The sequence below is a fragment of the Streptomyces sp. CB01201 genome (assembly GCF_002803085.1).
Taxonomy (GTDB): domain Bacteria; phylum Actinomycetota; class Actinomycetes; order Streptomycetales; family Streptomycetaceae; genus Streptomyces; species Streptomyces hundungensis.
In genome coordinates, this window is sequence record NZ_NNBJ01000010.1 from 169,178 (window position 1) to 226,848 (window position 57,671).

Consider the following 57,671-nt stretch of genomic DNA (forward strand, 5'->3'; position numbering starts at 1 on the left):
CGGGCCGGCCGCCGAGATCAGGCTGTGCCGCCAGCGGCCCCGGATGCGGCCCCGCTCGATGAAGACCGCGCCGCCGGGCAGGCCGATGCCGCCCATGATCACGAAGACGACCGGCAGCACGATCGACAGCAGCGCGTGCGTGTACTTCAGCGGGTTGAGCGTGAGGTAGCCCTTGGCGCCGACCGTGATGTCACCGCCGTGCAGCGCGGTGCGGGCGTGCGCGTACTCGTGCAGGCACAGCGACACCACCCACGCCGACGTCACGAACAGGAACACGGCGAGGCCGCGCGAGGCGGCGTAACTCGTCCACACCGCCCACCCGGAGACCGCCATGACGGCGACGATCCCGAGGAAGACCGGGCTGATCCGCCGGTCGTGGTGGCGGGAGGTTGCGGTGGCCATGCGGTCGGCTCCTGTGCTGGTGGGACGGTCGGGAAGAACGCGCCTGACCGTACAGGGGGTACGCGCCCGTGTCCGGCCCCCCGCCCGGATCGCAGGCGGGTTCCCTGCGTCGAACGTCCCGGGAGCCGCCGGTAGTTCCGCCTCGGGGAACCCGGGCGCGGCGGTGTCGAAGACAATGGGGGCGTGCGCTACCGGATTCTCGGCAACACCCAGGTCCTTCACCCCGACGGCAGCCCCGTCGCCCTCGGCGGTGCGCGGCTGCGCGCCCTCCTGACGGTCCTGGCGCTGCGGCCGGGCCGGGCCGCCCCGGTGGGCCTCCTCGTCGACGAGGTGTGGGGGGACCGCCCGCCCGCGGACGCTCCGGCCGCGCTCCAGGCGCTGGTCGGGCGGCTGCGCCGGGCGCTCGGCCACGACGCGGTGTTCTCCGCCGGGAGCGGCGGCTACGGGCTCGCCGCCGAGGCCGACGACATCGACCTGCACCGCTTCGAGCGGCTCGCCGCCGACGGCGCCCGTGCCCTGGAGGAGGGCGACGCGGCGAAGGCCGCGACCCTGCTCGACGACGCGCTCGCCCTGTGGGCCGGGCCCGCGCTCGCCGATCTGCCCGAACCCGGAACGCTCGGCGCCCGCGCCGAGTCCCGCAGGCTGGACGCCCGGCGGCTGCGGCTCGGCGCCGCCCTCGCGCTCGGTCGCGCCGGCGAGACGCTCGCCGAACTCGCCGTGCTGTGCGACGGCCATCCGCTGGACGAGCCGCTGCACGCGCTGCGCATCAAGGCACTGCGTGCCGCGGGCCGCCCGGCCGAGGCGCTCGCCGCCTACGAGAGCGTGCGCGCCACCCTGGCCGAGGAGCTGGGCGCCGACCCCGGGCCCGAACTGCGGTCCATCCACGCCGAGTTGCTCAACCCGGCCGCCGAGCCTTCGCCGCCGGCCGCCCCGGCGCACGGCAATCTGCGGGCCCGCCTCACTTCCTTCGTCGGGCGGGAGGCCGACCTCGCGGACATCCGGGGCGACCTGGAGAGCGCCCGGCTCGTCACCCTGCTCGGGCCCGGCGGGGCCGGCAAGACCCGGCTCTCGCAGGAGGCGGCCGACGGACTGGCGGCCTGCTGGCCGGACGGGGTGTGGCTGGCCGAACTCGCGCCGGTGGAGGACCCGTCCGGGGTGCCGGCCGCCGTGCTCACGGCCGTCGGCGCCCGCAAGACGGTGCTGCACGCGGTCGGCGCCGATGAGTTCAGGGCCGCCGACCCGCACGCGGACGACCCCGTGGTCCGGCTCGCCGAGCACTGCGGGCCGCGCCGGATGCTGCTGCTCCTGGACAACTGCGAGCATGTGATCGGCGCCGCCGCGGAGCTCGCCGAGTACCTCCTGGCCCGCTGCCCGCAGCTGGTCGTCCTCGCCACCAGCCGTGAACCGCTGGGCGTACCGGGCGAGTTGGTGCGGCCGGTGGAACCGCTGCCCGCGCCCTTCGCGCTGCGCCTGTTCGCCGAGCGGGGGGCCGCGGCCCGGCCCGGCTTCCGTGTCGAGGACGACCCGGAGGCCGCCGCCGAGATCTGCCGCCGCCTGGACGGACTCCCGCTCGCCATCGAACTGGCCGCGGCCCGCCTCCGTATGCTGACACCCTGTCAGATCGCGGACCGGCTCGACGACCGCTTCCAGTTGCTCACCAGCGGCAGCCGCACCGTGCTGCCCCGGCAGCAGACCCTGCGGGCGGTCGTCGACTGGTCCTGGGACCTCCTGGAGGCCGCCGAGCGCGCGGTGCTCGGCCGGCTCGCCGTCTTCGCGGGCGGCTGCGAGCTGGCGGCGGCGGAGGCGGTCTGTGCCGAGGGCGGCGCGTCCACGGGCCCCGACGTGGCCTCCGTGCTCGGCTCGCTCGTCGACAAGTCCCTCGTCGTGGCCGCCCCCGACGGCGCCGGCGAGATGCGCTACCGGCTGCTGGAGACCGTCGCCGAGTACGCCGCCGAGCGGCTCGCGGAGGCCGGCGACCGGGCCGCCGCCGAGCGGCGCCACCTCACGTACTACCGGGAGCTCGCCCGCCGCGCCGACGCCGAGCTGCGCGGCCCCGGGCAGCGGACCGCGATCCACACCTTCGAGCGCGAGTACGAGAACCTGCGGACCGCGCTGCGCCGCTCGGTCGCGCTGCGCGACGAGCACGAGGCACTGTGCCTGGTGCACGCCCTGCTCTGGTACTGGCAGATGCGCGATCTCAGGGGCGATTCACGACACTGGGGGCGGGAGGTGGCCGCCCTCGGCCCCGACCCCTTCGCGCCGCCCGTGGCGCCCGCGCCGCCCGTCCACACCCGCTGCACGGACGTCCCGCCGCCGTTCGACGACGAGGTGCTCCAGGAGGCGAGGCGCGGCGTCCATCTGCTCCAACTGGCCTCCATGGACCACGACTTGGACGTATGGACCACCCCCGAGGCCCTGGAGCGGCTGCGCGCGATCGTGTCCGCCTACCGGCCGGGGCTTCCCCAGACCTGCCGTATGCCGGCCTCGCTCTGGTTCTTCCCGGTCGTGCTCACCGGCGACCAGGAGCTGTTGAAGGAGGTGCTGGACGCGACCGTGGCGGCCTGCGAGGAGTACGGCTACGAGTGGGAGCTGGCCGCGGCCCTCCAGATGCGCGCCAACGTTCGGGCCAACCGGGCCGAATGGCCGGGCGACGCGGCCGCCGACGCCGACCGCAGCCTCCTGATGTTCCAGCGCCTGGGGGACGCCTGGGGTGCGGCCGAGGCGCTCGGGGCCCGCGGCGAGGCGCGGGAGAAGCGGGGCCAGTACGGCCTGGCCGCCGAGGACTTCGCGGCCGCACTCGACCACGCCGAGTGGCTCGGGGCCGAGGCCCAGACGTCCCTGCTCAAGGCACGGCTCGCCGCCGCGCTCCTGGAGACGGGAGAGGCGGAGCGCGGCGAGGTGCTGTTGCGCGAGATCCTGGCCGAGGGTCACCGCGCGGGCGTCGAGGCGCGGCCCGCGGCCCGGCTCTTCCTCACCATGTGGCTGGGCCGCACCCGCCGGTTCGACGAGGCGCGCGAGCAGGTCGACATCATGCTGCGGGAGTTCCGCTCCGCCAACCTGATGCTGTTCGAGGGCTTCGTGCTCGGCGTGCGGGCCTGGCTGGACAACGAGGAGGGGCGGTACGCCGAGGCCCTGTCCGGGGCGCGCGTCGCGCTGGACAGGGCGCAGGAGCCGCTCTCGCGGATGGTCGCGCCGGAGATGATCCCGGTGCATCTGATCACCGCGGCCTGGGCCGTCGCCGGGCTCGGGGGTACGGACAACGGCCTGGACGCGGCACGCCTCATCGGCGCCGGCGACGCCCTGCTTCCGGTCGGCCACTTCTCCTCGCCCGTGGAAGTGGAGCAGCGGACCGTGGCCGAGCGCACCGCGCGCGCCCTGCTCGACGACGCCGCCTACCAGGCCGCGTACGCCGAGGGCGGTGGGCTCCCCGCGGAGGAGGCCACCGCCCTGGTACGACGTGCTCACGCGGCCGGACGCGACTGACGTACCGTCAGACTCAGGTGCGCTTGCGGAACTTGGCGACCGCCAGCGGGGCCGTCACCAGCGTGATGCCCGCCGACCAGGCCAGGGTCATCAGCGCGGAGTGGGCGACCGGGCCGCCGGTGATCAGACCGCGGCCCGCGTCGGCCAGGTTGGACAGCGGGTTGTAGTCGGTGAAGGACTGCAACCAGCCCGGCATGGTCGTCGGCTTGGCGAAGATGGACGAGCCGAACTGGAGCGGCATGAGCACGAGCATGGCCACTCCCTGGACGGCCTGGACCGTCTTCATGGTGAGTCCGAGCAGGATGAAGATCCACATGAGAGACGCGCCGAACACCAGGGACAGGCCGATGGCGCCGAGCAGGCCGAACACCGAGGTGCTGACGCTCAGTCCCAGGATGAAGCCCATGATCAGCAGGATCGTGGTGGCCACCAGCATGCGGCCGATCTCGACCACCATCTTGGCGATGAGGACGGACGACCGGGCGATGGGCATCGTCCGGAAGCGGTCCATCACCCCCTTCTTGAAGTCGTCGTTGACGCCGGTGCCGACCGCCATGGCGATGTTGAGGCCCATCGTCGCCATCAGGCCGGGCACCAGGTAGTTGACGTACTGGCCGCGGTTGCCGGCGCCGAACATCGCGCCGCCGAAGACGTACACGAAGAGCAGCACGAAGATGATCGGCATGAGCACCGCGTCGAACATCGACTCCGGGTCGGCCTTGATCTGGAGCATGTTGCGGCGTGCCAGGGCGCCGATGTGGCGCAGGTTCGCGCGCAGCCCGATCCGTGCGTCGTCGGATCCGACGGCCGCCCGCGGGGGCGAAGGGGCCTGCTGGGCAGGCGCGTTGACGGTGGTGGTGGCGCTCATGCCGCGACCTCCTCGGTCTCTCGGGCGGCGTCCTGGGAATCGGCGGTCTTCTGGCCGGTGATGGCCAGGAACACCTCGTCCAGGCTGGGAAGGTGGGTGCCTATGTGGGCGATGCCGTAGCCGCGCGACCCCAACAGGCCGACCACTGCGGTCAGTTGCTCGTCGCTGAGGATCGGGACGTTCAGCACGCCCTCGTCCGGCACGACCTGGGTGCCCGCGACGCCGTCCAGGCCCGCCTCGGCGACGGCCCGCGCCATCGCGCCCAGCTGCTCCGGGTCGGTGGGCCGGATCTGGAGGGTGCGGCCGCCGACGCGTGCCTTCAGCTCGTCGACCTCGCCGTTGGCGATGACCCTGCCGCGGTCGATGACCGTCAGCTCGCTCGCCAGCTGCTCGGCCTCTTCCATGTACTGCGTGGTCAGGAGCACGGTGGCGCCCTCGGCGACCATCCGGCGCACCTCGTCCCAGACCTCGTTGCGGGTGCGCGGGTCCAGGCCCGTGGTCGGCTCGTCCAGGTACAGCACGGCCGGGTGGCCGATCATGGAGGCCGCCAGGTCGAGCCGGCGCCGCATGCCGCCGGAGTAGGTCGCCGTGAGCCGCTTGCCGGCGTCCGTGAGCGAGAAGCGCTCCAGGAGCTCGTCGGCGCGGGAGCGGGCGTCCTTGCGGGACAGGTCGAGCAGCCGGCCGATCATGTACAGGTTCTCGCGGCCGGACAGCTTCTCGTCGACCGAGGCGTACTGCCCGGTCAGGCCGATGGTGCGGCGCAGCTGACGGGGCTGGCGCACCACGTCGTACCCGGCGACGACGGCGGTTCCGGCGTCCGGCACGAGCAGGGTGGACAGGCAGCGTACGAGCGTGGTCTTGCCGGCGCCGTTCGGTCCGAGGACACCGAGCACGGTGCCCTCGCGGACGTCCAGGTCGACGCCGTCCAGCGCCTTGGTGTCGCCGAAGTGCTTCACCAGCCCCCGCACGGAGACGGCGACGCCGGCCGCGCCCTCCCCGTTGTTCCTGGGCTTCTTGTCGATTCGCGTCATGCCCCCAAGGTGCCAGTCCCCACCGACAGGTCACCGACAGAACGCCGACAGCCGGTGGACGGCCGCCGACGGCCGCCGATCCGCGCCCCGCGTCCGGGGTGCCGGGGGCGCGCGCCCCAACGACGGACAGCCCGCCGATGGGGGAAGTCGGCGGACTGTCGTCGTGACCGCAGTGGCTTTATGGGGGCAACGGTGGTCGACGATGCATCGGACGGATCAGTGGAAGGTGTGCTCCTCGGCGGGGAAGGACCCGCCGACGACCTCGCCCGCGAACGCCTTCGCCGCGTCCCCGAGGGACTCGCGCAGGTTCACGTACTGCTTGGTGAAACGGGGGGTCTTCCCGGGCGTCAGGCCCACCATGTCGGTGTAGACCAGCACCTGGGCGTCGCACTCGACGCCCGCGCCGATGCCGACCGTCGGGATGTGCAGGCTGCGCGTGACCTCGGCCGCGAGCTCGGCCGGGACCAGCTCAAGGACGATGGCGAAGGCGCCCGCGTCCTGCACCGCCTTGGCGTCGCGCAGCAACTGGTGTGCCGCCTCGTCGCCGCGGCCCTGAACCCGGTAGCCCAGCGTGTTGACGGACTGCGGGGTGAGACCGACGTGTCCCATGACCGGGATGCCGGAGTCGACGAGCAGCCGGATCTGCTCGTGGCTGCGCTCGCCGCCCTCCAGCTTCACCGCCCCCACGCCCGCGTCCTTGACCAGGCGCATCGCGGTGCGCAGCGCCTGCACCGGACCCTCCTGGTAGGAGCCGAACGGCAGGTCGCCGACGATCAGGGCGCGCGAGGTGCCCCGTACGACGGCCGCGGACAGCATGGTGATCTCGTCCAGGGTGACCGGGACGGTCGTCTCGTAGCCGAGGTGGCAGTTGCCCATCGAGTCGCCCACGAGCAGGACCGGGATCCCGGCCTCGTCGAAGACGGAGGCGGTCATCGCGTCATAGGCGGTGAGCATGGGCCACTTCTCGCCGCGCTCCTTGGCGCGGGCGATGTCGTGGACGGTGATGCGGCGGGTGCCCTTGCCTCCGTACAGCGCCTTGGGATCGCTGCTGTCGGGGGTCTTCTGCTTCTGGGCAGCCGGAAGTTGTTGCGTCATCGCAACTGCTCCTGTTCGTCATCTCGAAGCGCCCTCACGGCGTCTCCGGACCACATCCATGGTGGCATCCCGTGCCCTCCTCGGGGAAGTGGGTGTGCCGGGAAGGCAAATCGGCCAGGAAACGAACCGGTGTCCGAAAAGCAAAGAGCTATCTATACGAGACGGTCTCGTATCGAAATGCGTCTAGGCTGGTCCGTATGTCAACCACGCCTGTCGCGTCCGGTGCCCCGGCCGCGCCCCGGATACCCGAAGCCGTCCACCGCCGGCGCTGGGCGATCCTCGCCGTCCTGATGCTCAGCCTCCTGATCGTCGTCCTGGACAACTCGATCCTGAACGTCGCCGTCAAGACGATCGCGAGCCCCGCCCCCACCGGGCTCGGCGCCACCCAGAGCGAGCTGGAATGGGCGATCAACGCCTACACGCTCGTCTTCGCCGGGCTCCTCTTCACCTCCGGCCTGCTCGGCGACCGGCTCGGCCGGAAGAAGATCCTGCTCTTCGGCATCACCGTCTTCGGCCTCGGCTCGGTGCTCGCCGCCTTCTCCAACTCCCCGGACCAGCTCATCGCCTTCCGCGCCCTGATGGGCCTGGGCGGCGCGTTCGTGATGCCGGCCACCCTCGCCGTCCTCATGAACGTCTTCGAGCGCGACGAGCAGCCCAAGGCGATCGGCATCTGGGCCGGCGGCGTGGGCCTCGCCATCGCGATCGGCCCGATCACCGGCGGCATCCTGCTCCAGCACTTCTGGTGGGGCTCGGTCTTCCTGGTCAACGTGCCGGTCGTGATCATCGCCCTGATCGCCATGGTCGTCCTCGTACCGGACTCCAAGGACCCCAGCCCCGGCAAGCTCGACCCGGTCGGCGTGCTGCTCTCCGTGGTGGGCCTGGTGCTGCTCGTGTACGGCATCATCCACGGCGGCGAGCTGGCGGACTTCACGGACACCACCGTGCTCGTCACCATCCTCGGCGGCGTCGCGGTCCTGGTGCTCTTCGTCGTGTACGAGAAGCGCTGCGACCACCCCGCCATCGACATCGGCTACTTCAAGAAGCCCGCGTTCTCGGCGGCCGTCGTCGCCATCGCGCTCACCTTCTTCGCGCTGATGGGCGTCACCTTCTTCTCGGTCTTCTACATGCAGAGCGTGCGCGGCTACAGCGCCCTCCAGTCCGGGCTGCTCATCCTGCCGCTCGCCGCCGCCCAGATGATCTTCGCGCCGCGGGCCCGGCTCGTCGTCGAGCGGTTCGGCGCGCGGGCGGTCTGCACCGCGGGCCTGATCCTGGTGGCCGTCGGCCTGGCCGCCTTCGGCCTGTTCGACGCGAGCACCCCGATCTGGGTCATGGAGGTCGTCTTCTTCGTCCAGGGCACCGGAATGGCCCACATCATGCCGCCCGTCACCGTCTCGATCATGCAGTCCCTGCCGCGGGAGAAGGCCGGCTCGGGCTCGGCGGTCAACAACACCTTCCGCCAGGTCGGCGGCGCGCTCGGCGTCGCGGTGCTCGGCTCGCTGCTCTCCACCGTCTACCGCGGCGACATCGAGGGCCACCTCGGCGCGGTCCCCGAAGGGGCGCGCAAGGCGGCCGGCGAATCCATCGAGGCGACCCTGGGCATCGCCGAGCGGATGGGCCCGGCGGGCAAGGCCCTGATCGGCCCGGCCGACGACGCCTTCATCCACGCCATGCACGTCACCGCGCTCGCCTCGTCCGGCGTCGCGCTGCTCGGCGCGCTCGTCGTCGCCCTGTTCCTGCCCGGGAAGCCGCCCAAGGGCCAGGCCCCCACGGCACAGGACCGGCCCGCCGAGGCCGCCCGCAAGTAGCGCGCGGGCCTTCGGGACAATCAGCGGGTCGGTCGACAGAAGCGGAGCGGGCGTGACCTTGATGGACAAGCGGCAGACCAACGGTGAACCACGGCGCGGCAGGCCCCGCTCCGAGGCCGTGGAGCGGCAGATCCTGGAAGCCGTGATCAAGCTGCTGGAGGAAGGCGTATCGCTCGCCGACCTCTCCATCGAGCGCATCGCCCGCACCGCGGGCGTCGGCAAGGCCACCATCTACCGGCGCTGGGCCGGCAAGGAGGAACTCTTCGTCGAGGTCGTCCAGTCGATGGAGTCGCCCACCCCGCCGCTGCCCGGCCAGTCCCTGCGGGGCGACCTGATCGCCATGGTGGAGAACGTGCGCCAGCGCGGCGCCGCCAAGCGGTCCTCCGCGCTGCTGCACAACGTCTTCGCACAGATGCAGAGCTATCCCAAGCTCTGGTGCAAGTACCACAGCACGGTCATCGACCCCCGCCGCGAGCTCTTCGACGAGGTGCTGCGGCGGGGCATGGCCACGGGCGAACTCCGCGCCGGACTCGACCTCGACATGGCCGGGGACCTCTTCGTCGCCCCCATGCTGGTGCGCACGATGATGCGGCCCGACACCGAACTGCCCGGCCCCGAGTTCGCCGAACGCATCGTGGACGCCGTCCTCGAAGGGCTGCGCCCGCCCCGCTGAATATGCGCATTTCGTTACAGGCCCCCCGCAAGGCCCTCCCTCCTGGAACCCGGCACCGCGCCCGGTCGTCCTGCTGGCCGTAGGGAATGTCGTACGAGAGGTACGGCGGCAGGGAAACGCACTCGTTTTCGCCTAGGGTCGAACAGGCGGACACGATGTGCGGAAACAGCAGTGAGGACAGCGGTATGGCGCGGGCGTACATGACGGAGACGGGCGACGGCAGCGCGGAGGGCGAGCGCACCGGGTCCCGGTTCCGCCGCCGCCTCGACCGCTGGCGGGGCGACCGCGGCATCTGGCGCCGCGGCCTGGTGCTCGCGGGGCTCTCCGTACTCATCGCCCTGGTGATGCTGGTGCACGGCCGGATCCCCAACTCGGTCGGCAACCTCGGCTCGCTCTCCGAAACCTTCCTGCCGTGGCTCGGTGTGTTCCTGCCGGTGCTGCTCGGCCTCGCGCTGTGGCGCCGCTCGGCGAGCGCGCTGATCGCGCTGCTGCTGCCGGTGATCGTCTGGCTCAACGTGTTCGGCGGGCTGCTCACCGACAAGCAGGGCTCGGGCGGCAACCTGGTGGTGGCCACCCACAACGTCAACGCCCAGAACCCCGACCCGAACGGCACCGCCCGCCAGGTCGCGTCCTCCGGGGCGCAGGTGCTCGCCCTGGAGGAGATCCCGAGCGACGAGGTCGACACGTACAAGCGGGCGCTCGCCGACATCTATCCGTACCACTCGGTGCAGGGCACGGTCGGCCTGTGGTCCAAGTACCCGCTCAGCGACAGCCGGCCGGTCGACATCAACATGGGCTGGACCCGCGCCATGCGCTCCACGGTGAAGACGCCGACCGGCGACATCGCGGTGTACGTCGCCCACATGCCCTCGGTGCGGGTCAAGCTGAACGCCGGGTTCACCGCCAACCAGCGTGACAACAGCGCCTACTTGCTGGGTGAGGCGATCTCCGCCGAGCCGAACAAGAAGGTGGTGCTGCTCGGCGACCTCAACGGCACGATGAACGACCGCTCCCTGAACAACATCACCGCCCAGATGCGCTCCACCCAGGGCGCGGCGGGCAGCGGCTTCGGCTTCAGCTGGCCGGCCTCGTTCCCGATGGCCCGCATCGACCAGATCATGGTCAAGGGCATCGAGCCCAAGTCGTCCTGGACGCTGCCGAAGACGGAGAGCGACCACCTGCCGATCGCGGCGCGGCTCCAGGTGTGACAGCGGGGCGCCCGCCCGGGGCGCCCCGCGCCCGGCCTCAGAGCGACTCGCGCCAGTGGTTGGTGATCGGCAGCCGGCGGTCCTTGCCGAAACCCTTCGCGGAGATCTTCGTGCCCGGCGGGTACTGGCGCCGCTTGTACTCGGCGGTGTCCACCATCCGCAGCGTCTTCGCCACCAGCTCCGGGTCGTACCCGGCGGCCACGATCGCGTCGGCGCCCTGGTCGCGGTCGACGTACATCGACAGGATCGCGTCCAGGACCGGGTAGTCGGGCAGCGAGTCCGTGTCGACCTGGCCGGGGCTGAGTTCGGCGCTCGGCGGCTTGGAGATGGAGTTCTCCGGGATCGGCGGGGTCTGGCCGCGCTCGGCCGCGGCCCGGTTGCGCCACTTGGCGAGCCGGAACACCGCCGTCTTGTAGACGTCCTTGATCGGCCCGTACGCGCCCACCGAGTCGCCGTACAGCGTCGAATAGCCCACCGCCAGCTCGGACTTGTTGCCCGGGGCGAGCACGAGGTGCCCCTCCTGGTTGGACAGCGCCATCAGGAGAGTGCCGCGCAGCCGCGACTGGAGGTTCTCCTCGGCGAGCCCGGTCAGAGCGAGCGAGCCCATGTACGCGTCGAACATCGGCTCGATGGGCACGGTACGGAAGTTGAGCCCGGTGCGCCGGGCCAGCTCGGCCGCGTCACTGCGGGAATGGTCCGAGGAATACTTCGACGGCATGGACACGCAGTGGACGTTGGCCGCGCCCAGCGCGTCGCAGGCGATCGCGGCGACCAGCGCCGAGTCGATGCCGCCGGACAGGCCGACCAGGGCCGAACGGAAGCCGTTCTTCGCGACGTAGGCGCGCAGGCCCACGACGAGGGCCGAGTAGACCTCCTCGTCGTCGTCGAGCCGCTCGGCGTAACCGCCGGCCAGCTCCGGCTCGTACGCCGCGAGCGGCTCCCCGGAGACGACGACGTGGTCGATGCGCAGGCCGTCGTCCACCACGCCGGAGGGGGCCGGCCCCGCGGCCGGGAGTTCGAGGTCGAGGATCACACTGCCCTCGCTGAACTGCGGTGCCCGCGCCACCACTTCACCGCCCGCGTCCACGACGATCGAGTCGCCGTCGAAGACCAGCTCGTCCTGGCCGCCGATGGTCGCGACGTAGGCGAGTGTGCAGCCCGCCTCCTGGGCCCGCTTGCGGACCAGGTCGAGCCGGGAGTCGTCCTTGTTCTGCTCGTACGGCGAGGCGTTGATCGAGACGAGCAGCCCGGCACCCGCCGACCGGGTGGCCGGCACCCGGCCGCCGTCCTGCCACAGGTCCTCGCAGATGGCGAGGGCCACATCGATGCCGCGCACCCGCAGCACCGGCAGGGTGTCGCCGGGCACGAAGTAGCGGAACTCGTCGAAGACGCCGTAGTTGGGCAGATGGTGCTTGGCGAAGGCCAGCACGACCTCGCCCCCGTGCAGCACCGCCGCCGCGTTCTGCGGGGCGCCCGCGGGCTGGCCGAGCCGGGGGACCGCGACGGGCGAGCGGTCCAGATAGCCGACGACCACGGGGATCTCCCCGAACCCCTCCGCCGCCAGCCGCCCGGCGAGGCCGGTGAGCGCCCGGCGGGACGCCTCGACGAAGGACGATCTGAGGGCGAGGTCCTCCACGGGGTAGCCGGTCAGCATCATCTCGGGGAACGCGACGAGGTGCGCCCCCTGCTCGGCACAGTGCCGTGTCCAGTGCACGATCGCCTCGGTGTTGCCGGGAATGTCCCCGACGGTCGAGTCGATCTGATTCAGGGCGAGACGTAGTTGAGGCACGCGGCCCACTTTAATCGTCAATGCGACGCGATGGGGGGTGGAACGGGCTGCGCGGCGCGCGAGGGCCGGGGTGCGCCGGACTCCGGCCGACTCGGCCGCCGACCGGTTGGAACCGGATCGCGAGGTGGCGCGTTCCTCCCGGACGCCGGGCAGCCCGACATGCGGGACCCGGCCGTCGAACCGATCATGGGCGCATGACGACCACGGACGCCTCCGATGAAGAGCTCGTCGCGGACGAAGGGGGGAACAGCCGCCGGTTCGTCTCCTGGGTGACCCTCGGCCTGATGACGACCGCATCCGTCGCGAGCCTGCGCCCCTCGCCCTCCATGGCCATCTACGGCCTGGCCGCGATCTTCCTCTACCTCCTGCCGGCCATCGTCTTCCTGCTCCCGACCGCCCTGGTCGGCGCGGAGCTGGCCTCCGGCTGGACCGGCGGCATCTACCGCTGGGTGAGCGAGGCGCTCGGCAAGCCGCTCGGCTTCCTCGCCGTCTGGTGCCAGTTCGCCATGACCATCGCGTACTACCCGAGCCTGCTCGCCTACGTCGCCTCGACCTTCGCGTACGTCATCAACCCGCGTCTGGCCGAGAACGGGCTCTACGTCGCCATCGTCATCGTCGTCATCTACTGGACCGGCGTGTGGATCTCCTCGCGCGGCACCAGGACCGTCGCCGGGCTCAGCTCCCTCGGGCTCGTCATCGGCACGCTCGTCCCCGGCGTGGTCCTGGTCGTGCTCGGCTTCGTCTTCCTCGGCCAGGGCAACCCCTCGGCCGCGCCCATGAGCGCCTCACACTGGCTGCCGCCGTGGACCGGGCTCGCCAGCCTCGTCCTGATCGTCAACAACTTCCTGTCGTACGCCGGCATGGAGATGAACGGCGTCCACGTCTCCTCGCTGCGCCACCCCAAGCGCGAATACCCGAGGTCGATGTTCCTGGCGACCGGCCTGGTCCTGCTGATCTTCATCCTTCCGGCCCTGGCCATCTCCTGGGTGATGCCGTCCGAGGAGCTGAGCCTCACGGCCGGTCTGATGCAGGCGTTCCAGGCGTTCTTCGACCACTTCCACATCGGCTGGATGACCAAGGTGGTCGGCGTGATGCTGGTGGCGGCGGCGCTCGGCGGCATGCTGACCTGGCTCGCGGGACCGGCCAAGGGCCTGGTGCTGCTCTCGCGCCAGGAGGGCTATCTGCCGCCGTTCCTCCAGCGGTTGAACAAGTACGGCACCCCGCGGAACATCATGGTCGCGCAGGGCGTCATCACCACCCTGATCGGCGTTCTCTACGCGTTCAGCGGCGATGTGTCGAGCGCCTACTGGATGTTCTCCGTCATCACCGTGCAGATCTATCTGATCGCCTATCTGCTGATGTTCGTCGCGGTGGTCCGGCTGCGCAGGACCCGGCCGGAGGTCGAGCGGGGCTTCCGGGTGCCCGCCGTCGCCTGGGTCGCGGGCATCGGTTTCGTGGCCTCGGTGGCCGCGCTGTGCATCGGGTTCGTACCGCCGGACCAGTTCGGCAACCAGCCGCTCTGGCGGTATCTGCTGATCGTCGGCGGCGGACTGCTCGTCCTCGGGCTCCTGGCGCCCCTCGCCTTCCTGAAGTTCCGCAAGCCCAGCTGGGTGCATCCGGACCACCAGCCACCGCTGTCACCCCCGTAGCATTGGTCCCACTATGTCCCACAGTGGTGTGCGAACCCGGCCGGTGGCCGTCCTGCTCGCGCTCGGCGCGCTGGCCTACACGGCATGGGTCCTGGAGGTCCTGTTCCAGACCGGGCTCGACCCGATCCAGGCGTATGTGAGCGAACTCGCCGCCGCCGACCAGCCGCTCGGCGGCCTCTTCCGCGCGACCGACCTGACGGCGGGACTCCTCGTCCTCGCGGCCGCGCTCTGCGCGCTGGTGCGCTGCGACCGGCGGCGCTGGTCGCTCGCCGGCTGGTCCGGGCTGGCGCTGTTCGGCGCCGCCACCGCCCTCGACTCCCGGCTCCCGCTGAGCTGCGCCCCCACTGCCGACCCGGCGTGCGCGGCCCGCGAGACGGCGGGCCTGGTCCCGGCGACGCACACCGCGCACGCGGTGAGCAGCAGCCTCGCGATGGTGGGGGCGCTCGTCGGGGTCGTCGCCCTGACCGTCGCGGCCCGCCGCTACGGTTGGTGGCCCCTGCTCGCGGCCCGGCTCGGACCGGCCCTCCTGGCCCTCGAACTGGCCGCCACCGTATGGACGTTGACATCGGTAGCCGCCTTCCAGGCGGGCCGGGGCACCTGGGCCCTGGGTGCGGGCCAGCGCCTCCAGGTGCTGCTCGTGGCGGTCTGGCTGGGGGTGCTCGCGTGGAGCGTGGCACGGGAGGAGCGGGTGTGACGGGGGAGTTCGTAAAGCTGGGCGGGGTGGCCCACCACGTGGTGGTGGAGGGGGCGGGCCCGGTGCTGGTGCTCAGCGCGGGCCTCGGCATGAGCTGGTTCGACTGGGACCCGGTGGTGCCGCTCCTGACCGCGCACCGCACGGTCGTCCGCTTCGACCGGCCCGGGCACGGCCTGTCCGGGCCTGCTCCGGTTCCGCCGAGCGCCGCGGGGGAGGCGCGCCGGATCGCGGGCCTCCTCGACGCACTGGGCCTGGCCGGCCCGGCCGCGGTGGTCGGCCACTCCGTCGCGGGGTTCCACGCGGAGGCCTTCGCGCGGCTGTACCCCGCCCGCACGGCGGGACTCGTCCTGGTCGACTCCAGCATCGAGGAGCGCGCCCGCCCCCCGGCCGCCCCGGCCCTTCGGCCCGCCCTCGCGCGGGCGGCCGCGGCCCTGCTCTGCCGCGCGGGGGTACCGGCCGCGCTCGGCCCCGCGCTGCGCCGGGCCACCGTCCGCGCGGCCCGCGCCGGGGGTGGGGATCCGGCGCCGCGGGAGCTGGTGCGGCGCTGCTACGGCACGTCCCGGGTGCTGCGGGGGATGCTGCTGGAGAACGCCACGTACGGGTCGGTGGCGGCTGAACTCCTGTACCTGCGGCGCCGGTTGCCGCTGCCGTCCGTGCCCGTGACGGTGGTGGCCGGCGGTGCGGGCGGCCCCGCCTGGACGGCCCGCCAGCGGGCCCTCGCGTCCGCGCTGGGCGCGCGCTTCCAACTGGCCTCTGGGGCGGGGCACTTGGTGATGCTCGATGCGCCGGGGGTGGTGGCGGGGGCGGTTTCCCCCACCCCGCCCCTTCCCGCGACCCTCCGGGGGGAGAGTTCATAGGCTGCGGACCGTGCGTGGCTGATCGCGCAGTTCCCCGCGCCCCTAAAAGCGCCGGGTGCGGGGGCATTTCAGCCCGTCATGGGGGTCCCCCCTGGCCCTTGAGGCCTTGGGGGAGTTTGAGGACGAGCGCCGTTCAGGCGCGAACGGGGGCCTGGGGGCGGAGCCCCCAAAGTCACTTCAACCCCCGGAGGGTCTCGGGAAGGGGCGGGGTGGGGAAAAGCAAACCGCCCCGCCCCCCGGCCGGTACGTGGCCGAAGGGCGGGGCGGAACCCCGCAAGGGGCTAGCGGCGGAACGGGTTGGCGTACGAGGCGACGTAGCCGGGGGCGGGCGAACCCACGCCCGTCACGTCGTCGTAGCCGCGCGTCGCGACCAGCGAGGAGTCCTTGCCGAGCGAGCGCACCGAGGTCAGAAGCCCCCCGGACGCGTCCACACTGTTGGCGAAGTCGACCCGGGCGACCGCGAGGTCACGGGCCGCACCCAGCGGGTGGTCCGTCACGTCGTGGTAGAGCCGCGAGTCGAAGCGCTCGTAGATCGACGGGTTCGCGAACCCGATCGGCGAGCGCTTGGCCTGCTGGGCCAGCGCCTGGATGCCCGCCGTGACCGGCGCGGCCAGCGAGGTGCCGCCGATGCGGTACTCGTCGTACTTCACCGACCCGTCGGGCCACGACTGGGTCTGGCCCACCAGGAACCCGGTGTTGGGGTCGGCCACGGCCGCGATGTCCGGAACCGTACGCATCCGGGTCGCACCGTTCGCCTTCGCCAGCGAGTCCGGCACGACGCCGCGCTGGTAGTACGGCTGCTTCACGGTGGAGCTGGTGCCGCCGCCCGCGCCGCTGGTGTAGGCGCCCGGGAAGTTCACCCAGCTCTTGCCGTCCGCGGAGAGGGAGGCCTTCTCGGTGCCCCAGCCGGTCTCGAACTGGTACTTGTCGTTCTTGCCGACCGCCAGCGAAGTGCCGCCGACCGCCGTCACCCACGCCGAGTTGGCCGGGGTGTCGACCTGCTTCTTGCCGGTGTTGGCGACCTCGTCGCCGTTGTCGCCGGAGGAGAAGTAGAAGCCGATGCCCTCGATCGCGCCCAGCTTGAACGTCTGGTCGTACGCGGCCGCGACGTCCGGGGTCTCGTTGGCCTCGATGTCGCCCCACGAGTTGGAGACGATGTCGGCCAGGTGCCGGTCGACGACCTTGTTGAGGGCGTCGAGCAGATCCGGGTCGTTGCAGGACGCGCCGCCCACGTACACGATGTTCGCGTCCGGGGCGACCGCGTGCACGGCCTCGACGTCGAGGGACTCCTCGCCGTACCAGCCGGACGCCTTGCAGTCGTCCACGCTGTTGTAGGCCGCCGGCAGGACCTCGGTGTACTGGCCCGTCCGGTAGGCCTTGTCACCGTTGCGCTTGGCGTACCTCTCGGCGTCCGAGGCCATGGTCGGCGAGGCGTACGCGTCGGTGATCGCCACCGTCACGCCCTTGCCGGTGTACTTGCCCGCGCCGTACGCCGCCCGCAGCTGCTCGCCGGTGTAGCCGTGCACGGCGTACGGGACCTTCGTGCCGTACGCGTCCGGCAGCTTCTTGGCGATGTTGGAGCCGTAGTACGTGGAGAACGGACCCGCGTTGCGGAAGCCGGCACCCGGACCCGGAAGGGTGTCCTGGTGCGTCGACTGGTGCGGCGCGTTGTCCAGGCCCGTCACCGTCAGAACGGCGCCCGCGAGCGCGTTCGGCGCGGAGGCGTTCTTGGCCGGGGCGTGGTAAGTCCGGCCCGACTTGCGGAAGTTGTGCAGCTGCGTGGCGAACGCCTTCTGCGCCGCGGCCGCGTCACCGGACACCGAGATGTAGTGCTGGTTGGAGCCCGTGATGGTCAGTCCGGACGACTTCAGCCACTTGGTGACCGCGTCGATCTGCTCCTGGGTCGCGCCGAAGCGCTGCTGCGCCTGAGCGGCGCTGAGGTACTTGCCGTACGACGCCGACTGCGGGTCGGACACGGCCGCGGCGTAAGCGTCGAGGCCCTTCGCGTCCCGCCCGGCGAGGTACACCCGGGCGTTGACCTTGGTGGATGCGGCCGTGGCGCCCTGGTCGGCGGAGCCGGTGGCCCAGACGGGCTGGGTGCCCGCGAGGGCCGCCCGTCCGCTCGGGACCGGGTCGGCCGCCTGGGCGGACGGTATGCCGAGGGCGAGCGCGCCGGCGAGCAGTGGCAGTGTCGCTGCCATGCTCACACCGGCGCGCCGCCTGGCGCGGCTGGTTCTCATGTAACCCCCTGCGTGAGGTCTTCGCCTGCTGTACATGCACTGTCTGATGCGTGCATGTAATGCGTCACTCTTGTCAGGAACGGTTCATGCGGGGGGCATGTGATCACCAAGAAACGCCAAAGAGCGTTTATCCGGGCTCAGTTGGACCGGGGTGCGGCGCCCCTTTTCTTCAGCATTTGCGCCATCAGGTCGATTTCGGACTGCTGGGAGTCGACCATGCCCTGCGCCAACTGCTTCTCCGGGCCCACCGTGCAGCGCTGCACACAGCCTTCGGCCATGTGGATGCCGCCCTTGTGGTGCTCGGTCATCAGCTGGAGGTAGAGCACCTCGGCGTCCTTGCCGCTGAGCCCCCGCAACCGGTCCAGCTCGGTGTTGGTGGCCATGCCCGGCATCAGCGCGCCGTCGGCGCCCGGCTGCATGCCCATGCCCATCCAGGCCATCGGCAGCTCGGACGCCTCGTTCTTCGGCAGCCCCCACAGATCGAGCCAGCCGAGCATCATGCCCCGCTGGTTGGCCTGGGTGTTGGCGATGTCGTACGCGAGGCGGCGCACCTCCTCGTCGGAGGTGCGGTCGCGCACGATGAACGACATCTCCACCGTCTGCTGGTGGTGCGTCGACATGTCGCGTGCGAACCCCGCGTCCGCCGAAGTGGCCGTCGGCGTACGGGACTTGGCCTCGGCCGCCGAGCCGTCGCCGCCCGAGGAGACGAGCACCGCGGCCGCCGCGAACACCATCAGGAGCGCGAGGGCGGCGGCCACCCCCCAGTACCTGCGGATCACCGCTCGTCCAGCCCGCCCGTGCACGCGGCACCCGGCTCGGGCGTCTGCGGGCCCTGGACGTACTTGGTGAAGAACTGGTTCACCCGGGGGTCGTCCGCGCCGTCCACGGTGACCTGCTTGCCCCAGGCGCTCAGCATGATGGCCCCGGCCTGGTCCTTGTACGGGCTCATCAGCGAGTACGGCGTCTTCGACACCTTGTCGGCGAGCTTCTTCACATCGGCGGCGGACGCCTTGTCGGTGTACGTCACCCACACCGCGCCGTGCTCAAGGGAGTGCACGGCGTTCATGTCCGGGACCTGCTTCGGATAGACGTTGCCGCCGCAGTTCATCCACACCTGGTCGTGGTCGCCGCCCACCGGCGGCTTCATCGGGTAGTTCACCTTCGTCGTCACGTGGTTGCGGGTCAGCTTCTTGGCGTCCCAGTCCTTCTCGCCCGCGATCGACGCGTTGGGGTCGCTGCTGCCCTGCGCCTTGGCGTCGGCCGAACTGCCGCCTCCGTCGGACTTGTTGAACTCGTACACGCCGAAGCCGACCAGGCCCGCGACGACCAGCACGCCGGCGGTGACCGAGCTGATCACCACGAGCCGGCCGCGCCGCTGCCGGGCCTGCTCGGCGCGGCGCAGCTCCTCCATCCGGGCTCTGCGGGCGGTGGTGGGGTCTTCGTTGACAGCCATGGGTGGATAACGTCCTTCTGCTGAGGGGGAGTCGGGGGCGGAGCGGCCGGGCTTCGGCCGCGGGGCCCCCTAGGTCCGCAGCACCTGAAGCACGTGCAGATCCGGCGCGCGCGGCCGGGCCCCGGGCCATGCGGACACGGCTCCGGCGCGGGGCGCGGCGGCGTGTACGTCCTGGACCGCCGCCGGCGCCGGGGCGTCCAGCGGGGGCGCCGTGAGCACGGCGGGGACATCGCGCGGGAACAGGCCGCAGTCGCCCTGCTCGGTGGGGCAGATGTACGCGGCGGCACCGCTCGCGGGCGGGTTGTGGTGGCGGGCCCGGTGCTCGCCGCCGCTCGCCAGGCAGATGAAGAGCGCGGCGAGCAGCGTCGCCATGGCACTGAGCAGCGCCACGGGACGCGTGATGCGCGTGAGCCGCACTCCCCCCATGGGCGCAGATGGTAGGCGAGGGAGCGCGGCTCGTGGCAGGCCGGGTCGGGTACCGGCCGAAAACAGCGGGGTCGGCCCGTGTGCGGCCGGGGCCGCACACGCACACGCACACGCACCCGGGGCCGGTGGGACCCGTCCGGGCCGACCCGGCCTGGGCCCCGGGCTCAGCCCACGTGGACCCGGGGCCGGCGGGCGAGGTCCGGCTCGGCCCGGCGCAGCACCTCGCGGGTGACGGGCGCGACCTCGCCGTCGCCGAACACCAGGAAGCGCAGCAGATGGCTGAGCGGGTGGCCCTCGGTCCAGTTGAAGTACGCGTGCGGCACCTCGCCGGTCCGGTCGCGCAGCTCCATCATCACGGCCGCGATGGTGTTGGGCACGACCGCGCCCTCGACGCGCAGCCTGCGCACACCGTGCTTCTCGTCGCCGTGGACGGTGAGTTCGGTGGTGAAGTCCGAGGAGTTCTGGATGAAGACCTCCAGGAACAGCACCGGCCGCCCGTCCGGGATGTGGGTCTCCTCGCGCTGGCTGTACTCCTTGGCCCGGTACTCCCGCCGCGAGTGCTCCTGCGGCTCGTTGGCGATGATCCGCAGCGGGCCGCTGCGCGCGGCCTCGTCCACGAACCGGGCGGCGCAGGCGTCGAACGTGACGGCCGTCGCCCGCAGTTCGAAGGCGCGGTGCACCCGCGAGGCGAACGACGACACCACGATGCCCACGATGAAGAGCAGCGCGATCTTGATGCCGTCCGGCCGCTCGATCACATTGGTGACCAGTGTGTACGCGAAGACGGCGGTGACCACCCCGAAGCCGAGCGCGGCGGCCCGCCGCCCGCGCCGGTGCACCGCGACCGTCGAGGCGAACGACGCCGACAGCATCAGGACCAGCACGCCGGTGGCGTAGGCGCCGCTCTGCGCGTCCACGTTCGCGTCGAACCACCAGGTGATGAAGAAGGCGATCGCCATGAAGATCAGCACCAGCGGCCGCACCGCGCGCGTCCACTCGGGTGCCATGCCGTAGCGCGGCAGATAGCGCGGCACGAGGTTGAGCAGGCCCGCGGTCGCGGAGGCCCCGGCGAACCAGAGGATGGCGATCGTCGAGATGTCGTACACCGTCCCGAAGCCCTCGCCCAGGTGCTGGTGGGCGAGGTAGGCGAGGGCACGGCCGTTGGCGCCGCCGCCGGGCTTGAACTCGGACTCCGGGATCAGGATCGTCGTCGCCAGGCTGGAGACCAGCAGGAACCCGCTCATGATGAGCGCGGCCGTGGTGAGCAGCTTGCGGGTGTCACGGATGCGGCCGGCCGGCTTGTCGTACGTGTCCGAGGCGTCGCCCTGGATCTGCGGCATGACCGCGACGCCCGTCTCGAACCCGGACATGCCGAGCGCGAGCTTGGGGAAGACGAGCAGCGAGACGCCGATCATCGCGAGCGGCGAGGAGTGCGCGGCGGTCATCGCGTCCCACCAGTTGCCGATGACGACCGGCTCGGTGGCTATCTTCCAGACGGCCGTCGCGAGCACCACGAGGTTCAGCACCAGATAGACGCCGACGAGGGCCACCGCGATCCCGATGGCCTCCTTGAACCCCTTGAGGAACACCGCGCCGAGCAGGGCGACGAGCGCGAGCGTGATCCAGAGGTTCGAGCCGTGCAGGAAGCTTGGCGCGAACGGGTTCTCCACGACGTGCGCGGAGGCGTCCGCCGCCGAAAGGGTGATCGTGATCATGAAGTCGGTGGCGGCGAAGCCCAGCAGCACCAGGACGAAGATCTTCCCCGCCCACCAGGGCAGCAGCCGCTCCAGCATGGCGATCGAGCCCTCGCCGTTCGGCGACTCCTTGGCGACCCGCCGGTACACCGGCAGCGCCCCGCCGAGCGTCAGGGCGATGAGCACCAGGGTCGCCAGCGGCGAGAGCAGCCCGGCGGCGAGCGCGGCGATGCCGGGCTGGTAGCCGAGGGTGGAGAAGTAGTCGACGCCCGTCAGGCACATGACCCGCCACCAGCGATGGCCCTTGTGCTCGGCCGGCGGGGTGCCGTGCGGTCCGGGGTGACGGGCCGAGCGCTCGCTCAGCCCGTCGAGCAGCCAGCCGCGCCAGCGGCGCCGGGCCTGCGGTACGACGGCGGTATCCGGGGGATCCACCTGGGTGCCGGTCATGCGACGTTCTCCTGAGTGTTCTGCCGAGTGGTGTGCCGGGGGTATGCCGGGGGTGTGCCGAGCGGGCCGATCGGCCGTTCGGCGGGCAACGAGGAGCGAGTATCCATCACATCGTCATGCCGGGAGCCCCCAGGGGCACCCATCAGGAGGGGACGTGCCGCAGGTCATACCGGGTGCGTAATGTGGAGGTAATCCCGCGCCTCGATACTGAGGATTCCCCCGCCGTCCCCGGCTTCGCCGGGGGAGCGGTGCACAGGCCGTCTGAACTGCAAGGATGTGGCTATGGACAAGCAGCAGGAGTTCGTGCTCAGGACTCTGGAGGAGCGCGACATCCGGTTCGTGCGCCTGTGGTTCACCGACGTGCTGGGCTTCCTGAAGTCGGTGGCGGTCGCCCCGGCCGAACTGGAACAGGCCTTCGACGAGGGCATCGGCTTCGACGGCTCGGCCATCGAGGGCTTCGCCCGGGTCTACGAGTCCGACATGATCGCCCGTCCGGACCCGTCCACCTTCCAGATCCTGCCCTGGCGCGCGGAGGCCCCCGGCACCGCGCGGATGTTCTGCGACATCCGGATGCCCGACGGCTCCCCGTCCTTCGCGGACCCCCGCTTCGTCCTCAAGCGCATCCTGGCCAAGACCTCCGACCTCGGGTTCACCTTCTACACCCACCCCGAGATCGAGTTCTTCCTCCTCAAGGACAAGCCGCTGGACGGCACCCGCCCGGTGCCGGCCGACAACTCGGGCTACTTCGACCACACTCCGCAGAACGTGGGCATGGACTTCCGCCGCCAGGCGATCACGATGCTCGAATCCATGGGCATCTCGGTCGAGTTCAGCCACCACGAGGGCGCGCCGGGCCAGCAGGAGATCGACCTGCGGTACGCGGACGCGCTGTCCACGGCCGACAACATCATGACGTTCCGTCTGGTCATGAAGCAGGTCGCCCTGGAGCAGGGCGTCCAGGCCACGTTCATGCCGAAGCCGTTCTCGGAGTACCCGGGTTCCGGTATGCACACCCACCTCTCCCTCTTCGAGGGCGACCGCAACGCGTTCTACGAGTCCGGCGCCGAGTACCAGCTCTCCAAGGTGGGCCGCTCCTTCATCGCGGGCCTGCTCACGCACGCCGCCGAGATCGCCGCGGTCACCAACCAGTGGGTCAACTCCTACAAGCGCATCTGGGGCGGCTCGGAGCGCACGGCGGGCGCGGGCGGCGAGGCCCCCTCGTACATCTGCTGGGGCCACAACAACCGCTCGGCCCTCATCCGCGTCCCCATGTACAAGCCCGGCAAGACCGGCTCGTCCCGCATCGAGGTCCGCTCCCTGGACTCGGGCTGCAACCCCTACCTCGCCTACGCCCTCCTGCTGGCCGCCGGCCTCAAGGGCATCGAGGAGGGCTACGAACTCCCCCCGGGCGCCGACGACGACGTCTGGGCCCTCACCGACGCCGAACGCCGGGCGATGGGCATCGAACCCCTCCCGCAGAACCTGGGCGAGGCGATCACCCTGATGGAACGCAGCGAACTGGTGGCGGAGACGCTGGGCGAGCACGTCTTCGACTTCTTCCTGCGCAACAAGAAGCAGGAGTGGGAGGAGTACCGCAGCGAGGTCACGGCCTTCGAGCTGCGGAAGAACCTGCCGGTGCTGTAGGGGTAGGACAGCTTGGGTTCCGCATCGTCAGAAACCGAGGGGCCGACGGTCGTTGACCGTCGGCCCCTCGGTGCTCGCCTGCCGACCAGACCCGGCCGCGCCCGCCCCGGCTGCACCCCTGCGACGAGCCGTCGAGCCACTCCGGCTCGCCCTCTTTGATGTCGCCCGTGGATGTCGGCCGAGCGGTCCGGCGCCCCGGTTCACCGTTTCTTGCGAAGCTTCTTCATCTTCGCCTCGGCTTCCTTCTTCTTCCGCTGCTGCACCCCGTAGGCAGACAACGGCCCCTGGTGCTTGGAGCACCGCGAGGTCCCGATGACTGCCTTGTTCTGACACCGCTTCCCGCTCTGGGTGGGCGCTCCACACTTCGACTGCGTCACGTGCCCCTCCTGCGTACGAATCGCTGTGGACGGAACACTGCATCGTCCCAGGGCAGACCGTCGTCGGGTAGGCGCGCATGAAGAGCACAGGGGGCACGTACGACGGGTGGGAGGGAGCCGGGAGCCCACTGCGCACGTCTTGAAAGCCGTTCCTGATCAGTGTCATGGCCAAGGTCTACGCTGCGGTGTGTGGATGATCAGACCTACGACGATGCCTACCACGGTTGGCGAGCATCGCTGACGACGCTGATGGGTGATCCCGCACTGCTCGCACGGTGGCAGGAGCGCCGCTTTCAGTTCGCTCATCGAGTCGGAGCCCTTCTGACCGAGGCACATGGAGTCGGCCCTGCTGTGACGGGGCCTGTTCTCTACGGGGTGTTCGCCGCCGGTGCAGGCCTTTGCTACGTAGGACAGACGCAGGAGGCCGAGCGCCGCCTGAGGGACCTGCCAGTGGGCGAGAGCCACCACCTGGCCAACACGGTGCCGCCCGAACTCTGGGAGCGGGTGACAGTGATCCGCTGGCCGCTGCTGCTCCCCGAAGCGCCCGCAGGCGAACAGGTGTTGGTCGAGGAAATGGGCCGCACTGTGTGCGGCCTTGCGTTGGAGCACGCCCTGCAGATGGCAACTGCACCGCCGTTGAACAGTCGCCGACGGCGCACGTCCGGCGACTGGCAGCCGCGAAACCTCGCACAGAGCCGCTCCCGCGGTGCCATCCATGCGCAGTCCATACCGGGCCTGACCCAACTGGTCGTTGCTGCTTGGTCGGCTCTCTCGGAGGCGGAGATGCCAGAGGACTCAGCAGTCGTCGACATCGGGACCGGGCGAGCGGTGTTCCCGACGGCATTGCATCAGCCACCCGGTTGAGGGGGCGGCGGGAGGCCGAGGGCATCCTGACTTGGTCGGAGTACCGCTCCGAAGTCACCGCCTTCGAGCCGGGGAAGAACCTGCCGGTGCTGGAGGGGTAGGCCAGCTTGGGTTTCGTACCGTCAGAAATGGACGGGCCGAAGGTCGTTGACCGTCGGCCCCTCGGTGTTCTGGGCTGCGCGCACCCCTCCGTCAACGCCGCACCTCCGCCGGGGTGTTGTAGGCGCAGAAGCTCGCCCTCGTTGTCGCCGCCAGGCCGTGGCCCACACCATGGGGATGGATACCGGTCGTCGTGCTCATGCTCCAGCACCCCCTGTCTCACGCCCAACGCATCCGTTTGCCGTGAGGTGACGGTAGGGCTTCTCACGGAGAACGGCAAGCGTTAGCATGAGGATCGTGGATCATGACGCGCCCCACCACCTCCATCAGCCACTGGTCCCCGGCGAGGAGCGCTTCCTCTGCCTGGCCCTGGTGAACACCCGGTTCGTGCTCGGTCACGGGCCGGTGGACCTGCTGGAGGACACCGATGCGGCCCGGCTCTGGCTCGTACGGCATGAACTGCTGCCCGATCGTGTCGTGTTGACGGGACGTCAGGCCGGGCGTCTGCGGGCGCTGCGCGAGGCGCTGCGGGAGTTGTGTGCGGCGCGGGCGGAGGGAGCCGTGCCGCCCGCGTCGAGTCTGGACGCGCTCAACGCCGCACTCGCCGCCGCGCCCCCCACGCCCCGTCTCGTCTGGACCGGCCGCGAGCCGCGCCGTGCCGACGAACCCGACACCGCGAACCCGGTGGGCGCCGCCCTCGGCTCGCTCGCCGAGGGTGCTGCCGACCTGCTCACCGGGGCCGCGGCCGGCCGACTCGCGCCCTGCGGCGCCCAGGGGTGCACCCGCTGGTTCCTGCGCTCCCACGCGGCCCGCCGCTGGTGCACCACCAAGTGCGGCAACCGGGTGCGGGCCGCCCGCCACTACGCCTCCCGCAAGGCCTCCGACTAAGCCAACCAGCGCACTACGCAAGGGAATTGCTCATGCCATTCGTCACCGTCGAATACTCCGAGCGGCTCGCCGACACCTTCGACCGGCGGGCCTTCGCCCGGGAGGTCCACGAGGTCGCGCCCACGGGGATCAACGCCTCCACCGAGGCCTTCAAGACCCGGTTCCGGGTGATCGAGGAGTCGTACTTCGGCGCGGACGAGGACGACATCGACGCCGTGTTCATCCAGGTCGCCATCCTCTCCGGACGCACCCCGAAGGCGATCGAGGTGCTCGGCGAGACGGTCCTGGAGATCGCCCGCAAGCATGTGACCGGGGCCGCCGGGCGGCGTCTGCACGTCATGGTCGAGACCCGGGAGATGGAGCGGGACTTCTACCGGGCGCACAAGGAGTGACCCCCGCCGGTCAGGGGAGGTAGGCCGGGGCGAGCCCCGCCGTCAGGAGGCGGCGGGGCTTTCCCGTGCCGTCGGCGGGGACGGTGTAGAGGTCGGCGCCGTAGTCGCCGGCCAGCGCGTAGGCGACGGTGTTGCCGTCCTGCCAGACCACCTGGTCGTCGACGCTGCGCGGCTCGGCGAGCGCGGTCTCGCGCATCGTCGCCGGGTCCAGCGCGTACAGGCGCCACGGGGCGTCGGCCGGCAGTCCCGCCACCCGCTTCTTGTAGACGATCCGGGTGCCGTCGGGGGAGAGCGAGGGACACTCGACGTTGGTGTGCAACGCGGTCACCGTACGCGCCGCCAGATCGCCCCGGACGAGGTAGGTGTGGCCGCCGGTCGCCATCGTGGCGTAGAAGTGCCGGTCGTCGGCGGCGAAGGTCACGCCCCAGAAGTTGGTGTCGGCCGCGTGGTGCTCCTTGCCGTCGAGCGTGGCGGTGAAGTCCTCAAGGGACGCCGTGAGTTGACCGGTCCGGGTGTCCAGGACCGCGGTGCGGGTGGAGAAGTTGGTGCCCGCGTACGAGTCGCCGCCCACGAACACCGTCCAGGCCACCCAGCGCCCGCTGGGTGAGACCCGGGACCGGGTCGGGATGCCGGGCAGGCTGTAGTGCGCGCGCTCCTTGAGCCCGGCGTCCAGGACCACCGCCCGGTAGGAGTCCGTCACCGCCCCGCGCTCGGCCTGGAGGCAGATGCCGGTGCCGGCCGCCGCGTAGAAGCGCAGGCACTTCATGCCGGAGGCGGTGCGCGGGCCCGCCGGGTCGGTGGCCGCGACCGTGGCCAGCTCGTCGCGGTGCGGGCCCCACGCCATGTTGCGGAAGACGATCCGCTGCCCGGAGCCCGGCGCCAACGACACCTTCCCCGAACCGACTTGGGGACCGCCGGCCTGGACCTGGTTCTTCTTGTCCGCGCGGTCCGCCGCGTGCAGCAGCGACGCGGCGGCGACGCCCGCCAGTACGGCAAGGACCGCCACGAGGACCAGGATCTTGTTACGGAGAGTCAAAGCCGGGCTTCCTTGGGGGAGTTGGAGGGGCGCAGCAGGTACGCGCCCACCGCGCACGTGCTCAGCACGGCCGCCGCCGTGCCGAGTGCCGTCCGGTCGCCCCACGCCGTCCAGGCCGCGCCGAAGGCGATCGAGCAGGCGAAGCGGGCCAGTGCCTGGCCGGTCTGGATCAACGCGAGTCCGGAGGAGCGCAGTTCGGCCGGGACGGAGCCCGCCGCCGCGGCCATCAGGACGCCGTCGGTCGCCGCGTAGAACCCGCCGTGCAGGGCCAGCGTGAGGAACGGAAGCGCGGGGCTCTGCCAGCCGGTCAGGAGCAGGACGTACGCGAGGAGCAGGGCCGCGTGGCCGCCGAGGAACACCTGCCAGCGGCCCACCTTGTCGGCGAGCCGCCCCAGGGGCACGGCCAGCAGCAGGAACGCGGCCGCGGTGCCGAGGGGAAGCAGTGCGAACCAGCGGTCGGGCACGCCCAGCCGGTGCTGGAGCAGGAGGTAGACGAAGGAGTCGCTGACCGTGGCGAGACCCAACAGCAGTGCTGCCAGCGTGAGTTGACGTACCGGGCGGACGCGCAGCAGGGCCAGGGCCGCCTTCAGGGAGACGCGCGGCGCTCCCTGCGCCGAAAGGGGCGCCGGAGCGCCCGCCGCAGAGCCCGCCACAGCGGACTGAGGGGTGCGCGAGGGGACGAAGAGAAGCAGGACGAGCACACCGAGGGCGGCCACGCAGAAGCTCACCGTGAAAACCGCGTCGTAGCCGTCGGCCGCCTGGCGCAGGATCAGGAAGGCGGTCAGCGGACCGAGCATGGCGCCCGCCGTGTCCATCGCCCGGTGCACCCCGAAGGCCCGGCCGCGTGTCTCCGGAGCGGAGGCGAGGGAGATCAGCGCGTCGCGCGGGGCGGTGCGCAGGCCCTTGCCGGTGCGGTCCGCGGCGAGCACCGCGCCGATCAGCGGCAGTGAACCCGCCACCAGGAGAAGGGGTTTGCACAGCGCGGACAGGCCGTAGCCGAACACCGCGACGGCCTTGTGCCGGCCGCCCCGGTCGGCCAGATGGCCGCCGACGAGCCGGACCAGGGCGCTGAAGCCGTTGTAGACGCCGTCGAGCAGCCCGAAGCCGAGCGGGGACAGACCGAGTCCGGTCACCAGGTACAGCGGCAGGACGGCGGTGACCATCTCCGAGGAGACGTCCGTGATGAGGCTGACCGTGCCGAGTGCGAACACGGTGGGGGCGATCGCCGAACGCCGCCCGGAACCTGCCCGGGCGGCGTCGGCAGCGGCGGCGGGAGCGCCGCGACTGTCCGCTACGTACACGTCAGTTGGCCCAGATCCCCGTGATGTCGGTGGAGTTGGCGGCCTGTCCGGCGTGGCCGGTGCCGTACATGTCCTCGATGGTGCGCAGCAGGTTGTAGTGGTTGTAGGTGGCCGAGGACGAGGAGCCAGGGGTCACCGGCTGGCCGTACAGGACCGTCGGGATCCGGTTGCCGGCGAGCCGGTTGTCCTCGTCGAAGGTGATGACGAGCAGGCTGTTGTGGGTCTTGGCCCAGGTCGCGTACGCACCCAGGTTGTTCTTCAGCCAGGTGTCACCCGTGGAGACCGAGCAGTCGTGCATGTCGCTGCACAGGTTCGGCACCACGTACGAGACCTGGGGCAGCTTCGTGTAGTCGGTGGGGAACTGGGCGAAGGTGTAGGCCGAGGAGGTGGGCACATTGGAGAAGCCGAACCACGGGTTGTGCTTCTGCGCGTACTTGCCGCTGGTGCACTTGGTGGAGCCCTGGCTGGGCAGCGTCTCGTTGTAGCTCGCCCAGGTCTTGCCGGCCGCGATCAGCTCGGAGGCGAGGTTGGGCGCGGAGGAGAAGCCGGGAGTCACGCAGCTGTCGTCGGTGATGCCCTGGGTCGAGCCGGAGAACATGGCGTAGTAGTTCGGCTGGCTCGGGTGTGTCTCGGCGTAGGAGGCGGGCAGACTGGCGCCACCGGACTTGAGCGAGTTGATGTACGGGGCGCTGGAGCTGCCGATGACCTGGTCGTAGGCGTGGTTCTCGAAGACCACGACCAGCACGTGGTCGGGCGTGGGGACGCTCGCCGCGGCCTGCGCCGAGGACGTGCCGCCGAGGCCGGCCCACAGGCCGGCGGACGCGGCCGCGAGGCCCAGGGCGGACAAGAGGGCGGTGCGGGTGCGGCGCGGTTTGGGCTCGCCGGACACGGCTACCTCCGGAATGAGGGGGAGGACGGGCCGGGGGACCCGCCGGGGGGAGTGCACCCACGGGCGGCGGTGCACCCAGAGAGTAGGGGTGTCCATGTCAACCGGGAAGGTGAAAGTGAGTGAAGACCCGGGGAACGTCCCGTGCCCGAAGCGGTGGTGCCTGTGGGAAAGGGTGACCATCCCCTAGGTTGGGGCGAATGACCAGCTCCACCCTCCACTCCGGTCCCGGAAGTCCCCGAAACCTCGATCGCAGTCCGTTCTTCGACAACGCCAAGTTCCTGTTGATCGCGCTGGTCGCGCTCGGCCACAGCTGGGAACAGGTCATCACCCCGCACACGCCGGTCCTCAGGGCCGTGCACAACCTGGTCTACGGCTTTCACATGCCGGCTTTCATCCTGCTCTGCGGCTATTTCTCCCGCAGCTTCACCGGACGCCCCGACCAGATCCGGCGGCTGCTCACCGGGGTGCTGCTGCCCTACCTGATCTTCGAGACCATCTACAGCTTCGTGTACCACTGGCTGCGCGGCACCGAGCTCGCGATCACGCCGACCTCGCCCACGTATCTGTGCTGGTTCCTCATCGCGCTGTTCCTGTGGCGGCTGACCACGCCGATCTGGAAGGCGGTGCGCTACCCGCTGCCCATTTCGATCGTCGTCTCGCTCGCCGCGGGCACGACCCTGATCAGCGGTGACCTGGCGCTCCCACGGGTCCTGATGTTCCTGCCGTGGTTCGTTCTCGGGCTGCGCCTTCGCCCCGAGCACTTCGCCCGGCTGCGCACCCGCACGGCCCGTCTGATCGCGGTGCCGGTCTTCGCCGGGATCTTCGCGCTCGCCTACTGGCTGTCCCCGTATCCGAGCGACGACTGGCTCTCCAGCGACGCCGACAACACGGTCCTGAACGTGTCGCTCACGCAGTACCTGCTGATCAGGCTGGCCCTGTTCGCGGTGACCGCGCTGCTCGTGGCGTCGTTCCTCGCACTCGTGCCGGGCCGCCGGATGTGGCTGACCGGGCTCGGCGCCGTCACCCTCTACCCGTATCTGCTGCACGGCATCCTGCTCCGCGTCGCCGAGTACTACGGCGCCTTCCGGGTGGTGCGCGAGGCGGGGGTTCCGGGTGTGCTGGTGCTCAGCGGCACCGCGGTGGGTGTGGTCGTACTGCTCTCGACGCCGCCGGTACGCGCGGTGCTGCGCCCGCTGGTGGAGCCGCGGCTGCCGAAGTGGCTCGTGCCCCGGACCGAGGTGGCGCCCGCGCCCGCGCCGGTGCCGACGGCCGGCGCCGAGCGGGAGAAGACGCTCGCGGGGTGACGGGGTGACGGGGTGACGGGGTGACGGGGTGGACGGCTTGAGCGGGTTGGACGGGTTGTAAGGAACCGGGCGACCGGGTGCGAGCCCGGCCGTGGCGGGTCAGTGCGCGGCGGGCTGCCAGGGTGCGGCCGGGCCGCCCGCGGTCCGCGTCCAGTACAGCCGCCCGTCCAGGCCGATCGCGGCCGCCACGGCGTCGTTGCCGTCCTGCACCGCGGCGGGCGCCCCGGTGAACAGGATGCTGCCGTCCGACTTCCAGGCCGGGGCGGGGGCGCCCGGCTCCAGTGTGGCCAGCGCGCCGGAGGCGGTGCGGCCGGTGACGAGCGGGCCCGCCGCGCCGACCATGCCGTAGCCGGAGGTGTCGCCGAGGTCGGTGGCCGCCGAGGGCGTGGTGCCGGAGAACAGCACGCTCTGGATGTTGCCCGAGTTCGCCTGGCGGTAGTACACCCGCACTCCGTTGCCGTCCTGGCGGGCGGAGAGACCCGTGGTGTTGGGCGGCAGACCGGTGTCGGAGGCGCGCGCGGGCAGCGGGGCGCCCGGTGCCGGCTGGGCCCAGGTCAGCAACGTTTTGGCGGTGCTGGAGAAGAGGTGCACGCGGCCCGTGGCGTCGGTGGTGGCGACCGGGTCGCCGACCAGGTTCGTGCCGCCGAGAGCGGCCCAGGGCGTCCAGTCGCCCTTCGTGCCGAGCGTCGCCGCGTGCAACTGGAGGTCACCGCCGCGCAGGAAGACGGAGAGCGTTCCGGATCCGTCCACCGCCGCGGTCGGAGTGGACAGGTCGAAGACGCCGTCGACGCCGCTGCGGTCGGGCGAGCCGAGCGAGCGCCACGCGCCGAAGGGGCCACCGGGAGACGTCTGCACCGCCGCGACCACCTCACGGCGGTAGTCGGTGAGCTGCGCGCCGAACAGGGTGCGGGTGCCGAACACCGCGAGCCGGCCGTCCGGCAGACGCGTGGCGCTCACGCCGGAGTCCATGCCGTCGCCGGGCAGCAGCTCGGGCCCGCTCCAGGTGGCGTCCGCGCCGGGCGCCTTGTGCCACACGGCGAGGCGCTGGTCGAGCACCCCGAACGCCCACAGGCTGTCGTCCTTGCCCTGCTGCAACCAGGAGGTGGAGTTGGTGCGGCTGTAGCGGATCGACTCGGCCCAGTTGGTGCCGTGCGGGTTGCTCGACACCTTGCGGTCACCACAACCGGCCGCGCTGGCGCAGTAGTTGTCCTTCGGGTTCATCCAGGCGTAGGTCTTGACGATGTCGGCCTTGGCGTCGGTGGCCGGCTTGGCGAAGGTGTGGGGCAGGAAGCCGGTGTTGTAGCCGACGTAGTTCTGCACACTGAAGTGCGGGTGGTTCGCGGACTTCGCGTACAGCGCGAGCGCGGCCTGCGCGAAGCGGGCGCTGTAGGTGTGGTCCTGGTGGTCGATGATCTTGTGGAACTTGCCTGCCCTGGCCGGGGTCGGGTCGAGGGTGCGCACATGCGTCGGACGGAACTTCTCTATCAGCCCGGCCAGCGTCTCGACGACCTGCTCCTTGGTGTAGGCGAAGGGGCGGACCGGGGTGCCCGAGGCCAGCTGCGAGGTCAGCGTGGCGACCTGGCCGTTCCACAGACCGCGCAGGCTGTGCGGCTGGTTGCCGGATATCGTCTCGGCCTCCCGCAGCTGCACCCACACCAGGTGGATCCCGGGGTGGCCGTCCAGGGTGTCCAGCTCGGCGGTGCCGCCCCCGGCGGTGGGCAGGACGGCGCGGGTCCACTTGGCGCCCCGGTCGCCGGTCGCCATCTGGGCGTACGCCCCGCGTATGCCGTTCTGGCGGGCCTCGGAGTACTTGGCCCGGTCGGACGGGGGCCTGGGGGCGCCCTTCCTGGTCGACGGCGAGTTCACGCCGTCCGATTCGCCCGCCGTGACGTACACGCTGGTGATGGGGCGGCCGGAGCGCAGCGACTGGCCGGTGTCCGGGTTCATGAAGAACAGGTCGTCGTCCGGGTGCGCCATGATCTGCATCACCGAGCCGCTCGCGGGCCGCACCGGGCCGGAGGACACGGACGCGGGGACGGCCGCGGCGCGGCCGCCGGGCGACGTGGCGCCCTCGGTGTCGGACATGGCGAGTTCGGCGAAGGCGCCGCCCGCGACGAGGACGGCGGCGAGCGCGGAGCCGGCGACGGCGCCGCGGCGGGAGAGCAGCGCGGAGCGCAGCGGCAGCCTGGGCTTCATGGGTGTGGTCTTTCGGTACGGGCGGCCTGGGCGGCCGGTCAGTGCGTGAGCACTTCCTCGCCGAGCCCGGTCATGAGTGCTCGATCAGGGCTGTTCAGAACCTGATCGACCTTGAAGACGAAAGGTCCAAGAATCGGGTTCATTTGGACGACTCGGAAAACGATGTGTCCTTGATCACCTCGAATTGGCCTTATAACGGCACAAGTCAGGCGAAGTGGTGGTGAACTGGGCGTGGTGCAGCGGGAGTTCGCGGGTGAAATGTCCCCGAAGTCGCTCCGTGTGAGGGGGGCGTCACTCTGAGGGAGGCGGCGTGGGGCGTCTTTCGGGTCAACGGTCCGAGCCGGCCGGCCCCGCCCCGGGTGACCTCCGGCCCTGTCCCGGGTGCCCCCTGGCTCCACCCCGAATGACCTCCGGCCCCGAAGGCTGTGACCTCCGGCCCCGCATGCTGTGGCCCCCGCCCGGAGCCGTGACCGGGCTCGCTCCGCGCCCTCGCCGGGGCCCGGCGGCTCCACTGCGGCTAGGGTCTGTCCGGAGTGCCAGGCCCCGCGTCCCGGACAAGATCCGCCGGATGGGCCTAGGCTCGGAATCCGGGTCTTGATCGGGTGGGCCGGTTCCGGGAACCCCCCCCGGCCGGGCGTGCGAGTGTACGGACACGTGGGAGGCGGCCAGATGACGGTGCCGGGGCGCAGGAGCAGTACCTTCACACGGCTGCTGCGGCATGGCTTCACCGACCCCTCGGCCGCCGAGCGGCTCCTGGAGAGCCCCGAGCTCGCGCCCGTACGGTCCGACCCGGTGCTCCTGGACGCGCTCGGCGCCACCGCCGACCCCGACCTCGCGCTGCTCGGGCTCGTCCGCCTGGTGGAGGCGCAGGAGGACGACGAGCGCCGAGCCCTCCTGGACACCCTGGTCAGCGCGAAGCCGCTGCGGGACCGGCTGCTCGGGGTGCTCGGCGCCTCCGAGGCGCTGGGCGACCACCTCGCCCGTCACCCGCACGACTGGCACGCCCTGGTCACCTACGAGGCGGCCGACCTGCACCCCGGGGTCGCCGAGTTCGAGCGCGGCCTGGCCGGGGCCACCGACCCCGTGTCCCTGCGGGTCGCCTACCGGCGCTGCCTGCTGGCCATAGCGGCCCGCGACGTGTGCGGCACGACCGACGTGGCCGAGACCGCCGCCGAACTCGCCGACCTCGCGACCGCGACCCTGCGCGCCGCCCTCGCCATCGCGAGCGCCGCGGCCCCGGCCGACGCCGCACAGTGCCGGCTCGCGGTCATCGCGATGGGCAAGTGCGGGGGCCACGAGCTCAACTACGTCTCCGACGTCGACGTCATCTTCGTGGCCGAGCCCGCCGACGGTTTCGACGAGGGCAAGGCCATGCAGGCCGCGGGCCGGCTCGCCGCCCACCTCATGCGGATCTGCTCGGAGACCACCGTCGAGGGTGTGATCTGGCCCGTCGACGCCAATCTGCGCCCCGAGGGCCGCAACGGCCCGCTGGTGCGCACGCTCTCCAGCCACCTCGCCTACTACCAGCGCTGGGCCAAGACCTGGGAGTTCCAGGCGCTGCTCAAGGCCCGCCCGGTGGCGGGCGACCCCCAGCTCGGCCGGGACTACGTCGAGGCCGTCTCACCCCTGGTGTGGCAGGCCGCCGAGCGGGACAACTTCGTCGCCGACGTACAGAAGATGCGGCGCAGGGTCGTCGACAACATCCCCGCAGCCCAGGTCGAGCGCGAGCTGAAGCTGGGGCCCGGCGGCCTGCGGGACGTCGAATTCGCCGTCCAGCTGCTCCAGTTGGTGCACGGGCGCAGCGACGCCACCCTGCACAGCGGCTCCACCCTGGACGCCCTCGCGGCCCTCGCCGCCGGAGGGTACGTCGGCCGGGCGGACGCGGCCCAGATGGACGAGGCGTACCGGTTCCTGCGGGCGATGGAACACCGCATACAGCTCTACCGGCTGCGCCGCACCCACCTGGTGCCGGAGGACGAGGCGGATCTGCGCCGGCTCGGCCGCTCGCTCGGCCTGCGCACCGAGCCCGTCGTCAGCCTCAACAAGGAGTGGAAGCGGCACGCCTCCGTCGTGCGCCGGCTGCACGAGAAGCTCTTCTACCGGCCGCTCCTGGACGCGGTCGCCCAGCTCGCGCCCGGCGAGACGCGGCTCAGCGCCCGCGCCGCCGCCCACCGCCTGGAAGCACTCGGCTACGCCGACCCGGCGGCCGCCCTGCGCCACCTGGAGGCGCTGTCCTCGGGCGTGAGCCGCAAGGCCGCCATCCAGCGCACCCTGCTGCCCGTCCTGCTCGGCTGGTTCGCGGACTCCGCCGACCCGGACGCGGGCCTGCTCGGTTTCCGCAAGGTCTCCGACGCGCTCGGCAAGACCCCCTGGTACCTGCGGCTGCTGCGCGACGAGGGCGCCGCCGCCGAGAACCTGGCCCGCGTCCTCTCGGCCGGCCGGCTCGCCCCCGACCTGCTGCTCCGCGCCCCCGAGGCGGTCGCCATCCTGGGCGACCCGGACGGGCTCGTGCCGCGCGGCCAGGACCACCTGGAGCAGGAGGTGCTCGCCGCGGTCGGCCGCGCCGAGACCGCCGAGGGCGCGGTCGCGGCGGCCCGCGGGGTGCGCAGGCGCGAACTGTTCCGGACCACCGCGGGCGACCTCATCGGCTCCTACGGCACCGAGGACAGCCCCGCCGAGGAGGACCCGGGCGCGCTCGTCGACCGGGTCGGCAACGCGGTCACCGACCTGAACGCGGCCACCATCGCGGGCGCCCTGCGTGCCGCCGTGCGGGCCGAGTGGGGCGAGACCCTGCCCACCCGTTTCGCGGTCATCGGCATGGGCCGCTTCGGCGGCCACGAACTGGGCTACGGCTCGGACGCGGACGTCCTGTTCGTGCACGAACCCCGTGCGGGCGTGGACGAGCAGGAGGCCGCTCGGGCCGCCAACCGGGTCGTGGCCGAGATGCGCCGACTGCTCCAACTCCCCACCGCCGACCCGCCGTTGCTCATCGACGCGGATCTGCGTCCGGAGGGCAAGTCGGGCCCGATGGTGCGCACCCTGAAGTCCTACGAGGCGTACTACCGACGCTGGTCGCTCGTCTGGGAGAGCCAGGCGCTGCTGCGCGCCGAGGTGATGGCGGGCGACCGGGACCTCGGGGCCCGCTTCATCGAGCTCATCGATCCGCTGCGCTACCCGGTGGAGGGCCTCGGCGACGAGGCGGTCCGCGAGATCCGCCGGCTCAAGGCGCGGATGGAGTCCGAGCGGATGCCGCGCGGCGCCGACCCCACCCTGCACGCCAAGCTGGGCCGGGGCGGGCTCTCCGACGTCGAGTGGACGGTCCAGCTGATGCAGATGCGGCACGGCTGGGAGCTGCCGGGCCTGCGCACCACGCGGACCCGTCAGGCACTGGCCGCCGCGCACGCGGCGGGGCTCGTGGGCACGGAGGAGGCCTCGATACTGGACGAGGCGTGGGTGCTGGCTACGCGGGTGCGCAACGGGGTCATGCTGGTGCGGGGCCGGGCCGGGGACACGTTCCCTTCGGACGGGCGGGAGCTTGCGGCGGTCGGCCGTTACCTGGGGTACGAGCCGGGGCATGTCGGGGACATGCTGGAGGACTACCGGCGTCTTACGCGCAGGGCGCGGGGGATCGTGGAGGAGCTGTTTTACGGGGCGCACCTTTAGCCGTGCGGCGCGGGCGGGGGGTGCGGGGTTTCTGGGCCCCGGGCCCCCTTCTGGGGGCTCTGCCCCCAGACCCCCGTTCGCGCCTTGAGGGCGCTCGTCCTCAAACGCCGGACGGGCTGTAGGTGACCCGGCGTTCGTGTGGCCTCGGGGCGTGCTTGTCCTCGGGCGCTGGGTGGGCTGTGGGTGGCCGGGTGTTCGCGGTCTTGGGCGTGCTCGTCCTCAAACGCCGGGCGGGCTGTGGGTGGCCGGGTGTTCGTGGCCTCGGGGCGTGCTTGTCCTCGGGCGCTGGGCGGGCTGTGGGTGGCCGGGTGTTCGCGGTCTTGGGCGTGCTTGTCCTCAAACGCCGGGCGGGCTGTGGGTGGCCGGGTGTTCGTGGCCTCGGGGCGTGCTTGTCCTCGGGCGCTGGGCGGGCTGTGGGTGGCCGGGTGTTCGCGGTCTTGGGCGTGCTTGTCCTCAAACGCCGGGCGGGCTGTAGGTGACCCGGCATTCGTGGCCTCGGGGCGTGCTTGTCCTCAGGCGTCGGACGGGCTGGAGGTGCCCGGGCGGCGTGGGAGAAGAGGCCCCGGGCGCTGTGAATCCACCAGCTTCGGGAGCTGGTGGGGGAAGCTGCCGTACCAGGCGCGGGAGGCCAGGAAGCCGAAGGTCAGGCAGAGCAGGCCGCCCACCGCGTCCAGCCAGAAGTGGTTCGCCGTGGAGACGATCACGATCAGCGTGGCCGTCGGGTAGAGCAGGCCCAGGATCTTCGCCCAGGGCGCGGAGGCGAGCGCGAAGATCGTCAGGCCGCACCAGGTCGACCACCCGATGTGCATGGACGGCATCGCCGCGTACTGGTTCGACATGTTCTTCAGGTCGCCCGACGCCATCGAGCCCCAGGTGTGGTGCACCAGGACCGTGTCGACGAAGTGCCCGCCGTTCATCAGGCGGGGCGGGGCGAGCGGGAAGAAGTAGTAGCCGAGCAGGGCCACGCCCGTGGTCGCGAAAAGGACGAGGCGCGACGCCGCGTAGCGGCCGGGGTGGTAACGGAACAGCCATACGAGGACACCGATGGTGACGATGAAGTGCAGTGTCGCGTAGTAGTAGTTCATGCCGACGATGAGCCATGTCACCGAATTCACGGCATGGTTGACCGACTGTTCCACCGCGATGCCGAGGTCGTGCTCCGCACTCCAGATCCAGTCCGCGTTCCTGAGCGCCTTCGCCTTCTGCTCGGGGACCGCGTTGCGGATCAGCGAGTACACCCAGTAACTCACCGCGATCAGAAGAACTTCGAACCAGATCCGCGGGCGGCGCGGCAGGCGCACTCTCCGCAGCCGGGCGGAAAAGCCGCTGCGGCCCGGTTCGTTGTTCGAGGGTGTGGCCGACGGCTCATGTGGTGGAGCGGCCGTCCGGCCTTCCAGAGTCTTCACGGTCATTTCACCCATAGGAAGAGAGTCTGCCAGATGCACATACCCCCCGCCGATCATCCTCCGGTCGGGTTCGCTGCGCACCTGCTACTCCCAAAGGACGAGGTTTCCCGGCGTACGTCAGGGTCGGCTTCGGGGTCGCGCACCCGAGGTCGAACCGCGTACGACCAGTTCGGGCATGAACACGAACTCGCTGTGCGGCGCCGGGGTGCCCCCGACCTCTTCGAGCAGGGCACGCACCGCGGCCTGCCCCATCGCCGTCACCGGCTTGCGGATGGTGGTCAGCGGTGGGTCGGTGAACGCTATCAGCGGAGAGTCGTCGAAGCCCACCACAGAGACATCACGCGGCACGTCCAGGCCCGCCTGGCGCGCCGCCCTGATCGCGCCGAGCGCCATCATGTCGCTGGCGCACACGATCGCGGTGCAGCCCTGCGCGATGAGCGCGGTGGCCGCGGCCTGCCCGCCCTCCAGCGTGTACAGGGAGTGCTGGATCAGTGACTCGGCCTCGGCCGTCGTCAGGCCGAGCCGGTCCTGCATCCCGGCCGTGAAGCCCTCGATCTTGCGCAGCACCGGCACGAAGCGCTTGGGGCCGACCGCGAGGCCGATCCTGGTGTGGCCGAGCGCCGCGAGGTGGGTGACCGCGAGCCGCATCGCCGCCCGGTCGTCGGGCGAGATGAAGGGCGCCTGCACCTTGGGCGAGAAGCCGTCCACCAGGACGTAGGGGACGCCCTGGGCGCGCAGCTGCTCGTAGCGCTCCATGTCGGCGGTGGTGTCCGCGTGCAGCCCGGAGACGAAGATGATCCCGGAGACGCCCCGGTCCACCAGCATCTCGGTGAGCTCGTCCTCGGTGGAGCCGCCCGGGGTCTGCGTCGCGAGCACCGGGGTGTATCCCTGCCGGGTCAGCGACTGGCCGATGACCTGGGCGAGCGCCGGGAAGATCGGGTTCTCCAGCTCGGGCGTTATCAGGCCGACGAGCCCCGCACTGCGCCGGCGCAGTCGTACGGGCCGTTCGTAACCCAGCACATCGAGTGCGGCCAGGACGGATTCACGGGTGCCCGCGGCCACACCGGGCTTGCCGTTGAGCACGCGGCTGACTGTGGCTTCGCTGACCCCCGCCTGGGCTGCGATGTCGGCGAGCCGTGCGGTCACGGGATTGGACTGTACCGGTCGCACGTCAGATTGCCCACCAGACGGCGGATTCGGCCGGGAGCAGGGCGTTTTCCGCGTCGAACTCGACAGCCGCGCTGGTGAGCACCGGCCGTCCCGCGAGCGGGAGTTGGACCGTGCGGGGCAGCGTGTTCAGGGTGCAGGCGAAGCCCGGCCGGGCGAAGGCGAGCACCCCCTCGGGCGCGGGCAGCCAGCTCATCGTGCCGTCGCCGAGCCCCGGCAGCTCGCGGCGCAGGGCGAGGGCCGCGCGGTAGAGCTCCAGGGTGGAGTGCGGGTCCCCGGACTGGGAGGCGACGCTGAGCCCGCGCCAGGTGTCGGGCTGCGGCAGCCAGGGCGCCGCGCTCCCGAAGCCGAAGCTCGGGCCCTCGGCCGTCCACGGGATCGGGACGCGGCAGCCGTCGCGGAAGCCGTCCTGGCCCGCCGCGCGCAGGAAGGCCGGGTCCTGGCGCAGCTCGTCGGGCAGTTCGACGACCTCGGGCAGGCCCAGCTCCTCGCCCTGGTAGAGATAGGCGGAGCCGGGCAGCGCCAGCGTGAACAGGGTCGCGGCGCGGGCCCGGCGAAGCCCCTGCTCCCCGCCGCCGTAGCGGGTGACATGGCGTACGACGTCGTGGTTGGAGAGCACCCAGGTGGTGGGGGCGCCGACCGCGCCGGTCGCGGCGAGCGAGGCGTCGACGGTCGCGCGCATCCGCTCGGCGTCCCAACCGCACGTGAGGAACTGGAAGTTGAAGGCCTGGTGCAGCTCGCCGGGGCGTACGTACAGGGCCAGGCGCTCGGAGGAGGGGGCCCAGGCCTCGGCGACCGCGATGCGCTCGCCCGGGTAGGAGTCGAGCAGGGTCCGCCAGGCGCGGTGGATCTCGTGGACGCCGTCCTGGTCGAAGAAGGGGAGCACCTGGCTGCCGATGAGCTTGGCCTGCTCGCTGGCGCCGATGTCCGGCAGCCCCGGCGCCTTGACCATGCCGTGGGCGACATCGATGCGGAAGCCGTCCACACCGAGGTCCAGCCAGAAGCGCAGCACGGACTCGAACTCGGCGTGCACCGCCGGGTGGTCCCAGTTCAGGTCGGGCTGCTCGGGGGCGAACAGGTGCAGATACCAGTCGCCGTCGGCGCTACGGGTCCAGGCCGGGCCGCCGAAGACCGACTCCCAGTCGTTGGGCGGGAGTTGGCCGTTCGCCCCCTTTCCGGGGCGGAAGTGGTAGCGCTCGCGCTCGGGACCGCCGGCCAGCGCCGCGCGGAACCAGGGGTGCTGGTCGGACGTGTGGTTCGGGACGATGTCGACGATGACGCGCAGGCCGAGGCGGTGGGCCTCGCGCACCAGGGCGTCGGCGTCGGACAGGGAGCCGAAGAGCGGGTCGACCGTGCGGTAGTCCGCGACGTCGTAGCCGCCGTCGGCCTGCGGGGAGGCGTAGAACGGGGTGAGCCAGACCGCGTCCGCGCCCAGCTCCTTCACGTGGGGGAGCCGGGCCGTGATGCCGGGCAGATCGCCGATGCCGTCGCCGTCGCTGTCCGCGAAGGAGCGCACGTACACCTGGTAGATCACCGCGTCGCGCCACCAGCCGGTCCGGGGCCCGGTGGGCTCCTGGGCGACGGCGGCCGTCGTCAGCTCCTGCGTCATGGGGTGCCCTCTCGAAAATCCTGCGGTCACGGGATCAACGCCGATGGGCCTCGAAAGTAACAGCCTTGCAAGGTCTTGCGGAACCCTTGCAGTCCCTCCACGGGCGCGGGTGAACCAGCGATACCGGCTTTGACAAGGCGCACAGCGGCAACCGTGCGGACACGCTGACGTAACGATCGACCGCTCTTGCAGAAATTCTTCGCAAGGTCTTTCGGTCGCCTTTCATCCTTGTTACGTTCCTGGCGATCCGGCGCCGTGATGGAGCGGCACCCAGTGAAGGAGTTCTCATGCGACGTGGCATAGCGGCCACCGCGATCGCGGCGACCCTGGCGCTCGCGGCGACGGCCTGCGGTGGCAGCGACAGTGGCGGCGGCAAGGCGGACGGCCCGGTCACCATCACCTGGTGGGACACCTCGAACGCCACGAACGAGGCGCCCACGTACCAGGCGCTGGTCACGGAGTTCGAGAAGGCGAACCCGACGATCAAGGTCAAGTACGTCAACGTCCCCTTCGACCAGGCGCAGAACAAGTTCGACACCGCCGCCGGTGCCAAGGGCGCCCCGGACGTGCTGCGCGCGGAGGTCGGCTGGACGCCCGCCTTCGCGAAGAAGGGCTACTTCCTGCCGCTCGACGGCACCGAGGCCCTCACCGACCAGGCCAAGTTCCGGCCCAACCTGATCAAGCAGGCCCAGTTCCAGGGCAAGACCTACGGCGTCCCGCTGGTCACCGACACCCTCGCCCTGGTCTACAACAAGGCCCTGTTCGCCAAGGCCGGCATCACCAAGGCCCCCACCACCTGGGACGAGTTGAAGGCGGACGCCGCCCTCGTCAAGGAGAAGGCCGGGGTCGACGGCTACTGGGCCTCCACCGCCGGGTACTACGCCCAGCCGTTCCTGTACGGCGAGGGCACCGACACCGTGGACGCGACCGCCAAGAAGGTCACCATCGCAAGTGCCCCCGCAGTCAAGGGACTTGAGACCTGGAAGGGCCTGTTCGACGGACCGGGCCTGCACAAGGCGGACGTCACCGCCGACGCGTACGCCCACATCCAGGACGCCTTCGTGAACGGCAAGGTCGCCGCCATCGTCCAGGGCCCGTGGGAGATCACCAACTTCTACAAGGGCGCCGCCTTCAAGGACAAGGCCAACCTCGGCATCGCCACCGTCCCGGCCGGATCCGCCGGCAAGGCGGGCGCCCCGACCGGCGGTCACAACCTGTCCGTGTACGCCGGCTCCGACAAGGCGCACGCGGCCGCCGCGATGAAGTTCGTCAACTTCATGACCTCGGCCAAGAGCCAGGAGAACATCGCGCTGAAGAACTCCACGCTGCCCACCCGCGAGGACGCCTACACCGCACAGGTCAAGGCCGACCCGGGCATCGCCGGCTTCCAGGGCGTGCTCGCCGCCGCCCAGCCGCGCCCGGAGCTGCCCGAGTACAGCTCGCTGTGGACCCCGATGGACACCGAACTGCCGAAGGTCGCCGACGGCAAGGAGTCCGTCGCCGACGCCGCCAAGAGCCTTCAGCAGGACATGGCCAAGCTGGTCCCCGACTTCACCAAGTGAGCCCCGCCGCCGGGCCGTTCCCCCTCGGGGCGGCCCGGCGGCACGCACGTCCGTCGAACTCCCCCGGAAAAGGTGTCGAGATGACCGTTGCCGTCGATGGCGCGGCCCCCAAGAGCGCGTCCCCGGCGCGCCGGGGGCCGCTGGAGCGCATCCGGCGCTCCTGGCAGAAGCACTGGTACGCGTACGCGATGGTCGCGCCGATCGTCGTCGTGCTCGGCGTCCTGGTGCTCTATCCGCTGGTCCAGGGCGTCTACTACACGCTCACCGACGCCAACAGCCTCAACTCGGCACGCACCATCGGCGCCAACCACATCGCCGCGACCTACGAGTTCGTCGGGCTGCACAACTACGCGGACATCCTGTGGGGGCCGACCGCCTGGGACCGGTTCTGGTCGCACTTCATCTGGACCGTGGTGTGGACCGTCGCCTGTGTGACCCTGCACTACGTCATCGGGCTCTCGCTCGCCCTGCTGCTCAACCAGAAGCTGCGCGGGCGCACCTTCTACCGGATGATGCTGATCCTGCCGTGGGCGGTGCCCACCTTCGTCACCGTCTTCTCCTGGCGCCTGATGCTCAGCGACTCCGGCATCGTCAACACCGTGCTCGGCGCCCTCCACCTGCCGCAGCCCGAGTGGCTGGAGCAGCCGCACTTCCAGCAGCTCGCCGCGATCCTGGTCAACACCTGGGTGGGCGTCCCGTTCATGATGGTCTCGCTGCTCGGCGGGCTCCAGTCGATCTCCGCCGACCTGTACGAGGCCGCCGAGATCGACGGCGCGACCGCCTGGCAGCGCTTCAGGCACGTGACGCTGCCGGGCCTCCGACCGGTGAGCGCCACCGTCGTCCTACTCGGCATCATCTGGACGTTCAACCAGTTCGTGATCATCTTCCTGCTGTTCGGCAACGGCGGCGCCCCCGACGCCCAGATCCTCGTCACCTGGGCCTACCGGCTCGGCTTCGGACAGCAGCCCCGCGACTTCGCGCAGTCCGCCACCTACGGCGTGCTGCTGCTCTCCATCCTGATCGTCTTCTCCTCCTTCTACCGACGCTGGCTGGCCCGCAATGAACAGGTCTGATGCCCCCATGGCCAAGAAGGCCGTCTCCCGGGACCACACCCGGCGCCGCACCGCCGTCCTGTCGCACCTGGCACTGAGCATCGCCAGCCTCGTCGCCCTCTTCCCGATCGTCTGGCTGCTCTTCCTCTCGCTCGGGCCCGACAAGGACGACTATCTGCACCCGGGCCGCATCTGGTCCAAGATGTCCTTCTCCAACTACGCGTTCGTCACCGAGCACACCAAGTTCTTCACCTGGCTCGGCAACACCGCCCTGATCGCGGTCGCCACCTGCGTCATCGGCGTGATGTTCGCCGCCACCACCGGCTACGCCGTCTCGCGCATGCGCTTCCCCGGCTACAAGAAGCTGATGTGGGTGCTGCTCGTCACCCAGATGTTCCCGATCGCCGTACTGATCGTGCCGATGTACCAGATCCTCGGCGACCTCGGCCTCATCGACACCTACGGCGGCCTGATCCTGGTGTACTGCTCCACCGCGGTGCCGTACTGCGCCTGGATGCTCAAGGGGTACTTCGACTCGATCCCGATCGAGATCGACGAGGCGGGCCGGGTCGACGGGCTCACCCCGTTCGGCACCTTCTTCCGCCTCATCCTGCCGCTCGCCCGGCCCGGCCTCGCGGTCGCCGCGTTCTACACCTGCCTCACCGCGTGGGGCGAGGTGGCGTTCGCCTCCACGTTCATGCTCGACGACGGCAAGTACACCCTCGCCGTGGGCCTCTCCAGCTTCGTCAGCCAGCACGACGCCCAGTGGAACTACATGGCCGCCACCGCCGTACTCATCGCGATCCCGGTCTCCGCCGTCTTCTACCTGGTGCAGAAGCACCTGGTCACCGGCATGACCGCGGGCGCGACCAAGGGCTGAGCCGGGCTCCGCCCCGGCCTCCCATCCCACCGGTTTCCGAGGGTCGACCACCCCGGGACCCCCTTCTAAGGACGACATGACCCAGCACTTCACCGCCCCCGACCGCCTCACCGGGAAGACCGGTACGCAGTGGTGGCGGGACGCCGTGATCTACCAGGTCTATCCGCGCAGCTTCGCCGACGGGAACGGCGACGGCATGGGCGACCTCGAAGGCGTACGCGCCCGGCTGCCCTATCTGCGCGACCTCGGCGTCGACGCCGTCTGGCTCTCCCCCTTCTACGCGTCCCCGCAGGCCGATGCCGGCTACGACGTCGCCGACTACCGGGCCATCGACCCCATGTTCGGCACCCTGCTCGACGCCGACGCACTGATCCGCGACGCCCATGAGCTGGGCCTGCGCATCATCACCGACCTGGTGCCCAACCACTCCTCCGACCAGCACGAGTGGTTCAAGCGCGCCCTGGCGGAGGGCCCCGGCTCACCGCTGCGGGCCCGCTACCACTTCCGCCCCGGCAAGGGCGAGGACGGTCAACTCCCGCCCAACGACTGGGAGTCCATCTTCGGCGGCCCCGCCTGGACCCGGACCGCGGACGGCGACTGGTACCTGCACCTGTTCGCCCCCGAGCAGCCCGACCTGAACTGGGACCACCCGGCGGTCGCCGACGAGTTCCGCTCCATCCTGCGCTTCTGGCTGGACATGGGCGTCGACGGCTTCCGCGTCGACGTCGCGCACGGCCTCGTCAAGGCGCCGGGCCTGCCCGACATCGGCGGCCACGACCAGCTCAAGCTGCTCGGCAACGACGTCATGCCGTTCTTCGACCAGGACGGCGTCCACGAGATCTACCGCTCGTGGCGCACCATCCTCGACGAGTACGACGGCGAGCGCATCGCCGTCGCCGAGGCGTGGACCCCCACGGTCGAGCGGACCGCCCTGTACGTACGCCCCGACGAACTGCACCAGGCCTTCAACTTCCAGTATCTGGGCACCCCTTGGGACGCGAAGGCGCTGCGCGAGGTCATCGACACCTCGCTCGCCGCGATGCGCCCGGTCGGCGCCCCCGCCACCTGGGTCCTGTCCAACCACGACGTCACCCGGCACGCCACCCGCTTCGCCAACCCGCCCGGCCTCGGCACCCAGCTGCGCACCCCGGGCGACCGCGAACTCGGCCTGCGCCGGGCCCGCGCGGCCACCCTGCTGATGCTGGCCCTGCCCGGCTCGGCCTACGTCTACCAGGGCGAGGAGCTCGGCCTGCCCGACGTCACCGACCTGCCCGACGAGGTGCGCCAGGACCCGTCGTTCTTCCGCGCCGCGGGCCAGGACGGCTTCCGCGACGGCTGCCGCGTCCCGATCCCGTGGACCGTCGAGGGCCCCTCGTACGGCTTCGGCAGCGGCGGCAGCTGGCTTCCGCAGCCCGCCTCCTGGGCCGGGCTCAGCGTCGAGGCGCAGACCGGCGTCGCCGACTCCACCCTGGAGCTGTACCGCAGGGCCATCGCGGCCCGCCGCGCCCACCCGGGCCTCGGCGCCGGGGACGACCTGCGCTGGCTGGACGCCCCCGAGGGCGTCCTCGCCTTCGCCCGCGAGGGCTTCGTGTGCACGGTGAACCTCACCGGACGCCTGGTGTCGCTGCCGCTGCCCGGCCGCGCGGTCCTGGCCAGCGCCCCCTTCGCGGTGGACGGCGACCGGGTCGAGCTGCCGGGCGACACCACGGTGTGGTGGACGGTGTGAGCCAGGCCGCGCAGCCGGGCGGGCCGCGCCTCGCGGACATAGCGGCGCAGGCCGCCGTCAGCGAGGCCACCGTCAGCCGGGTGCTCAACGGCAGGCCCGGGGTCGCCGATTCCACCCGGCAGCGGGTGCTCGCGGCCCTGGACGTGCTCGGCTGGGAGCGCCCGGCCCGGCTGCGCCGGCGCAGCGAGGGGCTGATCGGCCTGGTCACCCCGGAGCTGACCAACCCGATCTTCCCCGCCTTCGCGCAGGCGGTGGAGCAGGTGCTCGCCGGCCACGGCTACACGCCCGTCCTGTGCACCCAACTGCCGGGCGGGGCAACGGAGGACGAGCTGGTCGAGCAGCTGGAGGAGCGCGGCGTCAACGGCATCGTGTTCCTGTCCGGGCTGCACGCCGACACCTCCACCGACCCGGCCCGCTACCTGGCGCTCGCCGAACGGGGCGTCCCGTACGTCCTGGTGAACGGCTACAACGAGGCGCTGCGCGGGCCGTTCGTGTCGCCCGACGACCACGCGGCGATGCGGATGGCGGTGGGACATCTGGCCGACCTCGGGCACACCCGGATCGGCCTGGCGATCGGACCGCCGCGGTACGTCCCCTCGCGCCGCAAGACCGAGGGGTTCACGGCGGCGCTGGGGGAGCGGCTCGGACTGCCCGGACACGAGGCGGCGGCCCTCGTCCTGTCCACCCTGTACAGCGTGGAGGGCGGCCAGGTTGCCGCGGGCGCGCTGCTCGACCGGGGCTGTACGGGGATCGTCTGCGGCAGCGACATGATGGCGCTCGGCGTGGTGCGCGCCGCCCGCGAGCGCGGCCTCGACGTACCGCTGGACGTCTCGGTGGTGGGCTTCGACGACTCCCGGCTCATCGCCTTCACCGACCCGCCCCTGACCACGGTCCGCCAGCCCGTGCGGGCGATGGCGGCGGCCGCGGTGTCCGCCCTGTTGGAGGAGATCGCCGGAACCCCCGTCCAGCGAACGGAGTTCGTCTTCCAGCCGGAGCTGGTGGTACGGGGGTCCACGGCGCGGGCGCGGGGGTGAGTCCGGGGACCGCCCCGGACCGCCGCTAGAACGGCTTGGTCGGCAGGTACTTGCCGTCCAGGGTGATCACGGCACGCTCGCCGCCCTCGGGGTCGGCGACCTTCTTCACGTCCAGCCTGAAGTTGATCGCGCTGATGATGCCGTCCCCGAACTCCTCGTGCACCAGGGCCTTCAGGGTGGTTCCGTACACCTGGAGCATCTCGTAGAAGCGGTAGATCGTCGGGTCGGTGGGGATGCCGCCCGGGATCGAGCCGCGGCTCGGGATGGTGGTCAGGAGCAGAGCCGCGTCGTCGTCGAGGCCGAGCAGCTCGGCGACGGCCCGCGCGGAATCGGCGGGCAGCGCGTGCTGGCCGAGCACGGCGGCCGTGACGAACGCGACCGAGAAGCCCGCCGCGTCCGCGATCTGCTGCCACGAGAGGTCCTTGCGCAGCTTCGCCTCGACGGCGGCGGTGGCCAGGTCCTGGCGGGCGGTGGTGTCGTACTGGGACTGGATCATGGATAACTCCTGGGAAGGGTGAGTCAGTTGGCGGTGGGGGCGGCGTCGAGTACCTCGACCTTGCCCGTGGGGATGTCGTAGACCCAGCCGTGCAGCGTGAGCCGGTGCCCGGCCAGGGCGCGGGCCACCGAGGGGTGCGTCGCCAGGTTCGCGAGCTGGGCGCGTACGTTGCCGCGTATGAGGGCCGCGAGATCCGCGGAGTCCGCGTGGGCCGGGGCCGCGTCCGCGTGCCGCAGCCAGTCGGCGACCGCGGGCAGCGCGGCGAGGTCGTGGCCCTCGGCGAGCGCGGTCATGGCCCCGCAGGCGGAGTGGCCGCAGACCACGATGTCGCGCACGCCGAGCACGCCGACCGCGTACTCGACGCTCGCCGCGATGCCGTCCGCTCCCGGGGTGTACGCGGGCACCAGGTTTCCGGCGGTACGGATGACGAACAGCTCGCCCGGCTCGCTCTGGGTGAGCAGCTCGGGCACCACCCGCGCGTCCGAGCAGCTGATGAACAGCGTGCCGGGGCGGTGGGTGGCGGCGAGATGGGCGAAGAGGTCCGCCTTGGCGGGGAAGACACCGCGCTGGAAACGCGCGACGCCCTCGGCGAGGTCTTGCATGGTCACTCCCTTCGGTGGCTGCCGGACCCTGGGGGCCGACGGGATCCACCATGCATGAGCTGGCTCTATAGCGTCCAAGACGTGTTTTCCATACCTCTTATAGCTCTCATCTATAGTTGCTTCCATGGCCCCGGAACTGCGTCATCTGCGCTATCTGCTCGCCGTCGCCGAGCACGGCACCTTCACCCGCGCCGCGGAGGAGCTGCGCATCTCCCAACCCACGCTGTCCCAGCAGATCAAGCAGCTGGAGCGCACCGTGGGCGTCCAGCTCCTGGACCGGAGCGGCCGCGCGGTGCGGCTCACCGACGCGGGGGAGACGTATGCCCACTACGCCCGGCGCGCCCTGCGGGACCTGGCTGCCGCCGAGCGCGCCGTCCTGGACGTCGCCGACCTCTCGCGCGGCAGCCTGCGCCTGGCGGTGACCCCGACCTTCACCGCGTACCTCGTCGGCCCGCTCGTCGCGGAACTGCACACCCGGCACCCCCGGATCGTGCTGGACGTGAGGGAGTTGGCGCAGGACCGCATCGAGGCGGCGCTGCTGGCCGATGAGCTGGACCTCGGCATCGCCTTCGCCGGCCCGCATCTGCCCGGCATCCAGGCGGCGGCCCTGTACACCGAGACCCTGGGCCTCGTCGTCGGTGCCCCTGCCGCACCGGCCGAGTCGCTCGCCGTGGGGGACCTCGCGGAGCGGCAACTCGCCCTGCTGAGCGGTGACTTCGCGACGCGGGGCCATATCGACGACTATCTCGGGCAGCATCGCGTCACCCCGCGCATCGCCGTCGAGGCGAACTCGCTCCAGGCGCTGACCGAGATCGTCCGCCGCACCCCGCTGGCCACGGTGCTGCCCGACGCCGTCACCCATGAGCACCCGGACCTCGCGCCCGTCGCCCTCGACCCGCCGCTGCCCGCCCGCACGGTGGCGCTGCTGCGGCGCGAGAGCGCCTACCGCAGCGCCGCGGCCCGGGAGTTCACCCGGCTCGCCCAGGACTTCGTCCGCGCCCGTGGTTACGCGCCGGCCTGACCGGCGCCCTGGGCTCCGGCTCAACGGCCGCGCAATTCCTTGCAGATGGCCGCACGCGTGCTGCGGATTTCGCCCGAACCGTTGACCCCGGCCCTCCCTCCTCCTACGGTCACCTGCTCAGAGGCACTTGCAATCTTGCAGCAAGAACATTCAGCCGCGCCGGTACGTATGACCGAGGAGCACCCGGTGATCCCCCTGCGAAGAACGGCGGTCGCACTCGCGGCCGCCCTGTGCGCCGCATTCGTCCCCGCGCCGCCCGCCACGGCCGCGGCCGCGCCGCCCGCGCCGCCCAGTGATGCCCGGCTCGCCGCCGAGCCCGCCCGGCACGACGCGACGCGGGAGCAGTTCTACTTCGTGCTCCCGGACCGGTTCGCCAACGGCGACCGGGCCAACGACCGCGGCGGGCTGACCGGTTCGCGGATGGAGACCGGGTACGACCCGACGGACAAGGGCTTCTACCAGGGCGGCGACCTCAAGGGCCTCACGCAGCGGCTCGACTACATCAAGGGGCTCGGCACCACCGCCATCTGGCTCGCCCCCCTCTTCAAGAACAAGCCCGTGCAGGGCACAGGCAAGGACGCGTCGGCCGGGTACCACGGGTACTGGATCACCGACTTCACCCAGGTCGACCCGCACTTCGGCACCAACGCCGACCTCACCCGGCTGATAGCCGGGGCGCACGCCAAGGGCATGAAGGTCTTCTTCGACGTCATCACCAACCACACCGCCGACACCGTCGACTACGCCGAGAAGCGGTACGACTACCGGCCCAAGGGTGCCTACCCCTACCTCGACGCCACCGGGCGCCCCTTCGACGACCGGGCCGGGACGAAGAAGGTCGACGCGAACTCCTTCCCCTACACGCCCGTCGTGCCCGCCGGGAAGGAGCGGAAGGTCCCGGCCTGGCTGAACGACCCCACGATGTACCACAACCGGGGCGATTCGACGTTCGCGGGCGAGAGCGGCGAGTACGGCGACTTCTCCGGGCTCGACGACCTGTGGACCGAGCGGCCCGAGGTCGTCACCGGGATGGAGCGGATCTACGAGAAGTGGGTCCGCGACTTCGCCGTGGACGGCTTCCGCATCGACACCGTCAAGAACGTCGACCTGGCCTTCTGGACCCAGTGGGCGACAGCCCTCGACGCGTACGCGAAGAAGCGGGGGCGGCCGGACTTCTTCCTGTTCGGCGAGACCTACTCCGCCGACCCCGCCGTCACCTCCCCCTACGTCACCCGGGGCCGGCTGGACGCCACCCTCGACTTCCCCTTCCAGGACGCGGCCCGCCAGTACGCCTCGCAGGGTGCCCCGGCCGCCAAGCTGGCCGCCCTGTTCGCCGACGACTACCGCTACACCACCGACAAGGCCAACGCCTACGAGCAGGTCACCTTCCTCGGCAACCACGACATGGGCCGCATCGGGACCTTCCTCAAGCAGGACCATCCGCAGGCCGGCGAGGCCGAACTGCTCCAACGCGACCGCCTGGCCAACGAGTTGATGTTCTTCAGCCGGGGCAACCCGGTGGTCTACTACGGCGACGAGCAGGGCTTCACCGGCGCGGGCGGCGACAAGGACGCCCGCCAGACCATGTTCGCCTCGAAGGTCCCCGACTACCTCGACGACGACGAACTCGGCACCGACCGCACCCACGCGTTCGACGCCTACGACCCCGCTCACCCGCTCTACCGCACCATCGCCGACCTCTCCCGGCTCACCCGGGCGAACCCGGCCCTGCGCGACGGCGTCCAGACCGAGCGGTACGCCAAGGACTCCGTCTACGCCTTCTCGCGCACCGACGCCAGGACGCGCGTCGAGTACGTCGTGGCCGTGAACAACGCCACCGGGCCGAAGGCGGTCACCGTGCCCACCGGCTCCGCGAACGCCGACTTCGCCGTGCTGTACGGAGGTTCGGGTGCGGTACGCAGCGGCTCGGACGCCGCCGTCCAGGTGACCGTGCCCGCCCTGTCCTCCCTGGTCCTGAAGGCGGCGGCCCCGCTGCCCGACCCCGTCGCCGGGCCGACGATCACCCTGAAGGCGCCGGCCGCCGGGGCGACCGGCACGGTCGAGCTGTCGGCCGACGCCGGCGGGGGACAGCTCGACCGGGTCGTCTTCGCCGCGCAGAGCGGCAACGGGCCGTGGCGGACGCTCGGCTCGGCCGACCACGCCCCCTACAAGGTCACCCAGTACCTGGACCTTCCCGCCGGAACTCCCTTACGGTACAAGGCCGTTGTGGTCGACAGCCGCGGCCGGACCGCGAGCGCGTCCGCCGCCACCACGGCGGGGCAGACGCCCGCGCCCGGGAAACCCACGGCCGTCGAGCGGGACCACGCCGTCGTCCACTACCGGCGCCCCGCCGGGGACTACGACGGCTGGCAGCTGACGTCGGGCGACCAGAACGCGGCCTTCACCGGGCGGGACGCCTACGGCGCCTTCGCCTGGGTCAAGGTCCCTCCGGGCGCCGCATCGCTCACGTACACCGTCGCCAAGGGCGGCAGCGCCGACGGGCCCGGGCGGACCGTCGACCTCGGCCGCACCGGCGAGGTGTGGGTGGAGCAGGGCAGGAACGGGCAGTCGGAGCAGGCGCCGCCCGGCGCGTACCCGCCGCAGGACACCGCCAAGGCCGTCCTGCACTACTCCCGGCCCGACGGCGACTACGCCGGCTGGGGCCTGCACACCTGGACCGGGGCCGCCTCGCCCACCGACTGGTCCAAGCCGCTCGCGCCGACCGGCCGCGACGCGTTCGGGGTGACCTTCGAGGTGCCGCTGGCCCCGGGCGCGACCTCGCTGAGCTACATCCTGCACAAGGGCGACCAGAAGGACCTGCCCGACGACCAGTCCCTCGACCTGGCGACCTACGGCCACGAGGCCTGGCTGCTCGCCGGACAGGCCAAGTACCTCCTGCCGCAGGGCATTTCGGGTACCTCGCTCGACCTCGGCAAGTCCGGGGCGCAGTGGATCGACGCCGACACCGTGGTGTGGCAGGTCAAGGCGACCGGCGCGACCAGCGAGCAGCTCGTGTACGCGCCCGGCGGCGGCATCACCGTCCAGGACGGCGCCCTGTCCGCCGAGGGCCAGTGGCTGCGGCTCACGCCCGCCGCGCTGAGCGCCGCCCAGAAGGCCAGATTCCCCCAGCTCAAGGACTACCCGGCGTTCACCGTGGACGCCCGCGACCGCTCCCGGGTGCGCGAGTCCCTGCGCGGGCAGCTGATCGCCACCCAGCGGGCCTCGAACGGGGCGCTGCTCGCCGCGACCGGCGTCCAGACCCAGGGCGTCCTCGACGACCTGTACGGAGCCGACGCCGCCAAGGCCGCACTCGGCCCGGTCTTCGCCCGGGGCCGGCCCACCCTCTCCGTATGGGCACCCACCGCCCGGACGGTCTCCCTCGAACTCGACGGGCGCACGGTCGCGATGCGGCGCGACGACGCCACCGGCGTCTGGTCGGTGACCGGGCCCGCGTCGTGGGCGGGCAAGCCGTACCGGTACGCCGTGACGGTGTGGGCGCCGACCGTCCAGCGGGTGGTCACCAACCTGGTCACCGACCCGTACTCGACCGCCCTCACCACTGACTCCGCGCGCAGCCTGGTGGTCGACCTCGCCGATCCCCTGCTGGCGCCCCAGGGCTGGACCACCCTGAAGAAGCCGGCCGCCGTGCCGCTGCGCGAGGCCCGGATCCAGGAGCTGCACATCCGCGACTTCTCCGTCGCGGACCCCACCTCGCACCACCCCGGCCAGTACCTGGCGTTCACCGACACCGGCTCCGACGGCATGAAGCACCTGGCCCAGCTGGCGAAGTCCGGCACCTCCTATGTGCATCTGCTGCCCGCCTTCGACATCGCCGGCATCCCCGAGCGGAAGTCCGAACAGGCCACCCCCGACTGCGACTTGAAGGCGTACGCGCCGGACTCCGAGGAGCAGCAGGCCTGTATCGCCCGGTCGGCCGCGAAGGACGCGTACAACTGGGGCTACGACCCGCTGCACTACACCGTGCCCGAGGGCTCCTACGCCAGTGACCCGCAGGGGACGCGGCGCACGGTCGAGTTCCGGCAGATGGTGCGGGGGCTGAACGACGCGGGCCTTCGCACGGTCATGGACGTCGTCTACAACCACACGGCGGCGAGCGGTCAGGCCGACAACTCGGTCCTCGACAAGATCGTGCCCGGGTACTACCAGCGGCTCCTCGCGGACGGCAGCGTCGCCAACTCCACCTGCTGCGCCAACACCGCACCCGAGAACGCGATGATGGGCAAGCTCGTCGTGGATTCGGTGGTGACCTGGGCCAAGCAGTACAAGGTCGACGGATTCCGCTTCGACCTCATGGGCCACCACCCCAAGGCCAACATCCTCGCCGTGCGGGCCGCCCTCGACGCGCTGACCCCGGCCAAGGACGGCGTCGACGGCAAGAAGGTCATCCTGTACGGGGAGGGCTGGAACTTCGGCGAGGTCGCCGACGACGCCCGCTTCGTGCAGGCCACCCAGAAGAACATGGCGGGCACCGGTATCGCCACGTTCTCCGACCGGGCCCGTGACGCGGTGCGCGGCGGGAGCCCCTTCGACGCCGACCCCGGGGTGCAGGGCTTCGCCTCCGGCCTCTACACGGACCCCAACTCCTCGCCGGCGAACGGCACTGAGACCGAACAGAAGGCCCGGCTGCTGCACTACCAGGACCTGCTCAAGGTGGGCCTGAGCGGCAGTCTCGCCGGGTACACCTTCACCGACAGCGCCGGCCGCACGGTCAAGGGCTCCGACGTCGACTACAACGGCGCCCCGGCCGGTTACGCGGCGGCCCCCGGAGACGCCCTCGCCTACGCGGACGCCCACGACAACGAGTCGCTCTACGACGCGCTCGCCTACAAGCTGCCCGCCGGCACCTCGGCCGCCGACCGCTCCCGCATGCAGGTCCTGGCGCTCGCCACCGCCGCCCTCTCGCAGGGCCCGGGGCTGTCCCAGGCCGGGAGCGACCTGCTGCGTTCCAAGTCGCTGGACCGCAACTCCTTCGACAGCGGCGATTGGTTCAACGCCCTGCACTGGAACTGCGCGGCCGGCAACGGCTTCGGGCGCGGGCTGCCGCCGGCCGCCGACAACCAGCCCAAGTGGGTTTACGCGAAGCCCCTGTTGGTCAACCCGGCAGTCACCCCCGACTGCGCGCAGATCAACAGAACCTCCGCCGCCTACCAGGATCTGCTCGCGATCCGGAGCCAGGAGGGCGCGTTCAAGCTCGCCACCGCGGAACAGGTCCAGTCGGCGCTCTCGTTCCCGCTGTCGGGGAGCGCGGAGACCCCGGGCGTGATCACCATGCGCCTCGGACCGCTGGTCGTGGTGTTCAACGCGACCCCGACGACGCGGACCCAGCGCGTCGCCGACCTCGCGGGAACCGGGTACGCCCTGCACCCGCGGCAGGCGGCCGGATCCGATCCCGTGGTCGAGACGGCCACATACGATCGAGGTTCGGGGACCTTCACGGTCCCGGCCCGTACCGTTGCGGTCTTCAAGCGACACTGAAGCGATCATTCCAGGTCGCTCGACGAGTGATTTCGGATGTTCCCCGCCCCGGGTTCCGTCACGGACCACGCCGTGGTCCAGACTGTGCCCGTGGTGGGGAATCTTCCTGTGGAGAGCACGAGCTTCATCGGCCGGTCCGTCGAACTGACCGCCCTGGACGAGCTCCTCGAACGGCATCGGCTCGTCACGGTCACCGGGCCCGGAGGCGTCGGAAAGTCCCGGCTCGCGCTGCGCGCCGCCCGGCAGTTCCAGGACCGCTGCCCCGACGGCGTCTGGTGGGTGGAGCTGTCCCCGCTGCGGGACCGGAACCTACTCGCGGCCACCGTCGCCGACGCCTTCGACGTCACCGACCAGAGCCTGCGCACCGCCTGCGAGGCACTCTGCGCCTGGCTCTCCGACAAGCGGCTGCTCCTGGTGCTCGACACGTGTGAACACCTGATCAGCGCCTGCGGCCATCTGATCGGCGAACTGCTCCAGACCTCGCCGGGCCTCACGGTCCTCGCCACGAGCCGGCAGCCCCTGGGGCGACCGCAGGAACACGTCTTCCCCCTGGAGCCGCTGCCCGTCGCCCACGAGGCGCTCACCCTGTTCAAGGAGCGCGCCACCGAGGCCGTGCCCCACCTCGACTTCGACGACCCCGGCCGGGCGGCGGCCGCCGCCGATGTCTGCCGGCGGCTCGACGGCATCCCGCTGGCCCTCGAACTCGCGGGCGCCCGGCTCAAGTTGTGGTCGGTGGAGCAGCTCGCCAGCCGGCTCGGCTCCCGCTTCGAGGTGCTCGCCGACACCCGCGTCGCGGCCCTGCCCCGGCACCAGACGATGCGCACCGCGATCGGCTGGAGCCACGAGCTGTGCGAACCCCTGGAGCGGCTGCTCTGGGCCCGCCTCTCGGTGTTCGCGGGCGACTTCGACCTGGCCGCCGCGCAGGACATCGGCGCGGGCGGCCCGCTGCCCGCCTGTGCGGTGGAACAGGTCCTGGCGGGCCTCGTCGACAAGTCGGTGGTACGCACCCGGCTCGCCCCCTCCGGGCGGCTCGGCCACCGCATGCTGGACACCATCCGCGAGTACGGGCTGCGCTGGCTCGACGAACTCGGGGAGGGCCCCGAGGTGGCCGACCGGCACGCCCAGCGCTTCCGCCGCATCGCCCACGAGGCCGACGCCGCCTGGCTCGGCCCGGGTCAACTCGACTGGTACACAAGGCTGGAGGCCGAGCACGCCGATCTGCGCACCGCCCTCGAACACCTCCTGGCCACCGACCCGCAGGCCGCTCTGGACATGGCGGGCTCGCTCTGGTTCGTCTGGTTCTGCTGCGGCCGGCTGCGCGAGGGCCGCGGCTACCTCCAGCGCGCCCTGGACGGCTGCCCGGGCCCCGGCCCCTACCGGGCCGCGGCCGTGTGGGCGCTCGGCATGTGCGCCTTCCTCCAGGGCGACTTCGTCATCGCGCACCGGCTCGGCGAGGAGTGCGCGCGGGCCGCCACCGACCCCGAGCAGCGGCTGCGCGCGGCCTATCTCTACGGCGGCAGCGTCCTCATGCCGGGCGATCCCCAAGGGGCGCTCGACATCCTCGACCCGGCGCTCGCCCAGGACACCGGCTTCACCCCGGGCCGCGCCCTGTGCGCGCTCGCCCGGATCTACGCCCTGAACAACCGGGGCCGCCACCACGAGGCGTCCGCCGAGGCGGTCCTGCTGCGCGACGCGTGCGCGGCGCTCGGCGAACGCTGGATGCGGGCGTACGCCGACTACATGCTGGCCGTCAGCGCGCTCGCGCTCGGCCGGCCGGCCGAGGCCGCCGCGCACGCGCGGGCCATGCTGAGCGGCAAGCGGCTGCTGCACGACAGCTTCGGCATCGCCATCGGCCTCGACCTGCTGGCCTGCGCGGTCGCCTTCCAGGGGGACGGCGAGGACGGCGCGCTGCTCCTCGGAGTCGGCCAGGAGTGCTGGCGCACGGTCGGCAAGGCCCAGATGGGCGCGCCCGAGCTGACCGCCGTGCGCGAGCGGTGCGAGCGCCGGGCGCGTGCGGCGCTCGGCGACGGCGCGTACGACTCGGCCTTCGGCCGGGGCGTGGCCGCCGGCCTGGACGAGGGGCTCGCGCTGGCCCTCAAGGGTGGTTTCGTGAACGGCAGTTGACGAAACCGGGATGTACCCGTTTCGGACGGTCCGGCGGCGCTACGGTGGGCGACGGGTCAACAGCGGGGGGTCACTTCCCTCTTGACGGGCTTCCCGAGCCGAAGGGCGGTGAGTTGGCGGATGTTCAGGTCCTGGGACACGACCGTCCTGGTGGTCGACGACGTGGATGCCAACCGCTGTGCGATGGGCGCCGTCCTGAGCCGGGCCGGACACCGGGTCGTCCCGCTGGCCAGCGCCTCGGCCGCGCTCATCGAACTCGACGCCCGGCTGCGCGCGGGCGCCCTGCCCGACGCCGCCGTCGTCGACGTGGGCCTGCCCGACATGGACGGCTTCGAGCTGTGCCGCCGCCTCAAGGCCCACCCGGGCATCGCGCCCATGCCCGTCGTGCACTTCTCGGCCGCCGCCATCACCCCGCACGACCGCAGCCGGGGCCTGGACGCGGGCGCCGAGGCCTACCTCACCGTGCCGGTCGAGCCCGAGGAGATCCAGGCCGTCGTCCGGGCCGCGCTGCGCGGCGCCCGGCTGCGCCACGAGTACGCGGCCCGGGCCGGCCGGCTCAGCCGCCTCGCGGAGGCCACCGCCACCCTGTACGAGGCGCGCTGCCCGCAGGAACTCGCGGACTCGGCCGCGGCCGCGGCCATGCTGCTCACCTCCGGTCCCGTCACCGGCTTCGTGTTCGGCGCCGACGCCTTCCTCCACGCGGGCGGCGCGGCCCGCCCCGATCAGGCCGCCGAGACCCCGGCGCTCGCCGTGCTGCTGCGCCGCGCCATGGCCGGCCGCGGCGGGGTGCGCTCCGTCCTGGCCCCGGTCCCGCTGTGGCCGCCGCAGCTCTTCGGCCCGGAAGGGGCCCGCCTCGTGCTCGCCCGCAGCCACGCCGACCAGCCGCCGGTGTGCCTGGCCGTCCCCGCCCGGCTGCCGTACGGGCAGGAGACCGAGGCGCTGCTCTCGCGGCTCGCCCAGTCCCTGGCCGTCGCCGCCGAGTCGCTGCGCACGCACGCGGAGGAGCGGCACATCGCGCTCACCCTGCAA

The 57,671-nt window shown here is 71.6% G+C and carries 42 protein-coding genes (2 of these 42 running past the window's edge); 22 read left to right on the top strand and 20 right to left on the bottom strand.

Features of this window, described 5'->3' with window-relative positions; genetic code table 11:
- A protein-coding gene (locus tag CG740_RS21420) for a site-2 protease family protein (protein ID WP_100576814.1) crosses the window boundary here: on the bottom strand, positions 1-402 show its 5' end (the start). The gene continues 402 nt to the left of window position 1, outside the view; the window shows 402 of its 804 coding nt (coding positions 1-402); the start codon lies at positions 400-402; the stop codon falls past the left edge of the window.
- A gap of 183 nt (positions 403-585) precedes the next feature.
- On the opposite strand from CG740_RS21420, the gene CG740_RS21425 reads away from it, so the two are divergent.
- Positions 586-3,885, top strand: coding sequence for a BTAD domain-containing putative transcriptional regulator (locus CG740_RS21425; RefSeq protein WP_100576815.1), 3,300 nt, complete (start codon positions 586-588; stop codon positions 3,883-3,885).
- A 13-nt stretch (positions 3,886-3,898) separates the two neighbouring features.
- Here the strand turns inward: CG740_RS21425 and CG740_RS21430 are convergent, their stop codons facing one another.
- The 3 genes from CG740_RS21430 to panB form a co-directional block, all read right to left on the bottom strand.
- Complete coding sequence (locus CG740_RS21430; RefSeq protein WP_100576816.1) at positions 3,899-4,753, bottom strand: ABC transporter permease; 855 nt, start codon at positions 4,751-4,753, stop codon at positions 3,899-3,901.
- Positions 4,750-5,784, bottom strand: a complete 1,035-nt coding sequence (locus CG740_RS21435) for an ATP-binding cassette domain-containing protein (RefSeq protein WP_100576817.1) — start codon at positions 5,782-5,784, stop codon at positions 4,750-4,752. Before CG740_RS21435 ends, CG740_RS21430 begins: the two co-directional genes overlap by 4 nt.
- A gap of 216 nt (positions 5,785-6,000) precedes the next feature.
- Positions 6,001-6,879 (bottom strand): 3-methyl-2-oxobutanoate hydroxymethyltransferase, encoded by an 879-nt coding sequence (gene panB / locus CG740_RS21440; protein WP_100576818.1) that lies wholly within the window; start codon positions 6,877-6,879, stop codon positions 6,001-6,003.
- 197 nt (positions 6,880-7,076) lie between these two features.
- On the opposite strand from panB, the gene CG740_RS21445 reads away from it, so the two are divergent.
- The 3 genes from CG740_RS21445 (at position 7,077) to CG740_RS21455 (ending at position 10,565) form a co-directional block, all read left to right on the top strand.
- Positions 7,077-8,684 (top strand): MFS transporter, encoded by a 1,608-nt coding sequence (locus CG740_RS21445; RefSeq protein ID WP_100576819.1) that lies wholly within the window; start codon positions 7,077-7,079, stop codon positions 8,682-8,684.
- A 61-nt stretch (positions 8,685-8,745) separates the two neighbouring features.
- Positions 8,746-9,357 (top strand): TetR/AcrR family transcriptional regulator, encoded by a 612-nt coding sequence (locus CG740_RS21450; RefSeq protein ID WP_100576914.1) that lies wholly within the window; start codon positions 8,746-8,748, stop codon positions 9,355-9,357.
- A 185-nt stretch (positions 9,358-9,542) separates the two neighbouring features.
- Positions 9,543-10,565 (top strand): endonuclease/exonuclease/phosphatase family protein, encoded by a 1,023-nt coding sequence (locus CG740_RS21455; RefSeq protein WP_100576820.1) that lies wholly within the window; start codon positions 9,543-9,545, stop codon positions 10,563-10,565.
- A gap of 37 nt (positions 10,566-10,602) precedes the next feature.
- On the opposite strand, the gene CG740_RS21460 is transcribed toward CG740_RS21455, so the two are convergent.
- On the bottom strand, positions 10,603-12,354 hold the full coding sequence (locus CG740_RS21460; RefSeq protein WP_100576915.1) for an NAD+ synthase: 1,752 nt from the start codon (positions 12,352-12,354) through the stop codon (positions 10,603-10,605).
- Between the two features lie 194 nt (positions 12,355-12,548).
- On the opposite strand from CG740_RS21460, the gene CG740_RS21465 reads away from it, so the two are divergent.
- The 3 genes from CG740_RS21465 to CG740_RS21475 are packed head-to-tail and all read left to right on the top strand — an operon-like array spanning position 12,549 to position 15,554.
- Positions 12,549-14,003, top strand: a complete 1,455-nt coding sequence (locus CG740_RS21465; RefSeq protein ID WP_100576821.1) for an APC family permease — start codon at positions 12,549-12,551, stop codon at positions 14,001-14,003.
- Positions 14,004-14,016: 13 nt separating this feature from the next.
- Complete coding sequence (locus tag CG740_RS21470) at positions 14,017-14,697, top strand: DUF998 domain-containing protein (RefSeq protein ID WP_100576822.1); 681 nt, start codon at positions 14,017-14,019, stop codon at positions 14,695-14,697.
- Positions 14,694-15,554 carry an alpha/beta fold hydrolase gene (locus tag CG740_RS21475; RefSeq protein ID WP_234376411.1) on the top strand — a complete coding sequence of 287 codons (861 nt, stop codon included), beginning with the start codon at positions 14,694-14,696 and terminating at the stop codon, positions 15,552-15,554. The genes CG740_RS21470 and CG740_RS21475 overlap by 4 nt, the downstream gene beginning before the upstream one ends.
- Positions 15,555-15,835: 281 nt before the next feature.
- On the opposite strand, the gene CG740_RS21480 is transcribed toward CG740_RS21475, so the two are convergent.
- From CG740_RS21480 to CG740_RS21500, 5 genes are all read right to left on the bottom strand, one after another.
- Positions 15,836-17,755, bottom strand: a complete 1,920-nt coding sequence (locus tag CG740_RS21480; RefSeq protein WP_234376412.1) for a S53 family peptidase — start codon at positions 17,753-17,755, stop codon at positions 15,836-15,838.
- 176 nt (positions 17,756-17,931) lie between these two features.
- Complete coding sequence (locus CG740_RS21485) at positions 17,932-18,528, bottom strand: DUF305 domain-containing protein (protein ID WP_100576917.1); 597 nt, start codon at positions 18,526-18,528, stop codon at positions 17,932-17,934.
- A gap of 41 nt (positions 18,529-18,569) precedes the next feature.
- Positions 18,570-19,247 (bottom strand): DUF3105 domain-containing protein, encoded by a 678-nt coding sequence (locus CG740_RS21490; protein ID WP_100576824.1) that lies wholly within the window; start codon positions 19,245-19,247, stop codon positions 18,570-18,572.
- A gap of 69 nt (positions 19,248-19,316) precedes the next feature.
- Positions 19,317-19,673, bottom strand: coding sequence for a hypothetical protein (locus tag CG740_RS21495; protein ID WP_100576825.1), 357 nt, complete (start codon positions 19,671-19,673; stop codon positions 19,317-19,319).
- A gap of 164 nt (positions 19,674-19,837) precedes the next feature.
- Entirely contained in the window at positions 19,838-21,814 is a 1,977-nt protein-coding gene (locus tag CG740_RS21500; RefSeq protein ID WP_199846532.1) for an APC family permease, read from the bottom strand.
- 282 nt (positions 21,815-22,096) lie between these two features.
- On the opposite strand from CG740_RS21500, the gene CG740_RS21505 reads away from it, so the two are divergent.
- On the top strand, positions 22,097-23,458 hold the full coding sequence (locus tag CG740_RS21505) for a glutamine synthetase family protein (RefSeq protein ID WP_100576826.1): 1,362 nt from the start codon (positions 22,097-22,099) through the stop codon (positions 23,456-23,458).
- Positions 23,459-23,658: 200 nt separating this feature from the next.
- Here the strand turns inward: CG740_RS21505 and CG740_RS40420 are convergent, their stop codons facing one another.
- A complete protein-coding gene (locus CG740_RS40420; protein WP_234376413.1) occupies positions 23,659-23,835 on the bottom strand; it encodes a hypothetical protein in 177 nt (58 codons plus the stop codon).
- A 189-nt stretch (positions 23,836-24,024) separates the two neighbouring features.
- Between CG740_RS40420 and CG740_RS21510 the strand changes: the two genes are divergently transcribed.
- The 3 genes from CG740_RS21510 (at position 24,025) to CG740_RS21520 (ending at position 26,078) form a co-directional block, all read left to right on the top strand.
- Entirely contained in the window at positions 24,025-24,699 is a 675-nt protein-coding gene (locus CG740_RS21510; RefSeq protein WP_234376414.1) for a hypothetical protein, read from the top strand.
- A 387-nt stretch (positions 24,700-25,086) separates the two neighbouring features.
- Positions 25,087-25,686, top strand: coding sequence for a CGNR zinc finger domain-containing protein (locus tag CG740_RS21515; RefSeq protein ID WP_234376415.1), 600 nt, complete (start codon positions 25,087-25,089; stop codon positions 25,684-25,686).
- A 32-nt stretch (positions 25,687-25,718) separates the two neighbouring features.
- Positions 25,719-26,078, top strand: coding sequence for a 5-carboxymethyl-2-hydroxymuconate Delta-isomerase (locus CG740_RS21520; protein WP_100576828.1), 360 nt, complete (start codon positions 25,719-25,721; stop codon positions 26,076-26,078).
- A 10-nt stretch (positions 26,079-26,088) separates the two neighbouring features.
- Here CG740_RS21520 and CG740_RS21525 read toward each other — a convergent pair whose 3' ends face one another.
- The 3 genes from CG740_RS21525 to CG740_RS21535 are packed head-to-tail and all read right to left on the bottom strand — an operon-like array spanning position 26,089 to position 29,304.
- Entirely contained in the window at positions 26,089-27,114 is a 1,026-nt protein-coding gene (locus CG740_RS21525; RefSeq protein ID WP_100576829.1) for a PD40 domain-containing protein, read from the bottom strand.
- Positions 27,111-28,415, bottom strand: coding sequence for an MFS transporter (locus CG740_RS21530; protein WP_100576830.1), 1,305 nt, complete (start codon positions 28,413-28,415; stop codon positions 27,111-27,113). Before CG740_RS21530 ends, CG740_RS21525 begins: the two co-directional genes overlap by 4 nt.
- A gap of 1 nt (position 28,416) precedes the next feature.
- Entirely contained in the window at positions 28,417-29,304 is an 888-nt protein-coding gene (locus CG740_RS21535; RefSeq protein WP_234376416.1) for an alkaline phosphatase family protein, read from the bottom strand.
- A 197-nt stretch (positions 29,305-29,501) separates the two neighbouring features.
- On the opposite strand from CG740_RS21535, the gene CG740_RS21540 reads away from it, so the two are divergent.
- On the top strand, positions 29,502-30,608 hold the full coding sequence (locus tag CG740_RS21540) for an acyltransferase family protein (protein WP_100576831.1): 1,107 nt from the start codon (positions 29,502-29,504) through the stop codon (positions 30,606-30,608).
- A 99-nt stretch (positions 30,609-30,707) separates the two neighbouring features.
- Here the strand turns inward: CG740_RS21540 and CG740_RS21545 are convergent, their stop codons facing one another.
- Complete coding sequence (locus tag CG740_RS21545; protein ID WP_100576832.1) at positions 30,708-32,804, bottom strand: PIG-L family deacetylase; 2,097 nt, start codon at positions 32,802-32,804, stop codon at positions 30,708-30,710.
- A gap of 669 nt (positions 32,805-33,473) precedes the next feature.
- Between CG740_RS21545 and CG740_RS21550 the strand changes: the two genes are divergently transcribed.
- Positions 33,474-36,467 (top strand): bifunctional [glutamine synthetase] adenylyltransferase/[glutamine synthetase]-adenylyl-L-tyrosine phosphorylase, encoded by a 2,994-nt coding sequence (locus CG740_RS21550; protein WP_100576833.1) that lies wholly within the window; start codon positions 33,474-33,476, stop codon positions 36,465-36,467.
- A gap of 512 nt (positions 36,468-36,979) precedes the next feature.
- Here CG740_RS21550 and CG740_RS21555 read toward each other — a convergent pair.
- The 3 genes from CG740_RS21555 to CG740_RS21565 form a co-directional block, all read right to left on the bottom strand.
- A complete protein-coding gene (locus CG740_RS21555; protein ID WP_100576834.1) occupies positions 36,980-37,888 on the bottom strand; it encodes a phosphatase PAP2 family protein in 909 nt (302 codons plus the stop codon).
- Between the two features lie 102 nt (positions 37,889-37,990).
- Entirely contained in the window at positions 37,991-39,019 is a 1,029-nt protein-coding gene (locus CG740_RS21560) for a LacI family DNA-binding transcriptional regulator (protein ID WP_199846533.1), read from the bottom strand.
- A gap of 25 nt (positions 39,020-39,044) precedes the next feature.
- Positions 39,045-40,649 (bottom strand): glycoside hydrolase family 13 protein, encoded by a 1,605-nt coding sequence (locus CG740_RS21565; RefSeq protein WP_100576836.1) that lies wholly within the window; start codon positions 40,647-40,649, stop codon positions 39,045-39,047.
- Positions 40,650-40,936: 287 nt separating this feature from the next.
- On the opposite strand from CG740_RS21565, the gene CG740_RS21570 reads away from it, so the two are divergent.
- From CG740_RS21570 to CG740_RS21590, 5 genes are all read left to right on the top strand, one after another.
- Entirely contained in the window at positions 40,937-42,211 is a 1,275-nt protein-coding gene (locus CG740_RS21570; RefSeq protein ID WP_100576837.1) for an extracellular solute-binding protein, read from the top strand.
- Between the two features lie 80 nt (positions 42,212-42,291).
- Positions 42,292-43,284, top strand: a complete 993-nt coding sequence (locus tag CG740_RS21575; protein ID WP_100576838.1) for a carbohydrate ABC transporter permease — start codon at positions 42,292-42,294, stop codon at positions 43,282-43,284.
- A gap of 7 nt (positions 43,285-43,291) precedes the next feature.
- Positions 43,292-44,143, top strand: a complete 852-nt coding sequence (locus CG740_RS21580) for a sugar ABC transporter permease (RefSeq protein WP_234376417.1) — start codon at positions 43,292-43,294, stop codon at positions 44,141-44,143.
- Positions 44,144-44,219: 76 nt separating this feature from the next.
- The gene (locus tag CG740_RS21585) at positions 44,220-45,869 is read left to right on the top strand and encodes a glycoside hydrolase family 13 protein (protein ID WP_100576840.1); all 1,650 of its coding nucleotides are present in this window, start codon (positions 44,220-44,222) and stop codon (positions 45,867-45,869) included.
- Complete coding sequence (locus CG740_RS21590; protein WP_100576841.1) at positions 45,854-46,903, top strand: LacI family DNA-binding transcriptional regulator; 1,050 nt, start codon at positions 45,854-45,856, stop codon at positions 46,901-46,903. Before CG740_RS21585 ends, CG740_RS21590 begins: the two co-directional genes overlap by 16 nt.
- Positions 46,904-46,928: 25 nt before the next feature.
- Here CG740_RS21590 and cynS read toward each other — a convergent pair whose 3' ends face one another.
- Both cynS and CG740_RS21600 read right to left on the bottom strand, forming a co-directional pair.
- On the bottom strand, positions 46,929-47,399 hold the full coding sequence (gene cynS, locus CG740_RS21595) for a cyanase (protein ID WP_100576842.1): 471 nt from the start codon (positions 47,397-47,399) through the stop codon (positions 46,929-46,931).
- A gap of 23 nt (positions 47,400-47,422) precedes the next feature.
- On the bottom strand, positions 47,423-48,001 hold the full coding sequence (locus CG740_RS21600) for a carbonic anhydrase (protein WP_100576843.1): 579 nt from the start codon (positions 47,999-48,001) through the stop codon (positions 47,423-47,425).
- Between the two features lie 124 nt (positions 48,002-48,125).
- On the opposite strand from CG740_RS21600, the gene cynR reads away from it, so the two are divergent.
- The 4 genes from cynR to CG740_RS21620 form a co-directional block, all read left to right on the top strand.
- A complete protein-coding gene (gene cynR, locus CG740_RS21605) occupies positions 48,126-49,022 on the top strand; it encodes a transcriptional regulator CynR (RefSeq protein WP_100576844.1) in 897 nt (298 codons plus the stop codon).
- Between the two features lie 168 nt (positions 49,023-49,190).
- Positions 49,191-54,518, top strand: coding sequence for a pullulanase-type alpha-1,6-glucosidase (pulA, locus tag CG740_RS21610; RefSeq protein WP_100576845.1), 5,328 nt, complete (start codon positions 49,191-49,193; stop codon positions 54,516-54,518).
- A gap of 108 nt (positions 54,519-54,626) precedes the next feature.
- On the top strand, positions 54,627-56,642 hold the full coding sequence (locus CG740_RS21615) for an ATP-binding protein (RefSeq protein WP_324901141.1): 2,016 nt from the start codon (positions 54,627-54,629) through the stop codon (positions 56,640-56,642).
- Positions 56,643-56,762: 120 nt separating this feature from the next.
- A protein-coding gene (locus CG740_RS21620; protein ID WP_100576846.1) for a SpoIIE family protein phosphatase crosses the window boundary here: on the top strand, positions 56,763-57,671 show its 5' portion. Its footprint extends 696 nt past the window's final position; only the first 909 of its 1,605 coding nucleotides appear in the window; its start codon is at positions 56,763-56,765; its stop codon lies beyond the right edge, outside the window.

Coding starts and splice junctions, on each gene's coding strand:
- CG740_RS21430 (WP_100576816.1), bottom strand. CDS start 4,753: ATGAGCGCCACCACCACCGTCAACGCGCCTGCCCAGCAGGCCCCTTCG.
- CG740_RS21435 (WP_100576817.1), bottom strand. CDS start 5,784: ATGACGCGAATCGACAAGAAGCCCAGGAACAACGGGGAGGGCGCGGCC.
- panB (WP_100576818.1), bottom strand. CDS start 6,879: ATGACGCAACAACTTCCGGCTGCCCAGAAGCAGAAGACCCCCGACAGC.
- CG740_RS21445 (WP_100576819.1), top strand. CDS start 7,077: ATGTCAACCACGCCTGTCGCGTCCGGTGCCCCGGCCGCGCCCCGGATA.
- CG740_RS21450 (WP_100576914.1), top strand. CDS start 8,746: ATGGACAAGCGGCAGACCAACGGTGAACCACGGCGCGGCAGGCCCCGC.
- CG740_RS21455 (WP_100576820.1), top strand. CDS start 9,543: ATGGCGCGGGCGTACATGACGGAGACGGGCGACGGCAGCGCGGAGGGC.
- CG740_RS21465 (WP_100576821.1), top strand. CDS start 12,549: ATGACGACCACGGACGCCTCCGATGAAGAGCTCGTCGCGGACGAAGGG.
- CG740_RS21470 (WP_100576822.1), top strand. CDS start 14,017: ATGTCCCACAGTGGTGTGCGAACCCGGCCGGTGGCCGTCCTGCTCGCG.
- CG740_RS21480 (WP_234376412.1), bottom strand. CDS start 17,755: ATGGCAGCGACACTGCCACTGCTCGCCGGCGCGCTCGCCCTCGGCATA.
- CG740_RS21485 (WP_100576917.1), bottom strand. CDS start 18,528: ATGGTGTTCGCGGCGGCCGCGGTGCTCGTCTCCTCGGGCGGCGACGGC.
- CG740_RS21490 (WP_100576824.1), bottom strand. CDS start 19,247: ATGGCTGTCAACGAAGACCCCACCACCGCCCGCAGAGCCCGGATGGAG.
- CG740_RS21495 (WP_100576825.1), bottom strand. CDS start 19,673: ATGGGGGGAGTGCGGCTCACGCGCATCACGCGTCCCGTGGCGCTGCTC.
- CG740_RS21500 (WP_199846532.1), bottom strand. CDS start 21,814: ATGACCGGCACCCAGGTGGATCCCCCGGATACCGCCGTCGTACCGCAG.
- CG740_RS21505 (WP_100576826.1), top strand. CDS start 22,097: ATGGACAAGCAGCAGGAGTTCGTGCTCAGGACTCTGGAGGAGCGCGAC.
- CG740_RS21515 (WP_234376415.1), top strand. CDS start 25,087: ATGAGGATCGTGGATCATGACGCGCCCCACCACCTCCATCAGCCACTG.
- CG740_RS21520 (WP_100576828.1), top strand. CDS start 25,719: ATGCCATTCGTCACCGTCGAATACTCCGAGCGGCTCGCCGACACCTTC.
- CG740_RS21540 (WP_100576831.1), top strand. CDS start 29,502: ATGACCAGCTCCACCCTCCACTCCGGTCCCGGAAGTCCCCGAAACCTC.
- CG740_RS21545 (WP_100576832.1), bottom strand. CDS start 32,804: ATGAAGCCCAGGCTGCCGCTGCGCTCCGCGCTGCTCTCCCGCCGCGGC.
- CG740_RS21550 (WP_100576833.1), top strand. CDS start 33,474: ATGACGGTGCCGGGGCGCAGGAGCAGTACCTTCACACGGCTGCTGCGG.
- CG740_RS21555 (WP_100576834.1), bottom strand. CDS start 37,888: ATGGGTGAAATGACCGTGAAGACTCTGGAAGGCCGGACGGCCGCTCCA.
- CG740_RS21565 (WP_100576836.1), bottom strand. CDS start 40,649: ATGACGCAGGAGCTGACGACGGCCGCCGTCGCCCAGGAGCCCACCGGG.
- CG740_RS21570 (WP_100576837.1), top strand. CDS start 40,937: ATGCGACGTGGCATAGCGGCCACCGCGATCGCGGCGACCCTGGCGCTC.
- CG740_RS21575 (WP_100576838.1), top strand. CDS start 42,292: ATGACCGTTGCCGTCGATGGCGCGGCCCCCAAGAGCGCGTCCCCGGCG.
- CG740_RS21580 (WP_234376417.1), top strand. CDS start 43,292: ATGGCCAAGAAGGCCGTCTCCCGGGACCACACCCGGCGCCGCACCGCC.
- CG740_RS21585 (WP_100576840.1), top strand. CDS start 44,220: ATGACCCAGCACTTCACCGCCCCCGACCGCCTCACCGGGAAGACCGGT.
- cynS (WP_100576842.1), bottom strand. CDS start 47,399: ATGATCCAGTCCCAGTACGACACCACCGCCCGCCAGGACCTGGCCACC.
- CG740_RS21600 (WP_100576843.1), bottom strand. CDS start 48,001: ATGCAAGACCTCGCCGAGGGCGTCGCGCGTTTCCAGCGCGGTGTCTTC.
- cynR (WP_100576844.1), top strand. CDS start 48,126: ATGGCCCCGGAACTGCGTCATCTGCGCTATCTGCTCGCCGTCGCCGAG.
- pulA (WP_100576845.1), top strand. CDS start 49,191: ATGACCGAGGAGCACCCGGTGATCCCCCTGCGAAGAACGGCGGTCGCA.